Origin of the sequence: Shewanella sp. SR44-3 (genome assembly GCF_014163735.1) — a bacterium.
Taxonomy (GTDB): domain Bacteria; phylum Pseudomonadota; class Gammaproteobacteria; order Enterobacterales; family Shewanellaceae; genus Shewanella.
Genome location: NZ_JACJDV010000005.1, coordinates 57672 through 115342, shown reverse-complemented (window position 1 = coordinate 115342; position 57671 = coordinate 57672). Strand labels below are relative to the sequence as shown.

Sequence of the window (57671 nt, the reverse complement as noted above, 5' to 3'; positions counted from 1 at the left end):
GAATATCGGCGCTCACCCGCTCTCCAAGCCAAGTCATTAAATAAAATCGAAAGAACACCGCAGTGCCGCTGACTAAGGTTATCAGTAAAATAAACACCATGATTTCATTTAAACGGTCAGCATTGTCAGCCATAAAGCCTTCATCCACCATTAACCGTACCCCTTGGCCTAGGGATAACCACGCCAGTGAGCCTAAAAATAAAAAGATGATTGCAGCCACGACTCGCCAGCGATAGGGGCGTAAAAAACTGCTTAACCAAGGAATTACAGCAACGGATTGTGAGGTGTTCAAGCGCGATCCTTTCTCAAAAAATAACAACACATAAAGACTAACCCAAATACTAACCTAAAAAGCCAAGATTAACTGCAGGTAAAAGGTTACTAATCATTTATGACGATGCTCGCCTAGACTGAGGATATCTGAGATAATCTGCCGCTGATTTTTATAAGGTATTTTCCAATGACAAAGCCATTTTCAACTGCGGGGCTCTCCCTTGAGCTATTACGCTATCCCAGCCACCAAGTATCAAACCTTCAAGCTTGGGATGCCGCAGATGAACATATCATTCGAGTCCTTGATGAAAATGCCGTTACTCCTGTGCCTTGTGCCATCATTAACGACAGTTTTGGTGCCTTAAGCTGCGCCCTTATGCGTATGGACTCAAGCTGGCCCTTAGCCGTGATTTCAGACGCTAAGACCAGCCAATTAGGCGCAAAGGAAAATTTAACTCGTAATCAACTAGATGCGGGTGGTATCGAGTGGCTAACCAGCCGTGAGCCTTTGCCTCAAGACTTAAGCTTAGTGCTGATGAAGCTGCCTAAAAACTTAGCTTATTTTGCTCAGCAATTACGAAGCCTTTCTCAAGTTTTACCCCAAGGGACTCAAGTTTGGATTGGCGCTAAAGCCAAGTCCATTAATCCGGCACTTATCAAATTATTGGCTGAGCATTTGGGCCCCGCCAGCGCCAGCCTTGCCTGGAAAAACACCCGAGTTATCACTTGCATCACCGATGGTCGTGTTCGTTCGCAGCCTAAAGCTATCACTTGGTCGGTGCCAGAGTATCAGCTTGAAATCTCAAACTTAAGCAATGTGTTTGCCGCTAATAAGTTAGATATTGGCGCCCGTATCATGCTGGAAAATATGCCCAAGGGTGAGTTCAACACCATAATCGATTTAGGCTGTGGCAATGGTGTTTTGGGCCTTCGCGCCGCGAGCTTGTACCCAAAAGCTAAACTACATTTTATTGATGACTCAGAAATGGCCGTGGCATCAAGCCAAGCCAACTGGGCGTTAAATGGTTTAGACAGTGCCCGGGGCGAGTTTCATTGGGATGACTGCATGAGCCATTTAGATGAAACCGTGCAGCCGGATCTGGTCTTGTGCAACCCGCCGTTTCACCAAGGCGAAGCCATCACAGATCATATCGCTTGGCAGATGTTTAATGACGCCAAGCACAGGCTTGTCAGTGGCGGCATGCTGCACATTGTCGGCAATCGTCACCTTAACTATCACGTTAAGCTAAAACGCTTATTTGGTAACTGCACCACAGTGGCCTCTAACGGTAAATTCGTTATTTTACAATCAATTAAAAATTGACTTTGATTCAAGTTTCGGCCAGAACGCTTCAGTGATGGCCGAATGACGCCAGCCCTTTTGTTCCCAGCTTTCCCTTGCGACTTCGAGTTCAATCGAAGGGTTATTATTCAACTGAATTCCCCTTAGCAAATAATCAGTGATCTGGATCACTTATCGCCGATATAGTTGTTTTTTCATTCAGAGGTTACTGTTTCGCTTTTACTTCCATGTTATTATTTTTGTCAATTAAAACCTTTTATTTCTACTGCTTAAGTTAAAACGAGTAGTAAAGCAATCGGTTTTACTGCATATAAAACAACTCAGAAGGAACCGCTGACATGGATAAAATACTGGTTATTGCCGATCCCTTAACGCAGCTGCAAAACGCGTTCATTAAAGCCTTGTCTTTAGCCCATAGCTCCTGTGCTAGCATCCATGTTGCTGCAGTGTGTTATGAATCCTTCGCCGAACTTAATGATTCAGATTTTGATAGCGGCAGTATTAAAGAAAAAATAATCCAACAACATAAAGAGTTTTGGCAAAAACAAATTAACCAATACGACTCAAACCTCACCATAGATGTTGAAGTTGTCTGGCATAAGCAATTGCACGATTGGGTAATTAAAGAATGCAGCGCCAATAAATACGACTTGATTGTAAAAACGGGTCATCGCAGTGAAACCAGCTTTTACACTCCCACAGATTGGATGCTATTTCGTGATTCACCTATTCCTGTCTACGTGGTTGAGCCTCAAAAACATAAGTGTGAAAAAGTGGTACTGGTTGCCCTTGATGCCTTAGCCAAATCCACCGAAAAGCAAGTGCTTAATAGCCAGCTTTTAGAGTCGGCATTTCGCTTAGCGGTACAAACTGATGCCAAGCTGCACTGCGCTTATGTAATAAAAATCCCAACACTATTGAAGGATTTAGACTTGGTTGACCCAAAGACCTATACCAATAAAATCAAAGTCCGTGCTCAAGCAAATATGGATACACTACTGGCTGACTACGACATAACTAAAGAGTGTGTTCACATTCTCGAGGGGGAACCTTGGGGCGTATTAGCTAACCTTTCCAAAAAACTTCATAGCCAATGTTTAGTGGTTGGCTCCATGGGACGCAAAGGCATTATGGGTAAATTAGTGGGCAATACCGCAGAAAAAATTATCCATGTGGCCCACACAGATTTACTTGTTATAGGTCCAGATGTAGACAGTAAATCGCTACTTTAATTGACTTTCACCTACATAAGACTTGCGACTGACTCACGGCTTAAAATACCAATCACATTAATGATGTGATTGGTATAAAGTACAGCCCCATAAGGACTATTTTATGAGCAAAGTTGTAGCATCAACATCACCCAAGCCATACTCCCAGGCTCAACTGCAATGGCATGCCATGACGCCAGAGCAAACCTTTGAGGCACTTGAAATCTCTCAAGTCACTGCAGCAGAACAAGGGCTAACTAAGGCTCAAGTACAACAAAGATTAGCCCGTTTTGGCACTAATGAACTCGCAGCCGCCGAAGGTAAGAGTCCATTGATGCGTTTCTTGGCTCAATTCCATAATGTATTGATCTACGTGCTCATTGGCGCAGGCGTTATGACAGCAGCGCTGCAACACTGGATAGACGCTGGGGTTATTTTCGCCGTGGTCTTAGTCAATGCCATCATAGGTTTCATTCAAGAAGGTAAAGCCGAGAACGCCCTTAAAGCCATACGCCAGATGTTGTCATCTAATGCCATAGTACTCAGGGATGGCAAACACCTGACCGTAAAAGCAGGCAACCTAGTCCCTGGTGATATTGTGTTACTTCAATCTGGCGACAAGGTACCTGCCGATGTCAGGCTTTTTAAGGTCAAAGGTTTGCAAGTACAAGAAGCGGCATTAACCGGTGAATCCTTAGCCATAAGTAAGGATACCCCGCTCGTCGATGAGCAAGCCGTCTTGGGTGACCGTCTCTGCATGGCTTATTCAGGAACCATAGTTACCCACGGTCAAGCTACGGGGGTTGTGGTGGCTACGGGCATGTCGACCCAAATTGGCCATATCAGTGCCTTGGTTGCTAATGTGGACAGCGTAACGACACCCTTATTAAAGCAAATGGCACAATTTGGCCATTGGCTCACTTTAGGTATTCTGGTTATCGCAGCAGTTAACTTTGTCTTCGGGGTGCTGGTTCACGGCTACTCGATGACAGACATGTTTTTAGCCTCAGTGAGTCTTGCTGTGGCCGCTATTCCTGAGGGCTTACCGGCGATTATGACCATAACCTTAGCCATTGGGGTACAGCGGATGGCTAAGCGCAATGCCATTATCCGTAAATTGCCCGCGGTAGAAACCTTAGGGGCTGTCTCTGTTATTTGTTCGGATAAAACCGGTACCTTAACCCGCAATGAAATGACCCTAAGCAGCATTGCCTGCTACCAGCAAGCCTTTAGTCTTTCAGGGGCAGGTTACGATCCCCATGGAGATATTTGCGCCAACACCAGCACAGCCCCTGTACAGCTTGAGCAATATCCTGTGTTACAACAGGCTCTGCTTGCAGCGGTATTATGTAACGATGCTAGCTTGAGCCAAGAAAATGGCCAGTGGAGCGTTAGTGGCGATCCCATGGAAGGCGCCCTGTTAACTGCTGGGCTAAAGGCAGGGTTAGATCTTGATTTTGAAGCTAAGGCCTATCCGCGTACAGATCTCATCCCTTTCGAATCTGAGCATAAGTTTATGGCGAGTTTGCATCACAGCCACCATGGAAAAGCCTTTATTTATCTCAAAGGCGCACCTGAAAAAGTGCTAGATATGTGTGCAAGCCAGCAAAGCTCAACCGGTGAAAGCCCCATAGATACTGGCTATTGGCTGAAACAAATTGAATTGTTAGCCGAGCAGGGCCAGCGAGTCCTAGCCATTGCAGCCAAACAAGTGGATCATCAGCAACGCGAGCTCGACTTTGAACATGTAGAGCAAGGCATGGTGATGCTAGGGCTATTTGGCTTGATAGATCCGCCCCGTGAAGAAGCCATCGCGGCAGTCGCGCGCTGCGCTAAGGCTGGGATACAAGTTAAAATGATCACTGGCGATCACGGCATTACAGCCTTGGCCATCGCCAAACAGCTCAAGCTTGCCAATTCAAGCCAAGTCCTAACGGGGCAAGAACTGGACGACCTCGACGATGAAAAACTTGCCCAGCAAGTGCTCAATGTAGACGTGTTTGCTAGAGTCACTCCGGAGCACAAATTACGCCTAGTGAGATTACTGCAAGAACATGGACTTATTGTGGCCATGACGGGTGATGGTGTTAATGACGCGCCAGCATTAAAGCGCGCCGACGTGGGCACCGCCATGGGGCAAAATGGCACAGAAGCCGCCAAGGAAGCTGCCGAAATGGTGCTGGCCGATGATAACTTTGCCTCCATCAGCCATGCGGTGGAGCAAGGGCGTACGGTTTATGACAACATCAAGAAAGCCATTATCTTTATTTTGCCCACCAATGGCGGCGAAGCGTTAATCGTTCTAGCGGCTGTGCTAATGGGGTTTACTCAGCTGCCCATGACACCAGTGCAAATTCTATGGGTCAATATGATCACAGCTGTCACCTTAGCCTTGTCGCTTGCCTTTGAGCCATCAGAGAAAAGCGTAATGCACAGGCCGCCAAGAAACGCTGCCGATCCGCTGTTATCGGGCTATTTACTGTGGCGTATTGGCTTTGTGTCACTGATTTTGATGTTAGGCACCTTCGGGCTCTTCCTTTGGGAGCAAGCCCAAGGTCATGACATCACCTTAGCCCGCACAGTTGCGGTCAATACCTTAGTGATGTTTGAGATATTTTACCTGTTTAGCGCCCGTTACATTTCCGCTCCGGTATTGAACTGGCGCGGATTAACAGGCAATTACTACGTGCTTATTGCCATCCTAGTATTAGGCCTTTTCCAATTGCTATTCACCTATTGGTCACCTATGCAAGCCTTGTTTGGCACTGCAGACTTAAGCCCTACCATGTGGGCCCGTATCCTGCTGGTATCATCAAGCGTATTGTTACTCGTAGAGCTTGAGAAAACCCTTATCCGCCGCTTTGCAAGTCATGCCTGGCAAAAACGCCATTTAAGCTAAACCGCACTATGAGTACATCTATTGAGCCTCTAAGGTGCATAGCTTAGAGGCTTTTTTTATTCACCCAATTCATGCGCTCAAACCCAAGCGTTAAAATGATTTACAGTTTTTATCAGGTTAAAGGTTGGCTCATTGTTTGATTTTATTCGTACTTAGGTTAGTTTAACGCCTTTACTATTGACCATGAAAATAGGAATAAGGATATGAATAAGGCACTCGTGTCATTGTGCGTCTTAAGCGCACTAGGAGCAGGTCAGGCTTTTGCCGAATCAAATAGCCAGCCAATCGCTGAGAAAAAAATGCATCAAGAAAAAGAACAAAAAGATAATTTTCAATGGCTTGAAGACGTTGAAGGCGCCAAGCCTCTTGCTTGGGTTAAAGAGAAAAATGCCCACAGCGCGGCCAGTATTAAGGCTTATAAAGGCTTCGACACTTTAGTTGAAAACTCGCTAGCCATACTTAACAGTAAAGACAGGATCCCCTATGCCGAGCGCAAGGGCGAGTATCTGTACAATTTTTGGAAAGATGAAACCCATGTGCGCGGCATTTATCGCCGCACTAGCCTTGCTCAATACAGCAAAGAAAACCCCACATGGGAAACCGTACTAGACATAGATGCTATTGCTAAAGCCGATGGTGTCAGCTGGGTTTACAAAGGCATGACGTGTTTTGAGCCAAAGAATGAAATCTGCCTAGTGTCATTATCTCGCGGCGGCGCCGATGCGGTAGAAGTACGTGAATTTAATTTAACCACTAAAAGCTTTGTAAAACAGGGCTACAGCTTGCCAGAAGCTAAGTCAGACATGACCTGGTTAGCTCAAGATAGCGTCTTAGTGGCCACGGATTTTGGCGGTGAGCACGGCATGACAGATTCAGGTTACGCCAGCACGGTTAAATTATGGCAAAGAGGCGACAGCCTAGATAAAGCAACCTTTATCTATCAAGCTGATAAAAGCTCAGTGGCCGCTGGGGCTCAAGTGCTTGATGATGGCCAATCAAAAGTGGTGCTTATTGGTGATTTTCTTACCTTTTACACCAGCAAATTCTTTGTCTACGCCGAAGATAAACTCACCGCGCTAAACATACCTAAAGATGCTGATATTAAAGGCTATTTCAAAGGGAACATTTACCTTGAACTAAAAAGCGCCTTAAGCACTGGCAAGCAACACTTTGCCCAAGGCGCTGTGGTCTACGCCCCTGTTACTTCGCTTATCAGCGATAAGCCTGAATACCAACAATTAACCGCCCCCGATGCGCATTCATCCATAGCACAGGTGGAATTTAGCAAGAGCGCGGTATACGTCAATTACCTTGAAGATGTGAAAAGCAAGCTGGTGCGTTTTGAGCCAAAAGCCGATAATCACTGGCAGCAAACCCCAGTGGCATTTGATGCTAACGGTAGCTTAGCTATTTTTGATATGCAGCAAGACAGCGATGACTTTTTTGTTGATTACAACAGCTTCCTTGAGCCTTCAAGTCTCTATGAAGTCAAAGGCACTGATCTTGCTATCAATAAATTAAAGTCATTACCGCAGCAATTTGCAGCGGATAAGTTTGTGACTAAACAATATTTTGCCACCTCCAAAGATGGCACTAAAGTCCCCTATTTTGTGGTGATGGATAAAAACCTTAAGTTCAATAGCAAAAACCCAACCTTGTTATACGGTTACGGTGGGTTTGAAGTAGCCTTAAAGCCTAAGTACTCGGCCACTATTGGCAAAAACTGGCTAGAGCAAGGTGGCGTATACGTACTATCAAACATACGTGGTGGCGGCGAATACGGCCCAGCTTGGCACCAAGCGGCACTGAAGCACAATCGCCATAAGGCCTATGAGGATTTTGAAGCAATTGCTGAAGATCTTATTAGCCGTAAAATCACCTCAAGCCCACACTTAGGCATTCAAGGTGGCAGCAATGGCGGCCTACTCATGGGCGCAGCGCTTACTCGCCGACCAGACTTATACAATGCCGTTGTTTGCCAAGTGCCTTTGCTGGACATGCAGCGTTTCAGTAAGTTATTGGCAGGTGCCAGCTGGATGGGCGAATACGGCAACCCAGATATAGCCGAAGATTGGGCCTATATTAAAACCTACTCGCCATATCATAATCTTGATAGTAGCAAAAAATACCCTAAAGCCTTCTTCACCACGTCTACCCGTGATGACAGAGTACACCCAGCTCACGCCCGTAAAATGGTCGCTAAGATGGAGTCCATGGGCATAGATGTGCTTTATTATGAAAACATGGAAGGTGGCCACGCTGGCGCTGCTGATAACAAGCAATCTGCTGAGCTTTCAAGCTTAGTGTACGCTTACTTAATGCAGCAGCTAAAATAGCCTTAAACACTAGCGTTAATGGATGTTAATTGATGAAAATCAATTAACTAAAAAAAAAGCCAGTCTCACAACTGGCTTTTTTATTGATGTTTATTTAGCGAGTTAGTCCCAAGCATCTGCATTAAAACGGGCCAGCCTAGCTTCTGTTAGGCTGCACTGCGTTATTTGCATCAGTTCACCCAAAGTAATACTTGGAGTGGCAGCAATTAAGCGGGCAAGTTTGGCCGTTAAAGGCTCGAGCTTGTCGCCATGACACAGCAGCGCTGCATCAATTTTACCGATAAGGTGCGCAAATGCCGCGCTGTGCTGCGATTTCAATACACGGCAAAAAGATTGCACATCCATCGCCTCACCGAGTAACAGCCAATTCCTCGAGCGGCGCACCCGCTTAAGCTCACAATCATATTGCGCCGCTATCACTTTGGCTTGTTTAGTATTATCTGAGCCTATTCGATGAATAAGCGCAGCCAGTGGGACTTGTATGGTGTTATTCATGACATTTTTAACAATCTAATGGGTTAGCCTTAGCGCTTTAAGGGTATAATACCAATCGTATTGCGATCAATAGCCATCACACAAAGCAAATAGGGCTAGCCTGCTAAACCTGTGGAATGCTGTAAGATACTGCACGTTAAATTAAATGCCCTTTTTTAATGCCCTGCTGAATAACAGAAGTTGAGTTACCCCATGAGCCCAGAACGTTTCGCCCGCATAAACCAGATGCTTGATAATCGCCAAGTAGACTTAACCGTTTGCTTAGATAAAGTGCATAAAACCAATAATATTGCGGCGGTTCTTCGCACGGCTGATTGCGTGGGCATACATCAAATTCATGCTGTGTGGCCAGATATCGACATGCGCGTATCAGGCAATACTGCCTCTGGCAGCCAGCAATGGGTAAAAACCATCAAGCATTATCGTTTTGAAGAAGCAGAACACGCCTTTAACGCGCAAAACATGCAGATTTTAACCACCACCTTTTCAGACACAGCAGTAGATTTTCGCGAGATTGATTACACCAAACCCACAGCCATAGTGCTAGGTAATGAGCGTGATGGCACCAGTCCCGAGGCCATCGCAGCGGCGTCTCAACACATCATTATTCCCATGATAGGCATGGTGCAATCTCTAAATGTGTCGGTGGCTGCGGCCTTAGTCATGTATGAAGCCCAGCGCCAACGCACCCTTGCCAACATGTACGGCACCCGCAAACTTGATGACGCCTACTGCCAAAAAATGCTGTTTGAGCAAGGTCATCCCATTTACGCTAAGGCGTGCCGCCGTAAGCAAATCCCCTATCCCGCTATCGATGAGCAAGGCCAAATTGTTGCCGATAGTGACTGGTGGGAACGCATGCGGGCCCCGGATCCCCAAGCGCTGATGGTGTAACCACATCAAAGTGGTATCAAATGTGCGTATATATTTACGTTTGATATTTTCAATGATTGAATAATGCCAATAAACTCACTAGGATCGGCGCCTCTGATCGATAACAAGAATGAACCTATGACCCGCGAACTGTATTTTATCTACGACTCCCATTGCCCTTGGAGTTATGCCACCACGCCGTTAGTGAATGCTTTGCAAGCGGCCTACCCAGAGATGAAACTAGTCCTGCTACATAGCGCCCATTACATAGGCAAAGACAGTGCCGGCGAAGCCCAGATGGAAGCGGCTGCGAGAATAAGCGGGCTTAAGTTTGGTCGCGATCATATTCGCTACGTTAACAGCCCTAAAAGCTCGATAAAAACGGCTAATTTCATGGCATGGCTGCAGGAAAAGCGAGCCGATAAGCAACTTGAGGTGCTCAACGCATTACAGCGTGCGCATTTTATTGAAGGCAACCCGCTAGACAATAAACACGATTTCAACGCCATTGCTGAAAAGTTTAAGCTGTCACCCTCCAATAAAGTGTTTAAAGATGAACTTAGCATAGAAGCCGAATACGCATTAGAAGGCATAGCCGAAATTCAGCAAGTGATAGGCACTGAAGGCTTTCCAGTATTAGTGATGACCCAAAATGATAACGCCATTTTTATCGACCACTCTAAATACCTCTCAAGCCCACACGCTGTGGTGCAAGCGGTAGAACAAGAATTGGCGGCGTTAACATAACCGCTAACCTCATAGCTCATAGCTCAAACATAAAAAACCACGCTTATCTTGCGTGGTTTTTTATCTGGGTGCCATCATCTCTGCGAGATAATGCCCATTGCTTGAGGCTGTACTTAAGCCTGCACTTGCGATGCTAATAACCAAATCGCCAAGGCAAAGAATATCAGCCCCATAAATTTATTTTGATACATGCGAAATTTATCATGTTTTAGTAAAGGCTTGCCTAAAGTGCCCACTAATGCCACTAACAATAAGTTAAAGCTTAACCCCATGACATTTAGCAATAGACCCAAAGCCAGCATTTGCTCGCCTGACGAGGCACTAAGTTGGGTTGAAACAAACTGAGGCAAAAATAACACAAAAAATATCAACGCCTTAGGGTTCAGTAAGTTACTCATCACCGCCCGTTGATAAAGCAATCTCGCTAGATTACGTTGCTGTTCAATTTCAGGCGCTGCCACTTCGCTACTGCGCATGCAATCCCAACCCATTTTGAGCAAATAAGCCCCGCCGAGTAATCTTAAGATCTCCAATGCCAGAGGATTAACGGCCACCAAAGCAGACACCCCCATAGCCGCAAGCAAGGTTAAAATAATGCCCGAGGTTGCATTGCCAAGGCTTGCATACACGCCCACTTTGCGGCCATAGCTCAAGCTCGAGCTGGCAATAAGTAACATATCGGGGCCGGGGATCAATAACAGCGCGATAACGCTAGTCAAATAAACAGGCAGTAGAGCTAAATCAATCATAATAAATGCACTAATTCTGGGTTAATGGTTAATGGTTAATGGCTAGCAGTGAGCGCTTTACAGTGCCCTGCAATTAAAGGCGCGGATCCTACCGTTTTCTAAGATGAATTAATATCATCTTGTGCCTAAAGCACAGGAAAAGTTGGCAGGCTTTATTGACGATAAAGGCACCACAATCTGTAAAATTCGGACACAAAAAAGGCCAACCTTAGGGTTAGCCTTCCAAATGAGCGCTAAAAATTAACTTAGCCAGTACCAATTAGCACTATTTATAAAAGGCTTCGACAGTGCCTTTTAGTGTGGTCAATAGTGGCTGGCCACGACGATCTAACGCCTTATGAGCCGCGACTTTAATCCAACCTTCGCTGATGCAATATTCTTCAACGTCAAAACGCTCTTTGCCGTTAATGGTAATGCCAATTTCGAATTCGAAAATCGCTTCCACATGGTGCGGGCTACGTGGGTTAACGGATAGACGGTCTGGTAATGCTGGTTTCGTTGTCGTATCGTTCATGATCTGGTCTGTGATAAATAAATCGTGCGCTATTGTAGGCAATACCAGCCTTATGCTCAAGAGCCATAGTTATAAATGTATCACTTGGCATTAACAATAAGAGCCTTGAACCTAGATCTCAGCAATCAACGTCAAACATCACCTTATTCCTGCCTAAGTCTTTGGCTAAATAAAGCTGTTTATCTGCTTTGGCGAGCAAATTCGACAAAGACACCTTAGTGTTAGTGTTAGTGTCGAATTGGGCTATCCCAACACTGACTGTCACAGCTAAGGTTTGGTTTTCAAATAAAAACTCAGTGTTACTTATCAGCTGTCGAATTGACTCCGCCAACTCAACGGCTTGTCTGGGATGCTCCACTTGTACTAGCACACAGAACTCTTCACCACCGACCCTAAAGGTGCCATTATAGCCCGCCACACTGCTTATTTTTTTAGCACATTCCTGCAAAACAATGTCACCGGCTTCATGACCATAAGTATCATTAATCGCTTTAAAGTAATCGAGATCTAACAACAATATGCACATAGGCATAGTGGAGTCTTGAGAAAAAGTTTGGAACCGCTTACTTAAGGCTAAGCGATTGTAATGCTGAGTTAAGGGGTCAAGCAGTGCCAATGTTTGCAATTCATTTTCAGAGCGTTCCCTATTGTTTTCATAGGCATAAGAAATGACCCAAATCAAAACATAACTGCAGGAAAAATTAACAACCACAGGCCAAAAAAACGGGGGAGACTTGATATAGATATCGACCCACACGAAAAGGAGTAACATGCCCGTTGGGATGGTGGCGGTTTTTTTACCCAGCATCAGATAATAGAGAATGGGGAGCACCAGTGCCCAGCACACTAAAAATCCTAATAGATCGGATATGTAAATAACATACATCACCAAAATGCTTAAGCCGGCAACGTATAAATTCGTCTCCCAACGCTGATGTTGCTCACTGAGTGCCCGTCGCATTAACCAGAATGACAACAAGGCATAACCCAGCTGTAAACTCGCTAACACTGGCCGTGGCCGGATATACAGGAAATTTATGATCCCGAGAACAACGCCAATCACCCCAAGTAATCCACAAGTCCAGATCAACACTTTTGTTCTTAACCTGTGGGTTTTATCTAACTCAACATCATGCATAACACTTCCATATCATCTTGATTAGCTTTATGTTATTTCATCTTGGCTTGATATCAAAACAATGATTTATTAAAAATCCATTTAGGAGAGCATATGTGTTTACGAGTACTGAATAATTTAAATGAGCAATATCCCGTCACTGGCAGGAATATGAATTGGTTTAGGCCTATCAATGTCAGCCTGTATCGCTTTGCCCAAGGACTAGAGAAACAAGGTCTAACTCACCGACAAATGCGCACATTTGACCTGTCCCAGAGCGCTGTCTTTAAGTGGCGTTCAAGCTATGCCAGCGTAGTCGCCATGATGGGTGATGACGAGCAAGGTTATGCTGCTGTGGATGGCATGAATGATCAAGGTCTTATGGTCAATGCGCTATATGACACCCCCGCAACTTACGCAACTGCCAAACCCCGCCTAGAGAACAGTAATATTAGCGTGCTCTGTTGGCCGCAATATATTTTAGACTGCTTTGCCGATGCCAAAAGCGTGGCTGAATATGCGCGCCATAACACCTTAGTGATCTTAGATGACCTAGTGCCTGAAGGTGGGAATGAACGAGAGTTAGTCCCCGCACACATTCACCTTGCCGTGTCAGATAAAGCCGGGAATTCAACCATCATAGAGATCAGCAAGGGAATACTCACAGTTTATGAAAGCCCAAAATACCAAGTGGTCACTAACGAGCCAGACTACGAAACCCAGTTGAGCATCTTAAAGCATTGGCAATACTTGTGGGGCCAGACTCAGCCGAGTATCGAGACGCCAATTTACACTGTACTGGGCGGCTATACCCCAACCCAAAGTTTCGATAACGCGGCCTTCTATTTAACCTTGTCCGACATGGCACAGCAGCCAGCAGACGTGCTGGCACAAACCCGCGCTTTTATGCAAAAAGGCGCTATTCCTTATCAATTCAATCCCAAAAAATCTGACCATGCCACCTGCACACGCTGGACAAATATGGCAGACCATCACAGCAAAACCTACTACTTTATCAATCCAATGAACATGATGCCCGTGTGGTTAGATGCTATCAAAACAGGCCAACCCAGCGCCAAAATTCAATTAATCACAGTCAAAGGTTCAAAAGTCGATAACACCCCAGAATTACACGGTAACTTGCAGAGGCTACTAGTCGACTGCCAAGATCCGTTTAGGGTTAATGGCTAATCCATAACCTCGATGACTATCATTCGCTAACAATAACTAACGATACTAAGGATTACTAACGATAGCGTCCAAGGTGGCGCTATCGATATACTGCAGAAATAAATGCGCTCAGAGGCATTAGAGCTGGAAGAATTGCTGGTGGCTGCCAGCGTTAAATTTTTTAACACCACTGCAATTAAGCATGGCACGTTAAATTGGTAAATTGACGCCTTTACAAAGACTAGGCTTTATCCGTTAATTGTTGCCGTAATACAGGATCTTTAGGCATTAACGTCAACACTAGCCCCACGCCACGAAACACTTTATCAAGCACTAGCACGCTAGTATTGGCTTTATCACTTTCGATTTCAGACAATAATTTACGGCTTACACCAACCATTTTTGCGTATTGCTCTTGATTGACAGATAGCAGCCCTAACCTGAGCTTTCTTAATGCCTCACCTTGTGTCAGCTTGCCGCTTAATAAGCCTTGGCATACATGCAGCATTAAGTTGTCACGGGCTGAGATATCTAAATTCTGACGTTTAGCGGCTAATGCAGTTCGCCCAAGGCGCACTGTTTTTTTTGTCTGTTCCAGTTTGGCTTTGCTATTACTGCTGTTGCGCTCATCGCTCATACTAGCCCAAACATTTATGTAACCCCAATCACTCATTAAATACGGCAACAACCAATTAATGAGTAAAATAGTACTCATTAATTGTCTGTTAAAGGTTTTTATGTAACCGATATGGAACATTAATAAGATTAAAGGCCACAAGATATCACCATGATGGAATTAGCGATGGCTAGCAGCGTTAAATACAATAATGTGGATCAAGTAAACGGGATCTTGCCAGCTCAATAAGCGCGTGATCTTCATCGGTTAGCAGCATAGGTTTAAAGGGAAGTTTTCCTTGCTGTGCTACATACTCTAATGTCTGGCGAAGCAAGTCTGAAGCTGTCACCCCCAGCTTTTCTAAAGCGGTATTTCTAAAGTAATAGTGATGCCAGAAACTGAGTGAAAGGCACAATATCCTGTTTAACGCTGGCCGATTCCAATGCCTGCATATATTCACTGCGTCGTTCGACTGGTACGACAGTCCAGGGGTAAGCCCCCGAGGCCATCATTAAGTTCATAATAAACCTTCCCATTCTGCCATTGCCATCAAAGTAAGGATGAATATACACAAAAATAAAGTGCCCCAGCACAAGCCTTACTGCCGCATTTTCTTCCTGTGCCAGCAAATCAAACAATGTCGGCATCATTGTCCTAACGGCATCCCGACTAGGAGGCGTATGCATAGACTGGCGAATATACACAGGCCCCGTTCGGTAGCCAGCGAGATCCGATTGTTTAATGATACCGGCAGCAACACTTGGGCCAAATAAAGCTAAATACCAGTCACTATGTGCTCGCTCCAACATATCACCTGGATTCTTGCCCTCCAAGACAGCTCTAACGGTTTTTTTCACTTCCCCAAATGCATCCCAGTAGCCTTTAGCAGCCATGGCATCTAAGTATTTCTTACTTTCGCCTGACCCGTCGTCGGCCTGCCAACTTCCAGAACGAACCAGTTCGATGAGTTCACGAGTGACTCGATAACCTTCAATGGACAATGAGTGATAGGCGTCAGTGACGTATTGCTCTTCCACCTCGGCCATGTAAGTGTCGATATCGACGCTCGGGTTCATAGGCTCAGGAAAGTATGCGATAACATCTTCACGCATCTGCGCCCACATCAGTCGAATTCGATTAACATAGGGTGAGACATCGCGGCGGCCCAAGTTTAGTTGCACTTTTTCTACGAAAGGATCCTCTTCTAGCACAACGAAGTCGGCCGCGTTCATGCCTTTTAGTATGTTGTCCGCAATAAGATCCCGGCCAATGTTCCTAAAAGCGCCCACTAATCGGCCCGCTATAACACTATGATTAGCGGCCAATAATATGGACAAGAGATCCGAGGCATCAGTCACCATTGACAGCGCCGTGCGCATTTGGATAGGAGAATTAACAAACGACTTAGGCGAGCAATAAACTAATGCCGCTGGCAAACTATAGATATTAAGCCCAGCCAGGCTTTGGATATGTTCGACATCAGGCAAATTTAGTCTAACGTCAAAGATAGAAGTGTTATACAAGAAGTCAGTCGGCTTATTGTTACCCTTTGGAGAGCGCACCAGCAACTGTTGGGGAACCGTTTTGTCACCAATATGGTGATTTATAGACTGCTCAGGCGATAAGCACCAAGATTGGTCGAACCGCTCTGACAAATAGGCACCGCAGAAATCCCAGAAGCATGTGTACCAAGACGTGCTGTCACCTAGCTTTTCATCGGGCATAGCAGGAATATACCAACCTCGAATAACTTCGCGGATGAATCCGTGCTTAAGTAACCGCTCACGATGTAAGCGGCTAAGTTGCTTTGATTGTATGGCAACAGAGCCTGATTCCTGAAGCAGTTTCAGCTGTTCGAGAGAATCCGCTAGCTTTTGTGATACAGGGTTCATTTGAGATCCTAATGGCTACGCACAATTTATATTAAACCTCGGTTTTAATGTTGTACCATTTATAGGTTTTAATGTCATTTAATTTATAGGTTTTAATGCCATACCATTTATAGGTTTTAATGTCGTTTCATTTGTAGGTTTTATGGTTTTTTGACTATGACATAAAAGCGTTTAGTTCCGTATCTAGCCACTAGGAGACAGTGACATGCAAGACTCCAACATCAACAACGCCAATAGCACCAATAGCACCAATAGCACCAAAGCAAGATTTCACAATGGCTGGCTGCGTAGGTCAATAAGCAATGATGACAGTTTTAGCACAATAGGACCTGTGAAACCCTTCGCCCACAAGAAAAGCGAACTAATGAGTTCGCTTTTTCATTACAGTTTAAAAACAAACTTTAATACTAATCGATGATTCCTGTATCCGGCTTTTTTAGACTAAATTTAATACTGATGATGTACAAAAAAACCGCTCGACAGCGGCGTTTAAAATATAAGGATATAGTATGAATAAACTACTGTTTTTTGTAATAGTGACTCTGATCCAAGGATGTGGCACGATCGCAAAGACTTACCTTCCTGATCCACTTATCGCCGATAATAAAGATAAAGGTAACACCATCCCCTATTTTAATCCTGATGGCGAAATTACATTAACCATCCAAGATATAACCACACTTAATGCTGATGAAAAACTACGAAAAGCCTTTATCGCTCAAGCCATATTAAGTTCAGATAAAAAATGCACCCAACATCAGGCAACGATTATTAGCAATGGCAATGCTTGGAATGTAGGTATGGGTAGTTTATCTATGTTATTGACTGGAACCGCTGCCGTTATTAGTCACGCTCAAACAACTGCAGAACTGGCGGCGGCGGCAACCGCTGTCACAGGTATTCAATCAATAACGAATGAAGAAATCTACGCCAATGCCATGGGCACAACGATTGTAAGAGCAATGGATGTCGGTAGAGTCAAATCATTAGCAGCTATTGAGCGAAAACTCTTAACTGATAGTGATTCACCATACACGGTTCAGCTGGCCTTAATTGATATTCAAAAGTATCACTCACAATGCTCATTAATGGCAGGGTTAGTTGAAATAACAAAAGCGTTAGAGCAACGTAAGTTATCTTCACAAGAAATCCTCTACAAACAGAAACAACTAGAAAGTAACATTGAGTCATTCAATGCCAACATGTTAGTGCAGGAGCAAAGACTCGCACTTAATCCTAACGTACAAGAAGAACATCTAAAGGCTCTTGCAGAAATGAACGAACGCTTAAAATCACTCATTCTTCAAGGCGTAGATTCACCCACTGAATAAAACTGCCTGACTTTAAAACTCAACTAAAAAGCGATCCACGAGGTCGCTTTCTTCAAAATAAGTCACGAGGTCTTTGTGAACCATCATAATTTGTATTAGGTGCACCATTAATTTCTACGCACTACAGGGCTACAGGCTACAGCAATGGTACATAGGCCTGATGTTAAAACCAAAAGTTCAACACCCACCCGACTTCTTCTACGGCACGGCATAAGCTCACCCTCGTTAAAGCCTGTCCAGAATTTATGCCAAGCTGGAAAGCGGGTTATCTTCTATGAGTCTGGCTAGCAGCGTTAAAAAGGGGGCAATAAAGGCTTACATTTTTTCAAAACTGAGAGTATATTATCTACGCATTCATGGATTTAGAACGAAACTTTTTGCCATAAGAGATTAGCGCTTAGCTGGTTGAAGCTCTACAGGTTAACAGCCAAAGATATAGCGCGTTGGCTCACATTGCCTTCAAGGATGAACATGATAACCCTACTTTTAGCACCACTCCCCATAGCGCTATCGCTTGCAGCCCCATCGCTACCCGAGGTACCGTCAGTTGTATTAGCTATTGCACTTGTATTACTGCCCCCCCTAGCGATGGCACTTGTATCAGCCGCACTGGTAGTAGCAATGGCAGGCACGGTTAACACTGTGAGTTCATCAGCGCGAAAGCAGCAAGTTATCGGCATGCCCACAATCGGCTTAACGCCACAACAAAATTTTACGCTGGGTGGCACCGTTAACCGATCCAGCCAATCGAACGCTTTTTTCAACAACAAATACGACAAGAATTAACGCTGGCTGGCACCGTTAACCCCTGATCTATTACATGACCTTGATAAAGGATTTAATAAATATGCCAACATCATCAGTTCACAATCCTGATCAATACATGTACGATTTTCGACATCTACTAACACATAGTAAAAAGAAGATTGGAATACTTATCGGTGCTGGTGCACCAGTAAGCATTAATATATCCAAAGTTTCAAATGAACATATTTCTTTAATTCCAGACATAGCTGGTTTAACAAATATAGTTTACAACGGTCTTGATGATAAAATAGAAAAACTTGCTTTTGATGCTTTATCTGCTGAACTTGGAAATAGAAACATTGAACTTATACTTTCACGAGTGCGATCATTAAGTGAGGTTATTGGTAACTTTAAGGTTCACAACCTTGATTCTATCGGTTACGAACAACTTTCTCTAAAGATATGTAGGATAATAAAAGAAGTTGTTAACAAGCAATTACCAGAATATGAAAATCCATATAGTCATTTAGTTTCATGGATAAATGGTATTAATAGAGATTGTGCAGTTGAAGTTTTCACTACAAATTATGACCTTCTTTTAGAAGAAGCAATGGAAAGAGTTCGAACTCCATATTTTGATGGATTTTCAGGATCTAGAAACGCATTTTTTGATCCTTCTAGTATTTCAAGCAATGATCTTCCCGCAAAATGGATTCGACTATGGAAACTTCATGGCTCTATAAACTGGTCTAGAAATGATAAAGGTGAGGTTGTTAGAGGAAGTAGTGAAGCAGAAGGTACAATGGTTTACCCTTCACATATAAAATATGATCAAACACAGTCAGCTCCATTTTCTTCTTTATTTGACCGGTTAAAGAACTTTCTCCTTGAACCTGACACATTACTTCTTACTGCAGGCTTCTCATTTGCAGATGCTCATATCACAGCAAAACTCGATGAGTGTTTATCAGAAAATAGATCCTCTGCCATTTTAGCCTTTCAATATAAAAAATTAGAAGAAGAAATATTTGCTACAAAAGCTGCAATGAGAACCCCAAACATTAGTGTTTATTGCGCTGATGGTGCAGTAATTAATGGAGTAAAAGCACCATGGGTTATAGGGGAGCCACCAAGTAAAAACTGGGAAGTAATCAGAAGTGAATATTGGTCTGCAGAGTCTAATAAATTCAAACTTGGTGATTTTGTGACTTTCGCAAAATTTCTTGCTAGTTCAGGAGGGTCATTATCAAAGACTCCAGAAAAGATGACGAATGATAATAACGAAGGAAGTAACAATGAATAAGCTTCCAACATATCTAGGGAAAATCATATCTGTTTCAGGGGCTTCAATCTTCGTAGAACTTACTCCCCAAGTAGTTTCTGGCTTACTAGTAATTGAAGGTAAAACACACAGAATAGGACAAGTTGGAAGCTTTGTTAGAATTCCGCAAGGTTATAACAATCTTTTTGGAATAATATCTGAAACTTCTGAGAATTCTGTCGATACAAATAACTCTAATAAGTTTATTTCAAACAGGCAAATTAAAATCGAACTAGTTGGAGAGGCTATTGGCTGTGATTTTGAGCGTGGAATCAGCCAGTTCCCCTCTATATCAGAAGAAGTTCACCTTGTAACTGAACAAGATTTAAAAAATATTTATGGTTCAGAAAACGAAGGTCAAATAATCATAGGGAAATTATCTAGTTCTGACAGTATTAATGTAAGTATTGATCTCGATAATTTAGTGAACAAGCATAGTGCTGTTTTAGGTTCAACCGGTTCAGGGAAATCAACAAGCGTTGCGAGTCTTTTAAGAGCAATTGTCACCTCACACACACAAGACATTTTAATGCCATCGGCAAGAATAGTCCTATTTGACTTGCATGGTGAATACTCTTCAGCTTTGGGTGATATTGCTGATGTATTTTCTATTAATGCTGAACCAGGGACTGAAAATTTATATATCCCATACTGGTGTGTTTCCCCTGAAAGTTTAATTGATTTCCTATGTAATCCAAGCGCAGATCTAAAAAGTAAATTCATGGATTTTATCGTAGATGAAAAAATAGCATTTGCCAATAAAAACAAAGGTCTTAATTTAGATACTAATAAAATAACGCCCTACACTCCAATACCTTTTAGTTTAAATAAAATTTGGTATGACCTATATCATTTTGACAGTGTCAATTGGAATGAAAAAGAAATGGAGACACCTGCATATACTGCAGATGGGGAAGGTGACGCCAACAAACTCATCGCACCTCGCTTTCGGCCAGCAAGTACAAGTAATGATAATTTTGTTAAGAAGGGTGGTGATAACAAATGGAAAAAAAGCTTAGACAACATGCGTTCAAAGCTTTTTGATAGTCAATACTCATTCTTTCTAACTCCTGGAGGTTGGACTCCAAATATCGAGTATGAAATTAAAAGTGATTTGCCAAAACTGATACAAAACTGGATAGGAAACAACAAGCCTATAACAATCTTAGATCTTTCAGGCATGCCTTCTGAACGATTAGATCTCTTACTTGGCTCCATGCTAGACATATTATTTGAAGCTGCCATTTGGAGTAAAAATTTAGATGAAGGCATGAAAACAAATCCACTATTACTTGTTATGGAAGAGGCTCATCGTTATCTCTCTTCTGACAGCTCTGGTTTATCTAAATCTATGGTAAGAAGGATAGCAAAAGAAGGTAGAAAATTCGGTGTTGGTTCTATGCTAATAAGCCAAAGACCCTCTGAAATTGATGAAACCATTTTATCTCAATGCGGAACGCTATTTTCGCTTCGAATCAGCAATGCTACTGATAGAGCAAGAGTTAAGTCAGCGATGTCAGACAGTTTATCTGGAATAGTAGATTCACTCCCTATTTTAAGGACTGGCGAAGCAATAGTAACTGGAGAAGCGGCAAAATTACCAATGAGGTTTAAATTTAGAATACCGCAAGAAGGGCAATTCCCTAATAGCCACGATCCTAAAGTTTCTAAAAACTGGTCTAAAGATAGGCTGGATCATGATTTTAAAGACTTAGTTGCATCATGGCGACAACAGGGTTTAACTGAAGTTAATTAACCATTTATTATGGAGAGTACTATGGAAAGACAGGCCGTTATTTCAAGTAATTTAGTATCTGTTGGTTACGACAGAAATACATCAACCCTTGAGGTAGAGTTTCGAAGTGGAATGTATCAGTACTATGGTGTACCACACGACATATATGAAGGATTAATGAACGCAAGTTCGATAGGTTCTTACCATCATCAAAATATTAAAAATTCATTCACTTGTTCTAAAGTTTAACGTTTATGAAGGGCTATTAACTACTCTTTTACATCTGGGAAAGTAAATTTTATTTTACCCACAAAAAAGCGAACCTTTCGGTTCGCTTTTTAATGCTTTAACTCAATAAAACCACCGCAGCTAACCATAACATAATGGCGTTACTGCCGATGAGAAGGCAAGGAAGCCGATGCTTTTCTCCGCGGAGTTGACTGGTGTCAATGAGCAGAGAAAAGTGTCGGCTGACGCCGCATTATCGAGGCCAAGTAGCCATTATAACTATTGATAGTCTTCCATAGGTGCACATGAGCACATTAAATTCCGGTCGCCATACACATCATCGATGCGATTCACCGTTGGCCAGAACTTATTAGCTTTCACCGCAGCACTTGGGAACACGGCCACTTCACGGCTGTAAGGACGTGAATCAAACTCCACATCCATAATGTCCGCCATGGTATGCGGTGCGTTGTGCAGTGGGTTGTTATCCACTGGCCACTCGCCTGCTTCTACCTTGGCGATTTCGCCGCGTATCGACACCATGGCCTCGATGAAGCGGTCAAGCTCGACCTTAGATTCAGACTCGGTTGGCTCTATCATCAAGGTACCAGCCACTGGGAAACTCATGGTTGGCGCGTGGAAGCCATAATCGTTAAGGCGCTTGGCGATATCCATCTCAGTGACGCCTGAGGTTTCTTTGAGTGGGCGCAAGTCGATAATACACTCGTGAGCGACGCGATCGTTACGGCCAGTAAACAAGACTGGGTAATGCGCCGACAGCTTTTTCATCACATAGTTAGCGTTTAATAGCGCGGTTTGCGTCGACTGCTTAATGCCTTTGGTACCTAGCAGCTTGATGTACATCCAGCTGATGGGCAATATGCTGGCACTGCCGTATGGGGCTGCCGATACTGCGCCGTTGTTATCGCTTTCGCGCCCAGGCTTGACGACTACGTGCCCTGCCACAAAGGGCGCCAGGTGAGATTTCACCCCGATTGGGCCCATGCCTGGACCACCGCCGCCGTGCGGGATAGCAAACGTCTTGTGCAGGTTCAAATGGGATACGTCGGCGCCGATAAAGCCAGGTGAAGTTAAACCTACCTGAGCATTCATGTTCGCGCCATCTAAGTACACTTGACCGCCGTATTGGTGGACGATTTCACACACTTCGCGGATGGATTCTTCATACACGCCGTGGGTCGAAGGATAAGTGATCATGATGCATGACAGGCTATCGGCAAGCTCGCTTGCTTTAGCGCGTAAATCATCTAAATCCACGTTACCTTGCTTATCACAGGCGGTTACCACCACTTTCATGCCAGCAAGCTGGGCAGAAGCTGGGTTGGTACCGTGGGCAGATTGGGGGATTAAACAGATATCCCTGTGACCATCGCCGCGAGACTCGTGGTATTTCTTAATCGCCAGTAGCCCTGCGTACTCGCCCTGTGCGCCTGAGTTTGGCTGGATACACACGGCATCGTATCCGGTAATTTTAACAAGGTATTCAGACAGTTCATTGATTAGCTGAGTGTAACCTTGTGCTTGATCTAGCGGGCAGAAGGGGTGCATGTTGGCAAATTCTGGCCAGCTTACTGGCAGCATTTCTACCGCAGCGTTTAGCTTCATGGTGCATGAACCCAGTGAAATCATCGAATGGTTCAAGGCTAAATCTTTGTTTTCAAGGCGCTTGATGTAACGCATCATCTCTGTTTCGCTCTGGTAGCGATTAAAGGTTGGATGAGTTAATACCGCGTCTGTACGCACTAATGCCGCTGGAATTGAGCTGCTGTTAGCCGCCACCAACTCGGCATCGATAGCCGCCACATCTAGGCCATGGCCCGCGCCTAAAATCACATCAAACAAAGCCGTGATATCAGTGCGCAGTGTGGTTTCATCAAGGCTTATACCGAACACGCCATCGGCATCGATACGCAGGTTAATGTTAGCCGCGATAGCGCGCGCTTGAATGGCTGCCGTGTCAGCGCCGTGAATGCTGATGGTATCAAACCAAGTGTCGTTCACTAGGCTTAAGCCTTTAGCTTTAAGGCCTGCCGCTAAGATATCCGTCAGGCGATTAATACGCGTCGCGATAGTTTTAAGCCCTTGTGGACCATGGAATACGGCGTAGAACGAGGCCATGTTGGCCAATAAAATTTGCGCGGTACAAATGTTTGAGTTGGCTTTTTCGCGGCGAATATGTTGCTCGCGGGTCTGCATTGCCATCCGTAGTGCCATGTTGCCACGGGTGTCTTTAGACACCCCGATAATGCGCCCAGGCATTGAGCGCTTGTGCTCATCACGGGCAACAAAAAATGCCGCGTGTGGGCCGCCGTAACCCATAGGTACGCCAAAGCGCTGGGCACTGCCGAAGACCACGTCTGCGCCCATGGCGCCTGGTGATTTAAGTAACATTAAGGCCATCAAATCAGCGGCCACTGTCACGACCACGTTTTTAGCGCGAAGTTCGCCAAAAAGCTCAGTGTAGTCAGTGATTTGACCATGGCGGTTAGAGTATTGAAACAAGGCGCCAAATAGCTCATAGTTAACGGCATCGGCGGCAGGGCCCACCACCACTTCAAAACCGAAACACTCGGCGCGGGTTTTAACCACATCTAAGGTCTGCGGGAACACGTCATCGGCAACGAAGAAGATGTTGGCTTTTTTAGCTTTAGAGACGCGTTTTGCCAGCGCCATGGCTTCGGCGCCAGCGGTGGCCTCATCCAATAAAGAAGCAGAGGCTAAGTCTAGACCGGTTAAATCCATAGACACTTGTTGGAAGTTAAGAATCGCTTCTAAACGGCCCTGAGCAATTTCTGGCTGATAAGGGGTATAAGCTGTGTACCAACCTGGGTTTTCAAACACGTTACGCAAAATCACATTCGGCACTTGCACGCCGTAATAACCCATACCAATATAGTTTTTAAAGACTTTGTTTTTATCGGCTATATTGCGTATGTAAGCTATGCCTTCGGCTTCACCGCATGAGTCACCTATGGTGAGATCTTGAGGCAGACGAATTTTTCCTGGCACAGTTTGCGCGGTTAAATCCTCTAACGACTCTGCGCCAATAAAACTCAGCATTTCTTGTTGTTGTGCGGCATTAGGGCCGATATGGCGAGTTAAGAAGAGTTCGTGCTGCTCTAGTTGGGTAAGTGTTTGCTTGGTCATGATAAACTTATGTTCCAAATCTGCCAGTCTTAGTCGTACGCATCTTAGTCGTATCCGCCTAGGCATGTAGGGCACTGGGCGCTCGAAAAAGACCGGAATGAGTACTGATATTTAAATAAACGCTGGGCAAGGCATACAGCCTAAACAGTCGTTTAAATACCTCAAAGCCAATAGCAAAGAAGCTCCCAAGGGAGCTTCTATGCAGACAAATGTGATTAGGCTTCGTCAATCACTTCTTGATAGCCTTCAGCATCAAGCAGCGCATCTAATTCTGATTCATCAGATGGCATAACGCGGAAGAACCAGCCGTCACCGTATGCGTCGCTGTTCACTAATTCTGGTGAATCTTCTAATGCGCTATTCACGGCAACCACTTCACCTGAGATAGGTGAGTAGATGTCTGATGCCGCTTTTACCGACTCAGCAACGGCGCATTCTTCGCCGGCACTAACTGAATCACCCACTTCTGGTAATTCCACGAATACCATGTCGCCTAACAGCTCTTGAGCGTGTTCTGTAATGCCCACTGTGTAGCTACCGTCATCTTCCTTGCGAACCCATTCGTGCGAAGAGGCAAATTTTAGTTCTGTCGGGATAGTGCTCATTGTATTTGTTCCTTAAGTTCAGGTACTTTTTATAATTTTAAAATATCGATTAAATTTAGTTTAACGCCAAGCTAGAAAGCTTGTTTACCGTTGCGCACAAAGCTAGGTGCGATCACTTTCACGGCGACGCGCTTTTTGCGCATTTCAACATCGGCAGTAGCGCCAATGCCAGCAGGTACGCGGGCCATGGCAATAGAGTAGCCTAATGTTGGCGAAAACGTACCGCTAGTAATATAGCCTTGCTGCTCAACGCCGTCACTATCGGTAAAGAATACTGGCATATCATGGCGTAAAACGCCCTTTTCTTCCATTACCAATCCGACTAGTTTTTCTGTGCCTTTGGCTTTTAATTCGCTCAGCGCGGCGCGGCCAATAAAGTCACGCTCACTTGGCTCCCATGCCACAGTCCAGCCCATGTTGGCCGCTAGTGGGTTGATGGTTTCATCCATGTCTAGGCCGTAGAGATTCATGCCAGCTTCAAGGCGAAGGGTATCGCGGGCACCAAGGCCGCAGGGCTTAACACCGGCATCCAATAGCGCTTGCCATAAATCTTCGGCGTCTTGCTCTGGCACGGTAATTTCGTAGCCAGCTTCTCCAGTGTAGCCTGTGGTGGCGATAAATAAGTTACCTGATTGCACCCCAAAGAAAGGCTTCATGCCTTCTATTGCGCTGTTTTGCTCTGCATTAAATACTGTGGCGGCTTTAGCTTTTGCGTTGGGGCCTTGTACTGCGATCATCGCAAGTTCAGGGCGCTCTGTAATAGTGACGCTAAAAGGCGCTGACTGTTTGGCAATCCAGGCTAAGTCTTTTTCACGGGTGGCCGAATTGACCACCACGCGGTAGTGGGTGTCGCTGAGGTAATAAGTAATGAGATCATCAATAACGCCAGCGTTTTCATCTAGCATGCCGCCGTAAAGGGCTTTACCGGGGACGGTCAATTTAGCAACATCATTGGCTAATAATTTACGTAGGAAGTCACGGGCATCTTGGCCGGTTACATCTACCACTGTCATGTGAGACACATCAAACATGCCAGCGTCTTGACGCACGGCGTGGTGCTCTTCAATTTGCGAGCCGTAGTTCAGCGGCATATCCCAGCCGTGAAAATCCACCATTTTGGCGTTTGATTCGAGATGCTTGTGAAACAGTACAGTTTTATTAGCCATTTTAATCCCTTTTTTGGGGCCTCTTACAGGTATTAACCATGGGTCTGCTTTTGATAAAATCTGCTCAAAAGTATACTCACCAAGATTGAATTGTATAGAGAAAAATTTTCTAATCCATTAGCTACATCATTAGTTTTACTAATGATTGATATTGGCTTATTTCATAACTTAATCAGCAGCTTCCGCTCATCCACTGATATTAAAGCAGTTTCTGCTCATCTGTTCAGCTTGGCTATGGTTAATTTTCTGGGCGGCACAGCTTAGGTAGGTCACTTTTGTAGCCCATAGCCTGTTTGATGAACACTGTTTTCAGCCCAGCGACATTATCCACTAGGTTTAACCCCAGATCGCGGATGGCTTTTTTAAGGGGATGACTGCCGGCAAAGAGGCGTTTAAAGCCTTCCATCGCCGCTATCATCTCCATGGCTTCGGCTTTTCGCCAGCGCTCTAAGGGCCTAAGGTTAGCGTAATCGCCCAAGTCTCGACCTTGCTCATTTAGTTCAGTTAAGGTTTGCACTATGCTAGCAGCATCAAGAAAGCCTAAGTTAACCCCTTGCCCCGCTAATGGGTGTATGGTGTGGGCGGCGTCTCCTGCCAGGATCAGCCTATGGCGGGCAAAGTGGCGCGCATAACGCATTCTTAAGGGATGGCTTTGACGTTCACTCACAAGCGTACACAGCCCTAGGCGAGCATCAAAGGCGGCGGTTAAGGCTTTAGAAAACGCATCCTTGTCCATATTCAGTAACCGAGTCGCTTGCTCCGGCGGCACTGACCACACAATAGAATGTAGATTTGGCTCAAATAGCGGCAATAACGCCAAGGGGCCATCGGGAAGGAAGACTTGCCTTGCGGTGTCTTGATGAGGCTCTGCGGTTCGCACTGTGGCGACGATGGCATGATGGCCGTAGTCCCAAAATGTCTGCGGAATTTTGCATTGCTCTCGCACCCAAGAATTAGCGCCATCGGCGGCGATGACCACGGCGGCGCTAATGCTGTCGCCATTGCCTAGGGTGAGCCAAGCTTCTCGCTCACCAAAGGCTAAGCGCTCTAGCCGCTGACCTTGAATATGACGCAATGGGCGTAACTCAGCGGCGCGGGTGGCAAGGGCTGCGCTAATGGCTTGGTTTTCAACTATGGTGCCAAGGTGAGATTGAGCCAAGGTATGGGCATCGAAGCCAATTTTCCCTAGGCCGTCCTTATCCCATACCGCCATTTTGCTGTAAGGGCTTAAGCGCGATGAGCCTAAATAGCCCCAAGCGCCTAAGTTTTCCAGCAGTTGCTGACTGGCATGATTAATGGCGCTGACCCTAAGTTTTGGCTCACCGCTGACGTCCGTGGTTTGGCCGGCATCGATCACCACCACATTAATGTCATTGAGCGCCAGACCTATGGCGGTAGCGAGCCCCACCATGCCGCCACCCACTATGGCAACATCAAAGGTTTGCGTTGAAAACATAGGTCATTCCTTCACTCTTTTTATGGAAATTAGTGGCAATTAGTGCCAACTAAGCCGATTAATACTTGTGCCAACCCATGGCCCTTTGGCCTACGGGTTGTTTCAGCGGCGGGCACCATGACAAGAGTCTTAGCCCCAAATTTCGCCCCGCCACTAAGGGCCAGTGTTGATTCGAAAAACCGCGCACTAAAAACTCGATGTAACTTAAGGTGCTGCGCCTATCTGGCTCTCGAGCCAAGGTAAACTGGTGTAGCAATTTACTGTGACCACAATCCAGCGGCTGCTCACTATCAGCTTCTGCATCCATGGCCTGTGCCAGTGTATCGATGAGGCTTACCACATCTCGAAGACCTAAATTAAACCCTTGGCCTGCAATCGGGTGCAAGGTTTGCGCGGCGTTGCCGACAAATAAGCTTCTATGATGCTGAGGCCTTGGCAAATAAGACAAACTCAAAGGATAACTCACCCGCTGGCCCACATCGATAAACTGACCAGCGCGATAGCCAAAAGCCTGTTGCAGCTGATTGAGAAACTCATCCTTTGGTGCACTAAGTAACTGCGCCGCGCGCAAAGGCTCCAGCGCCCATACTAGAGAAAACCTGTGCTTAGCGTCATTATCTGACATGGGCAGCAAGGCCAGTGGGCCAGAATCTGTGAAGCGCTCATAGGCGTGGTATTGATGAGGACATTCGCTGACGATATTGGCAACGATGGCGGTTTGATTAAAATCCACTTGAGTGCGCGGAAGCTTGAAATGCTTTGCTACCACAGAGTTAGCGCCATCTGCGGCGATTAATAATTTGGCTTGAATTTGAGCGCCGCTAGCTAAAGTAAGCCGTTGATGCTCAGGCTCGGCCGCAATACTTACTAAGGTATCGGGGCAATATAGGCTGATACCGCTTTGGCTTAACTCATCAAACAGCACGCTGCCCACTCGGGATAGCTCAACCACCTGCCCCATGGCTGCAAGGTTAAATTGCGCGGCATTAAGGCAGGTCATGCCAAAATGGCCTCTGTCAGACACGTGAATGTGCTTAATGGCGGTGCCAAGAGGTGCAAGTTTGTCCCACAGCCCAAGGCGCGTCAATTCGAAGATAGAGCCATGAGCAAGCGCGATTGAGCGAGCATCAAAACCTGGATGGCTAGCGCTTGGCTCGAATGCTTCGATAAGGGCTATTTTCAGTGGCTGCGAGCCCTTAAGTTTGCGTAAACCTAAGGCTAAGATACTGCCAGCCATAGCACCGCCAACGATGGCGATATCCACAGCATTTATTTGTGACTGTGCCTGTAACTCTGACATTGGAGTGACCTTAAGCTAGCCGGGGTGGATTAAAAATTAATGTAGCGCGGCGCTCGGCTCACTGTCGCCCAGCTCAGGCTCTGGGCCAAATTCTGAATAACATAAGATGGCGGCCATTCTCACAAACTCGTGCAATTCAACGAAAGCCGCTTCCGACTCTTCATCATCGGAGACATCAAACTCCACTCGAGCAATTTCAGATAAATCTTGGATCACTTCTCGTACGTCCGCTGAGGCTTTATTCAGTGCAGGCTGAATGATGGCAAGGCCAGTTAAAAAGCTTTGGGTCCATAAGGATAAGGCTTCAACCCGCTCACTTAATGATGCCTCTTCTTCGGGCAATAAAGGCGTGAAACCAAATTCCATATCCCCAAGACGCGCGACCGTGTCTTGGTAGAGTTCAAGGATCAACTGCTGCAAATCAGGCGGCAAGGCTTGACCGTCGTTCATCAAGTCCAATAATGGATTAACCCAGGCAAGGCCTTCTTGCTCCACACCACCGCACACCAGCCCAACTAACGCGCCGTGAACTTCCACTGGGTGCTGACCTATGTCGGCGCTATTGAGTGCTTGCTTAAGATTGTCGATACATAATGAAGGAGGGGTAGCCATAATGGGTTCCAATTTATAGGATAACTGCTGCAATGCTAGCAGAATTAGCCATCCGCAAGCCAGATTAAAGTCAGCATAAACGTGATCTAGGCCATACTTGCTCCTATCTGGGTCAATAGCTTAGCTTTTATAGCTATGAATTCTGAGCTGTTACCTGTTAACGGCGATGAGTGATTCGATATTCCCGTCGGCATGGCAATCGCTCACTCAAGCAGCAAATGGCACTCAATGGGCGGCCACAGCTTGCACTTTTAAGATCAGCCCTATATAGTCCGCCTTGTGTCGAGAATAAGGATCTTAAGCCGCCAATTATGAGTAACAGTGCCATTGATATCACCCTACTGGGTCGCACCTACTCTATCGCATGCCCACGGGGTCGCGAGGAAGCCTTGCGCGCTGTGGCTAGAGAAGTTGAGCAACAGCTTGCCACCCTTAGAACTCGCACCAATAATTTAAGTCGCGAAGAATTAGCCATCATGGCTGCGCTAAATATTGGCTATGAACTGTTTGAAGAAAAACAAAAAAATAAACAATATATGGCGCAAATGGATGAGCGAATTTCTTTGCTTCAGGTCACGTTAGAATCAGCTTTGGTTGAGCGGACCCGTAAAGAAGACTAAACTCAAGTTATATTAGCACTGTGTCTATGACACTTTTCTAAATCCAGTTTTGCTCCCTGGGATATTCGCCAGTTGGTTATGTCCCTGTGCCGATAATTTTTAAACCAGGGTGAATGTTTTTACTGACATTGCGCATGCTCAGCTTGTACTGAGAAGCCTTAGGAGGTAATCATTTACCCGCCTTGAACCTACGGTTCAAGGGCTACACCGGCAGCGGTATTTTGGGGAGCATCCTATCTTATGAACCACAATGCACAAGCGCAGCATGCCATTGACTTAATGGGACATGTTGTTAATCCAACGCCCGTTATGGCAGCCAGCGAACCACACGCTAATGTGGCCTACTTTTCCTCTAGCGCGGCCAATAGCCATGCCTTAGCCACTGATGGCTTAAGCCGTACTGAAATACGCACATTAGTCAGGCAGAGCCGTAACTGTATCAATCAAGATGAACAAGAGCAGTTGGCCCTTATCGCCAGCCGACATATTTTGGCTGAAATTCAAGCCTCAAATGCCAAACATGTGGCGTTATACCGTGCCAATGATGGTGAACTGGCGACAGATAAACTTATCGAGACCTTGTGGCAAGAGGGCGTAAAAACCTATCTACCGCGCCTGCATCCATTTCGTAAAGGTCAGCTAATATTCTTGCATTATGATAAGCAGACTCAGCTTGAAGCCAATCAATTTGGGATTTTAGAGCCCAAGCTTGATGTGACTCAGCTGATGCCAGCCTTTAAGCTTGATGTGATCTTAACGCCACTGGTGGCATTTGATATCTATGGCAACCGAATTGGCATGGGCGGCGGTTATTATGATCGCTGTTTAGGGGCGTTAACTCCCCAAGCATTAGCTTTTGGTCCACCAGCATTTCAAGCTCTCACGCCGCCTATCGCCATCGGCTTTGCCCATGATTGCCAACAAGTGAGCTATATCCCCGTTGAAGCTTGGGATATTCCCTTAGCTATGGTCATTACCCCCACAAGACGCATAACGCCGCAGTTAAAGGCTTAAGCTTAGGAACTCGCAAGCGAGCCAGAACGGCTCTTTGAGCCTACTGAACGCCCTTCGGGCTACGGAATACAGTTCCGTTTGACCTAAACACAGCGCTCCGCTTCCCGTAAGCGCAGCGTCCCGTTTTCCCGTAAGCACAGAGTTCTGTTTGCCGTAAGCACAGCGTTCCGTTTTCTGTAAGCGCAGCGTTCCGTTTCCCCGTAAGCACAGCGTTCCGTTTTCCCGTAAGCACAGCGTTCCGTTTTCCGTCCGTTATCTTAATTTTTTACATCGTCAAACTAAATGCCTGCCGCCATCGACAGCAAAGCTGCGACCTGTGACATAGTGGCTGCCCAGTAAGTAATCTACTAAAGCAATCATTTCTTCAGTGCCCGCCTCTTTTGGCAACGCAGCCTTAGCCAATGTCTTGGCTTGATAGGCTGCATCATCTCCCTCGTTAAATAGAATCATTGCCGGTGCAATAGAATTCACTTTGATTTCTGGGGCCAATTTGGCGGCAAAAGATAAGGTCATATTGTGTAGCGCCGCTTTACTGGCTGCATAAGCGATGTGCTTTTTACTGCCCTTCTCCGCCACATAATCTGTGATATGTACAATGTTACTGGCGCCGATTTGAGCCACGGCATCATTATGACTTTTAGCTGCACTGGCCAATAACGGCGCTAGACCAAGATTAAGCTGATAAGGTGCTGATACATGGATCTGCATCATACGCTGCATCACTTCTCCAGGACTAAGACCGGCTTTATTGTCAGGTAACCAATCAGATGCATTATGAATTAAGCTGTTTAAGCTTGGATGATGTTGCACTACTTGAGCAATAAGCGCATCGATAGCCTGGGAGTCAGTTAAATCACATTGATATAAGTGCGCCCCTAATTGAGCTAGCTCATCTAAACTTGAATAATGACTGCGATAAGTGCCAATAACCTGGGCACCCTGAGCCAAATAATATCGCGCTAGCGCAAGACCAATGCGCTTACCGACACCTGTAATAAGAACTGTTTTTTTCATGTTATTCTCTTCATTAAGCTAAAAACTCTGCACGGGTAGCAAGGTTTGTCTTAAAGCAACCACCTAATGCCGTTGTTTGGGTCTGTGATGTGCTATCCATGATCCCCCGTGATTTAACACAATAATGCGTAGCAGCTATAGTGACTGCCACATCTTGAGTTTCTAGTAAGGTTTGTAATGCAACTAGGATCTGCTTAGTTAACCTTTCTTGTACTTGAGGACGCTGAGCAAAAAAGCGCACAATACGATTAATTTTAGATAAACCAATAATCTTACCCTTTGGGATATAAGCCACTTTCGCCATACCGTCTATCGTTACAAAATGATGCTCACAGGTGCTGACTACACCTATATCACTAATTTTAACCATTTCATCGACGCCCATTTTATTGTCGATTTGAGAGATTTTAGGGAAATTATTGTAATCAAGCCCTGAAAAAATCTCATCAAGGTACATTTTTGCAATTCGATGAGGTGTCTCAGCTAAGCTATCATCAGTTAAGTCTAAGCCCAAGATTGACACAAGTTCCGTCATCAAGCCTTTAATGCGTTGATACTTTTCATCACTGCTCATCTGTACATCTATCATAGGAGTTTCTAGCCCCTGGGCTATCAGCGCTTGCTGGACCTTGTGTGCAGCATCAGACAATTGACTTGTGATTAGTGGATCACGATTCATATTAACATCCTTAATGAGTAAAATTTTCGCTTTAGCTTTGATATTCAAGCGATAAAGAAACTGAGTCAGCAAAACGTAAGGCATGGGGCTTATCTATTGTGACCTTTGCCAACGTCACTGAACAATGTTGACAACAAATCTCTAATACATCAGCAACTAACTTCTCCAGTAACAAAAAACGCCCTTCTTCTACATGGGCTATCACCTTCTTAGTGATATGTTTGTAATTCAGAGCATCGGCAACATCATCAGTTTCAAATGACTTGTCCGCTGGATAATGGATTTCGATATTTATCACTACATCTTGCTGTTTTTCACGTTCATCAGGATTAAATCCTATAAAAGTGCGTAAACGCAGGTTAGTGACCTTAATAATGGCTTGGCTTAATGGCATGAATTAGCCCCTGTTAATTATTTTTAGTTTATACGCCAGTAAAGGAAATAAAGATCAATTGAACTATTTTCCCTTTCAATACGTACAATATATCGCCGGTATTTATGCCGCTACGCTAAACATTAATGATGAAGATTGATAATTGAGGATAAGTGCCCAGTAAAAACTCAACCCATAACATCACTGGATAAGGTAAAAACTGGCGATAAATGTTAAACAATAGGAGTTATTATGGAACTCATCATTTTCTATGATGGTGCTTGCCCCCTATGTCGTAGGGAGATGGACCAATTAAAATATCACGATACTTTAGATAAAATTCAATTTGAAGATCTGAACGCACCAGAAATTAATGCAAGGTTTCCTGAGTTAAATACAGTAAAAGCTAATACCCTACTCCACGGACTGCAAGCTAATGGCGACTGGCTTTATGGCCTAGATGTCACAGCTAAAGCCTGGGGCTTAACAGGCAAGCATAAGTGGATAAAATTATTGCGCTTACCGCTTATTAAGCCTGTGGCTGATATTGCCTACTTAACTTTTGCAAGGCATCGCTACCGTATATCCTATCTGCTAACAGGTGAGAAGCGCGGCATCTGTGATGACTGTAAGCTAAAGTGACAGCTTGATGGAATATAAATTATTTATAAACAATTAGATAACATTATGAATAATAACGAACCTGATGGGGCTGCAAGCTATCTTGATTGGCAAGGTAAGCCAATAACTTGGTAATCGCTATGCTATGGCTATCACCCATAAAAAAACGCTAAGCCTAAGGCTTAGCGTTTTTATTTAGGTTAACTCATTAAGTGGATTACTTAACGAATTCAACACCTAGTTTGATGTCAGCATTTAGTGTGTCAAGCATAGCATCACGAGCTGCTGCTTCAAATGCACTTACGTCACCGTAAGCCAAGACTTTCTCTACACCGTTTTTGCCAAGTAATACTGGCTGAGCGAAGAACTGAGCGTGTTCGCTGCCGCCGTCAACATAGGCACATTCAACAACATTAGCTTCACCTTGAAGACCACGAACTAAAGACAGACCGAAACGGCACGCTGCTTGACCCATAGATAAGGTTGCGCTGCCGCCACCGGCTTTAGCTTCAACCACTTCAGTGCCAGCGTTTTGAATGCGAGTTGTTAGTGCAGCAACTTCCTCATCAGTGAAGCTTACGCCTTTAACTTGAGACAATAATGGCAGAATCGTTACACCACTGTGGCCGCCGATCACATTGATGTTCACGTCAGCAACATTCAGGCCTTTTAATTCAGCGATGAAGGTTTCTGAGCGGATAACATCAAGAGTCGTCACACCAAATAAACGGTTCTTATCGTAAACACCGGCTTTTTTCATCACTTCAGCTGCAATAGCAACGGTAGTGTTCACTGGGTTAGTGATAATACCCACTAAGGCTTTAGGGCAAGTCGCTGCCACTTTTTCCATTAGGTTACGTACGATACCCGCGTTGATGTTGAATAAATCTGAACGGTCCATACCCGGCTTACGTGCAACACCGGCAGAAATCAATACTACGTCAGCATCGACTAAAGCTGGAGTGGGATCTTCACCGGCAAAACCTTTGATTTCAACGGCTGTTGGGATGTGGCTTAAGTCCACTGCAACACCTGGAGTCACAGGCGCAATATCATACAGAGACAACTTAGAACCCGCAGGTAGTTGAGTTTTTAACAATAAAGCTAAGGCCTGGCCAATACCGCCAGCAGCACCAAGAACGGCAACTTTCATGATTATCTCCATTTAGTTTTTAAGTGTGTGACATACGTCCACATTAATTGTGGCGTCACATTACTGCATAGTAACAATAATTTCAATTATACCTTGGTAGACTTAAGTAAATATGGGGTAAATTCTGGGGTAAAATTATCATTAATATCGAGTACCTGTGCTAGTGTAGCCCTGTTCGGACTCACCAAGTGAATTTTTATTCACTGAAGTCGACTTTTCTTGACCAAATCACTTTATTTATTCACAATGCGTAAGATTTTTGAATAGTACCATTTTGAATAATACAACAAGATGAAAAATACCTATGTCAGCACCGAAACAGCCGGACGAACTCATTAAAACCTTTAAGACACTGTTAAAGGATGAAAGCTTCGCCAGTCAAAGTGAAATCGTCACCGCCTTGCAAGCCGAAGGGTTTGGTAATATTAACCAGTCTAAAGTTTCCCGTATGCTGAGTAAATTCGGGGCTGTGCGCACCCGTAATGCTAAGCAAGATATGGTTTACTGCCTACCTGCCGAGCTTGGCGTACCTACCGCAGGCAGTCCGGTGAAAAATCTGGTATTAGACGTTGATCACAATCAAGCCATGATAGTGGTGAGAACAAGCCCTGGTGCGGCGCAGCTTATTGCGCGCTTATTGGATTCAATAGGCAAGCCTGAAGGCATCTTAGGCACCATTGCTGGGGATGACACCATCTTTATCTGCCCAGCAAGCATTAAAACCATAGATGACACCTTGGAAACCGTTAAGTCGTTATTCAACTATACCGAATAAAACTAACGCCGCTTTACGCTAAAAATTTCAATGAAAAAACAGGCATTCATCGCCTGTTTTTTTATTCCTTTGATTTAAATACGTTAGTTTTGCAACCATTAAATTGGGCTTAATAAGCGATGCTTATTCTCTGTTGTGGATGCTTGCCGCTATCAAGCTCATCTAACATGGCACGGGCGTAGTCAGTCACCGAAATATGGCTGCGACCCTTTTCATCAGTAAAGAAGCTATCTCCGCCGACGCGATAATCTCCCTGACTGTCACCGGGATAAATTTCGGCTGCGGGGCTCACAAACGTCCAGTTAAGCTCACCTTGATATCCTTGAAATATGGCTAAGGCTTCTCCTTGGGCTAAGGCTTCTGCCTTGTACTCTTCAGGAAACTCTGGCGTTGAAACTAAGCTCACCCCAGACGCCACTTCCAAACTCCCTGCGCCGCCAACCCAAAGCAGTCTTTTCACTTGAGTGTGCGGTAATAACGCCAACAATTTAGCAGCCGTTTTAGGCACCAGTTGATGATTTGATTTGCCATCGAGGACAGCTCTGCCACCTACGGCACAAATAACTACATCTAAATCTGCAAAGCTTTCAGCTATTAACGCGCCGTCTAAGTCGATAGCGCGCACATCAAGCTCAGTACCCGCTAATTTACTTGGGTCTCTCACCAATGCGGCTAAAGCGTAACCACGCGCTCTAGCTTGAGTTAATAATTCACTGCCTATCCAACCTGTTGCGCCTAAAATACCGATTTTCATGTTCTAACCTCATTGATGATTAACAATGAAGCCAGTTTACTTGTGACAATTAAGATGATAAATATCGATATTGTCACATGATTGTATCAATACAAGATACCAATAAGGCGAGCATGATGGATAGACTCACGGCAATGCGCAGTTTCGTTCAAGTGGCCGATTGCGCCAGTTTCACTCAAGCCGCAGAGCAGCTTAATTTAAGCCGTTTACAAGTATCAAGGCATGTTAACGAGTTGGAGCAATGGCTTAATTTAAGGCTGTTGCATCGTACGACTCGCAGCGTTAGCCTGACCTTAGAGGGCGAAGAAACCTTAAGTTATTGCCAAGGTATTTTAAGTGATGTGGCGCAGATGCAAACTCGGGCTCAGCAGCACAACACCGAGCTTGTGGGCAGCATTCGCCTTGCCTCTCCTATCGGCCTTGGTCAGCATAAATTGTTTGATGCAGTGGATGAATTTATCGCCCTGCACCCCAATGTTAAATTTCAATTTGTGCTCGCAGATTCATTAGCCGCCATGGTGGGCGAGCGGGTGGATATCGCGCTGCGTTTTACCCACCAACCAGATGACAGCTTAATTGCACGGCGTTTGATGAAAATTGATAACGTTATTTGCGCAGCCCCTGAGTATCTGGCGCATCACACTCCCATCACAGACATTGCCGATGTCGGCCATCATAATTGCCTATTGCACAGCAGTCAGTCTCAATGGCACTGGCTGATAGATAATCAACAACTGCAGTTAAATGTGAGTGGCAACTTACAAGCGAATGACATGGGGGTATTGATAAAGGCGGCGCTGCTGGCTAAAGGCTTAGTATGTTTACCGGCAGATTTAGCCAATCCGTATCTGGCTAATGGGCAATTGGTAGAAGTGCTACCGCAATATGTCTGCCCCGGTAAACCCCTGTGGGCGGTGTACTTATCTCGCAGCTATCAACTGCTGCATGTGCGCGCCTTTATCGACTTTATTGCCCACAAGTGGCAACAAGATATTACTAAATGGCAGCCATAAAAAACGCACCTTTTAGGTGCGTTAAGACTGGAACTACAACGTTCAAAAACGGTTAACTATTCTTCTTCGAACTGGGCTAAAAAGTCCACCGAGGGCACAAAGAAGGAAGCTCCCGTTAGTGCCTGGGTGAAGTTCATCAAATGATCATGATTACCCGCACCATCACCGTGTACCATGCTGTGAAGCATTTTTTCAAAATACTCAGGCGTGTGGCACAAAGAGATAAACATCAGCCCTTGTTCTTTTAGCGAGCCATAAGGCATGCTTTGACGCAATATTTCCATCGACTCGCCTTGATCATTTTTAAGGTTAACCCGCTTTATATGGCTGGTTAACGGCTTATCTTTTGAGGCGTACTCGATATTGTCTGACTTAGTGCGGCCAATAATATCTTCTTGCTTTTTAACGCTTAATCTCTGCCAGCTACTTAAATCATGGGCAAATTTTTGCACGTGGACGTAACTGCCATTTTTAAATTCAGCATCATCATCCCCCACTAATGCCACCTGCTGACGGTGACGACCTTTGGGGTTTTCTGTGCCATCCACAAACCCCGTTAAATCACGGCTATCCATAAAGCGAAAGCCGCGCTCTTCTTCCATCAGCTCTACCAGTCCTTCAAACATTTGATTAATTTCATTGGCCACCAAATGCAACACGTCGTAGCGATCGCAGCGCAGATGGATAAACACATCATATTCGATAGCCGGCGCTTCACGACTACCTTGGCTCATTGCTGGAAAGGGCCTGAGCTTATTCGGCCGAGCTTGAGGGTAAAACACATCCCAAAAATTCGCCCCGATCCCGACAAAACCATTAAAGGCACTGTCGCCATATTGATCTGATAATTCATGGATATACTCAGCGACATTAGCGATACAAGGGCGAAGAAGCACCTCTTCTCCTTCGATGGCATTAAACATCAAATAGACGCTGTGTAGGTTAATCTCAGCACAAATCCCTAATTGTTCGCGAGGCATAGTTTGCGGTTCCATTGTTAAAGCAAGCACTGCTTTGATAAGGCTCAACCCGATATGACTGATCGTTTTGATTGCCCCCATTAGGTGCAGTGGGTGGCTTATTTGGTTTTATTCTTATCGCGCTATTTTTTATAGCACGTTATTGATAGCACTGTTTTAGTCTAGAAAAGGATAGTTTAAAAAATAATTAAGCCATGCTCTTTGACTCTCAAGTGACCTTTTTGGCCTATCACCAGCTGCAACTGCATACTGTGGAGCTCAAAAATGTGTTGCTGATACTGCAACTGATAATGACACATACTGCCTAAGAATCGCCGCTGTGTCACTATGGCATCCCCGAGTTTATCAGAAATAAACTCGATATTTTGAGGCCTTAGCATCAAAACACCTTTTTCACCCACTGGCTTATCTAGGCTTATATTGCTGTCAATTACCCCTAATGAACTGCTCAGCTGAGTCTCATTGAGCACGTTAATATCTAGGTAATTTACAGGCCCTAAAAACTCGGCCACATAGGCCTCTTTCGGGGTTTGGTAGAGCTGCTCAGGTGTGCCTTGCTGCACTATACTCCCGCTTTTAAACAGTGCCAAGGTATCGGCAAAAGCAAAGGCCTCTTCTTTACTGTGGGTCACAAAAACGGCGCTGATATTACGCTGCTTTAGAATTTGGCGAATATCTAGCATCATCTCGTGACGCACTTGAGGGTCTATGTTAGAAAAAGGCTCATCCAACAGCAAGATTTCGGCTTCATAAGCCAGTGAACGGGCGATAGACACCCGCTGCTGTTGACCGCCGGATAATTCATGGGGGTAGCGTTCACCTAGACCCTGAAGCTTAACCAAGGTTAGCATTTCATCAAGCTTATCAGCCTTTTGCTGGCCTTTAAGCTTAACGCCAAAAAGCACATTTTGCGCCACGGTTAAATGGGGAAATAAGGCATAATCCTGAAAAATGAGCCCCACACCACGCTGATCACTGGTAACAAAGGTATCAGGGCCATTCACTTCTGATCCTTTTATCACTATCTGCCCTGAGGTTATGGGTTGCAAACCTGCAATAGCGCGCAATAAGGTGGTTTTTCCGCAGCCGCTAGGGCCAAGCAAGGCCAAAATTTCCCCTTGGGCCAGAGTTAAGTTCACCCCTTTTAAGATAGTCTGCTCACCAAATCCACAGTGAAGCTCTGTAACGCTTAACCTAGTCATCTTACTTGGCATCCTCTAGGAAAAAATTAAGATAGATTAATGGGATGAGTCCAACCAATACTATGGTAATTGCCGCCAATGCCCCTTGCTCTAAACGCTCATCGGACACCAGCTGAAACACATGACTGGCAAGATTTTCAAATCCAATAGGTCTTAGCAATAAGGTCGCAGGCAACTCTTTCATACTCTCAATAAATACCAGTAAGGCACCAGTGAAGATGCCTTTATACAATAAAGGTAGATGCACTTTAGTTAACATTTGCAGTGGGGTGCGCCCCATAGTCAGGCATGCCATATCAAGCGAAGGCGACAATCGTTTGTAACTGGCCTCGATGCTGCCGATAGATATGGCTAAAAAGCGAATGCAAAAGGCAAACACCAATGCCACTAAGCTGCCTGTAAGCACTAGCCCTGGGCCCTTCTCACCCAGCCACTGATACACATCATTAATAGCAAAATCCAGCATAGTTAACGGCACTAATACCCCAATGGCAAGCACTGTACCGGGTAAAGCGTAACCCGTAGTGGCAAGGGGAGCTAACCAGCTATCCATAGGTCTTGGGCTCACTCGGCGCAAGAATAGCAATACCATGGCTAGGATGATGCAAACTAGGCTCACTAGGCTCGCCACTAGTAAACTGTTGCCGCTGTATTGAAAAAACTCATGACTAAAGCTGCTGTCAAAGCGCGCGAAGGCATAACTGCACAAAATAAAAAATGGCACTAGAAATGCCGTCGTCAATAGCCCCAAACAATAGCCACAAGCCATAAACGCTTTCACGCCTTTGAGGAGGTATTTGTCAGCATTTTCTAGCTGGGATTGTTTTTGATAGAGCTTTTGCCTTCTGCGAGCAAAGCGTTCACTGCCTACCAATACAAATATAATCAATAAGATAAATACTGATAACTTGGCTGCTGCCGTTAGGCTGCCATAACCGAGCCAAGTATCGTATACCGCAGTTGTTAAAGTGGGCACCGCAAAATAGCTCATGGTGGCAAAGTCGGCGGCGGTTTCCATGGCGATAAGTGACAAACCTACTGCCAATGCAGGCCTTGCCATAGGCAATGATAAACGAAAAAAGCTGCCCCACGGCCCGCAGCCCATGACTTTTGAAGCGTGCTGCAAGTTCGATGATTGTTCCATAAATGCGGTGCGAGCCAATAAATACACATAAGGAAATAGCACTAGCGACAGCACAATAATGGCCCCGCCTAAGCTTCTGATGGCGGGAAAGTCATAATCCTGTGGGCTGCTCCAGCCAAAGAACAGTCGCAAGTTGCGCTGTACTGGGCCGGCGTAATCCAGCAGATCCGTATAAACGTAAGCTACGATATAGCCCGGCATTGCCAAAGGTAGCAACAAGGCCCATTGGAAATACTTCGCCAGTGGGAACTGACAACGAGCCACCAGCCAAGCCGCTGGAACCGCAAGCATTAATGAGCCTATGCTCACCCCTAAAATAACCACTAACGTATTGATGATGTAAGTTGGGAGCACAGTTGCAAGTAAATGTGCGAATACGGCTTCATCGCTCTGACTGGCTTGCAGCAGTAAAGCCAGCAACGGCAGCAGTAGCACCGCCGTGATACCTATCCCAAGATAAGACCAACTCCGGCGTAACCCCAATACCATCTATACCTCTCTTTTTAGTTGTTTTGCGCCTTATATAAAAACTAACCTCCTAAGGCATGCCTTAAGAGGTTAGCAATACTCAGCATTAGCGCAAAAAACAGATCCTAGTTACAAATCAAATTGCACTTCGTCCAACAGTTTAATCGCAGCTTGGTGAAATTGTGCCAGCTTATCTATGGCTAAACTATCGGCCTTAAACTCCCCCCAAGAGGCCACCAATGCCGAAGGGTTAACGTCTGCTTTGACTGGGTATTCCATGTTTATTTCAGCATAGCTTTGTTGGGCTAAATCGGCAGAAAGGAACGTCATTAACTTGATGGCTTGCGCTTTATTTGGCGCATGTTTTGCTAACGCCATCCCCGACACATTAATGTGCGCGCCGCGATTATCCTGATTAGGGAAATTAATATAGACGGCTTCAGCCCACGCTTTTTGGGTGTCATCAGCCATCATATTGCCATAGTAATAACTGTTGCCGATGGCGATGTCACACAGCCCCTCTTTAACCGCTAAGACTTGGTCTCGATCGTTACCTTGAGGTTTGCGCGCTAAGTTTGCTTTGAGGCCGTTGAGCCACTGCTTGGTTTTTGCCTCACCTATGTTGGCTATCATAGAGGCAACCAATGCGATGTTATAAGGATGCTTACCACTACGAGTACAAATTTTGCCTTGATATTCAGGCTTAGCTAAGTCTTCATAATCGATATCAATCTTACCAAGGCGTTCCTTAGAGGAATACAGATTACGTACCCGCATGGTCAGTGCAAACCACTCATTCTTAGGTGAGCGATATTGTGCTGGGATATTTTCTTGTAGCTCAGGATTGTCGACCGACTGCACTAACTGCTTATCAACCAATTCCATTAAGCGTGAAAAATCAGAGGTTAGTATCAGATCAGCGGGAGATAAACGCCCCTCCCGTGCAATGCGCTCACTTAAGCCATCCTTAGCGAATACCAGGTCAACCTTAATGCCGGTTTTATCAGTAAATTGTTCGAGAATAGGCTCTATCAGAAAATTTTGACGGTATGAATAGACGGTAATATTGTCTTCTGCGCTAGCGGTAATACTCGTCAGCGCCATGACGGCACAAACGACTTTAATGGATTGAGCAAACATTGGGATCCCTCTAAATAGTGGCAGCGTTGAGGTTAATCACTATACACAAGTGATAATAATTATCAATTGCATGCGTTTTAAGTCTTCGCTATGTCACCTTGGCTCACCAATATTTTTCTAAGGTAATTTGCCCCGGTGCGCGGCGCAGATTTTTAGTCAGCCCTCTTTCAAGCAGCATAGTTTGTACTTCAGTTATCATCGCCGGATTACCGCAGATCATCACTTGTGAATCTAGAGGCGAAATATCCACTTGAGCCAGCGCTTCTAATTCACCAGAAACTAACCCTTGAGGTATACGGCAATCTAATGCTGCCATGCCTTCAACGGCCTTAGACTCTCGCGTCACCATGGGGATAAATACAAATTGTTGAGGGTATTGCTGCTGGAGCTGTTGGATAACATCTTGGTAGGCAAGGTCGCTGTAATAACTCACGCCATAGACCAAGATGATTTTCTCATATTTAAGCCAAGGAGCTTGGGTGCGCAGCATAGAAATAAACGGTCCGACACCAGTACCTGTGGCGATAAACCATAGGTGACGATAGTTCGCCGCTTGAGGTAATTCCTCTAAGGTCAAAAAGCCAGCAGCTTTAGTGCTGACTTCTATTTCGGCCCCAATGGCCAACTGATGCAGCGCTGGGGATAACTGCCCATCAGGCACTTTTACTGCCAACACTTCGAGTAATTCGGCATCTGGAGCACTGACAATGGAGTAAGCTCTTGCGATACGTTTGTCAGTATTGCCTTGGCTCAATTTAATAAATTGTCCCGCAATAAACGGGGCTATTTCGGCCTTAATGGATAAGGTAAATAATTTGTCACTCCAATCTCTACGAGCGACAACCTGACCCTGAGTCCACATACATTCCCCCTTTATTTCATTCACAATAAATCAATAAAACAAATAGGGTTAACCTTGTATCATCACTGCCAATCAATAGTCTAGAACATAGTGATGCACCTCAAGGTTTACACCTGAAAAAAATCAAGGTAACCACTTGATAATTAATCGAAATAGACTAATCACTAGTTTCAGGGGTTTTAGGTGGAATAATTTTATCTCTAAAATCTTGTAAACCCTTTTGGACAAATTCATAGGTAGAATTAACCCCAGACTCGATATCGCCTTGAAGCACCTGCAAACCTTTTAAAATATCCTTAGCCTCACCAAAGCCTTGATCAATTGCACCACCAATAATCCCCATAAAACTTTCAAGCTGTTCATCTAGGCTCATATTACTATTACGCTCTTGATGAAGTGGAAAAAACTGAGTGGCAAAGCTGACAATACGCTCGGCCGTTGCCTCAGGGGAATAGTCGACATTACTATCCACGTGCTTCTGAGTGCTGTTTACCCCGAGAGTAGGTGCCAGTTCTTTATCGATAGCCTCTACAGCCGCCTTATAAAGTAAGGTCATCGACTTATCACCAGACTCTAATTGTACTTTTTCCTGAGCGGCAAGAATGTTGGCATTGGTCATCTGGCGACTTAATTCTGATGCGGTGGCTTTACTGGCGACTTGCTTAACATCTTGTCCCTGATTTTTCTCAATTTGAGGTGGATTTTTTGCAACCTGAGATACATCTTGACCATGAGCATGCTTAACTGCTGGGTTGGAAGTGTGCCCGCCGACCTGTGTCTGTTTATTGATGTCCATATTACTCACCTTTGCTGTATAAAGAATGACCGATAATCATGCTATCGGCACCAAAAGTGAAAACTTAACTCGGTATAATTTTTACACCACAAATGTAGCGCAATATGAAGTGGGAAGATGGTAAAAATGAAGCATTAATGACTTAATCTAGTCCTTAGCGAAATAAGAACCAATTAACAAAAAGCATAAAATTGTATAGTAAAATAAATACTTTCAGGGAAATTAACCGCAATACTTTGAACCTGATCAACATTCAGTGTAAAATATCGACTCAATTAAATGGCATAACGCCTTTTTAAGGCGCCATATTAGATGAACGTAAACACTAGCATCAACGGAAAGGGATACATGTTGAAACCTACGCCACAAAGCATCAGTATCACACAAAAAACTGTCAGTACCAGTTGTGAAAATTGCAGTAAACTGACTGAAATTGAAGGTCAGCGCGTATGCTTTGAAAATGGTAAAATTATCCGTTTAGTTGAGGATGCCTCTGCAACCCCCTTACTTAAGATGTATTGCCATGCATGGCAAAGAGACAAGAACAAGTAACCATAAAACCTAGCACATAGAACCTAGCCCTATCACTAAAACACGACATTAATTTAACCCAACACTTTCTAGCCTCAATTTATTAGCTTAAGCCTTTTTTTATAGCTATGACATAAGCCCAACTCAACAGCTGATGGACACCTCAGGCTTATAGGCTGCTCTTAACTCTACCAGCTAGAGCAACCCAGTACTATTGCCATTACCTACTTAACCTCGGCTATTACACTTCATTTTGTAAGTGCCATAATCGTGCATATAAGCCCTGCTTGTTTAATAAACCCTCATGAGTGCCTTGCTCGACTATTTTCCCCTGACTTAAGACTAAAATCATGTCGGCATCAACTATGGTTGATAACCTGTGAGCAACCACAAGACTTGTATGCCCTTTAGCTGCAGCCTTTAAGGCATCTAAAATGGCCCTTTCGGCGTGGCTGTCTAGAGATGATGTCGCCTCATCAAAAACCAATATGCTGGCACCTTTGAGTATGGCTCTGGCAATTGATACCCGCTGTTTCTCACCACCAGAAAGCTTTAAGCCGCGCTCCCCCACCTTGGTTTGCCATTGAAGTGGCAGTGATTCAATAAATTCACTCAAGTGAGCCAACTGCGCCGCCTGCTTGATTTCCGCATCTGTTGCGTCTGGTCGCCCATAGCGAATATTGTCGTATAGGGTGTCATTAAATAGCACTGTATCTTGGGGAACAATCGCAATGGTTTGCCTCAATGCCGATAAACTCAAGCTGCGAATATCTGTACCGCCGATACTGATTCTACCTTGTTCCACATCATAAAATCGAAACAGCAGCTTTATTAGTGTCGATTTCCCTGCGCCGCTATCACCAACGACGGCGACCTTTTTACCCGCAGGCACAACAAAGCTAATGCCTTGAATGATAGGCCGGCCATCATAGTCAAACTGCACATTATTAAATTCGATTTGCGCCTCTTGGGGTGAGTATTCGATAGCATTGCTTGAATTCACAATCTTAGGGGTCAGGGCTAATAGCTCGAACATTTTTTCAATATTGGCTAAGGCGCCGCGGATCTCTCGGTATACGAACCCGAGGAAGTTAAGCGGGATAAACAGCTGCATCATAAAGGCGTTAATCAGCACAAAATCGCCGATTGTCATCTTATTGTTTGCCACCTCAGTGGCGGCTAGCGCCATCATTAAAGTCATAGCAACCGCGATGATCAGCGCCTGCCCTGAGTTAAGCACTAACAATGACAGCCTATTTTTACGCTTAGCCAGCTCCCATTGAGCCAGAGCTTCATCATAGCGATGAGCTTCAAAGGATTCATTATTAAAATACTTAACGGTTTCATAATTAAGCAGGCTGTCGATGGCGCGGCCATTTGAAATAGAATCAGCTTGAGCCGCATCACGGACATAGCTGGTGCGCCATTGGGTCGCCACCACTGAATAAGCAATATACAGCAGCACTGATACTAAAGTGATTGCAGCAAATTCAAGCCCGTATTGGTAGAAAAATATCCCAATAACTAAGGTTATTTCCAATAAGGTAGGCACTATGTTGAACACCATAAAGCGCATTAAAAAGCTTATGCCACTGGTGCCTCGCTCAATATCACGAGATAAACCGCCAGTACGACGATTCAAATGAAAATCCAAGTCCAACGCATGTAAATGCTCAAACACAGATAAGCCTAAGCGTCTAATAGCACGCTCAGTAACGCGGCCAAATAAGGTGTCACGTATCTCCCCAATAATGACATTGAGAAAACGCAAGCAACCATAGGCAAGTACTAGCGCCATAGGCACTAAAGCAACTGGCACTAACGCATTGCTCAAAACGGAACCTCCTGCGCCTAAACTGCTGGTGTGTTGAGGCAAGCTCAAAGTATCGACAATATCTTTTAGAATAAAAGGTAAACCAACGCTTGCGAGTTTGGCCGCCACTAAACAGGCCAAAGCTAAAAAAACCCTTAATTTATACTCAAGCAAGTATGGCATTAGCCGTTCCATGACGCGCCAATTTAAACTCGCGGGTTCTTGTTCAAAATAAGAAGAGGGACGCATGGGGTCTCCAAAGTGGTAATAAATAAGTCATAGCTGCATTTCTTTACCATAACCGCCCGCCAAGTCATACTTTAGACTGATCAAATGGAAGCCATGCAACCCATAGGAATTATAAAAATGTAAGCAATTAGTTAAATTTGTCGTTTTTTTGAGAATAATAGTTAAATCAGCGGATATAATTTGCTACCCTGCATTTTAAAATGTACCGCTGGTACATGTGCCGAACTGCGCTAGTGCCAAAATAATAATGACATTTAACACTAAGCCTGTAGCATCAAATAGTTAACGCTAGATTTTAGTCAGCTTGAAGGAATTGTTATGTTGGATCCTAAAAAACCACAGTACCCGCCACTACCGCTAATACAAACTTGGGTCTGGATGATGATTGAATCAAGGGATCCTGAATTACAGGATAAAGGCCGTAACAACCTCATCTCCGCATTTGGCAGCCTAGCCAAAGCCAATGAGTACCTCAGCAAGGTGAATACAAAATAGCCAAAGCCCTAATGAATGTTCACCTGATTAGAAATAAATAATCATGCCGCCCATAAAACCTAATCTGGCGGCAATGCTGCATTATACCAATCAAATTCGGTCAACATATCTTTCAAAGTGCTAATACCTGTGCCAATACCTGCACTAGTACCAGCACAGTTCTAAGACTTATTGGCCTGCACGCGCCTTGCTAGCACGGCTTGATTTAATCTTGCCAATAAAGCTTGTGTGTCAGGCCAACCGATGCAAGCATCAGTAATGCTTTGTCCATAGGTAAGCTCAGTACCCAACACCAAGTCTTGCCTCCCAGCAACCAAATGACTCTCAACCATCACCCCCATAATGCCTGTATTACCTTGGGCCATTTGAGCTGCCACAACTTCAGCGACCTGCATTTGCTGACGATAATCTTTACCACTATTGGCATGGCTAAAATCAATCATAATATTATCAGCCTGCCCAGCTTGCTTAAGCTGCTCACGAATACCAGCCACAGGCTCTGCAGCATAGTTGGGCTCGCGTCCACCTCGAAGAATGATATGACAATCAGGATTGCCCTTAGTTGAGACAATGGCCGAATGGCCAAACTTAGTCACAGACAAGAAGTGATGCGGTGCATTAGCAGCGCGTATAGCATCTATTGCCACCTTAATAGTGCCATCCGTGCCATTTTTAAAGCCCACAGGACAAGACAACCCAGATGCCAGTTCGCGATGCACTTGAGACTCAGTAGTGCGCGCACCAATCGCCCCCCAACACATGAGATCCGCCACATATTGCGGCGTAATCATATCAAGAAACTCACCCGCCGTTGGCATACCGGCATCATTAAGCTCCAATAACAACTTACGCGCAGTACGCAATCCATCGTTTAACTGGAAGCTATTGTCCATATAGGGATCATTGATTAGGCCTTTCCAGCCAACGCTGGTGCGAGGTTTCTCAAAATACACTCGCATTACGATTTCTAGCTGATCTTTATACTTTTCACGAAGATGGGTTAGTTGTTTGCCGTACTCAAGCGCTGCTTTAGGATCGTGAATAGAGCAAGGCCCTATGACCACCAGCAATCTATCATCTTGTTTGGCTAGTAATTTTTGTATGCTATCGCGGGCATTAAATACGCTGGCAGACGCCGCTTCCGTGGTCGGAAATCGTTCAAGAATAGCAATTGGAGGTAACAGCTCTTTGACTTCATTAATTCGAAGGTCATCATTTTGATAATACATAGGATTTATAACTCCAACAGCCATGCTGACGCTGAGTCAGCCCCAAATTCAGATAATAATAACGCCCAAGATCTCATTGCAGCTAACATTTTACCCAGTAAACTACTGGTGTGTTACTGATTGAAACTCAGCACTAACCTTAAGGTGACCTTTCAATTTAATGAGTTTACTTCCCTAAAGCAACCCAACATTAACCATATCAAAAAATATTAATTAACACATTGTATTTGCTATATAAAAAACATAGTAAATAAAAAATCTCACACCATGTGAGCTCCGTAAATAGGTTAAAATAGACTTAAGTATCTTAATTATTCACAAGTCTTACCTCAAAATTATGAATATTGTCGCAAATACTCGCTTTTAGCAATAAATGCCACATCAGCTTTAAAGCACATCAAAAACACTTTTCCGTCACTAATGTCCCTCCATGGCCTTTAGCTTTAACTGATACCTATGCTTATTATCCGTACTACTCAGTTGTATGGCTTTTTGCATGTGTTTTTTGGCTCGTCTCTCATCACCTGTTGCCCAATAAGCCCTAGAAAGTCCGAAATAGAATTCATGACGATAATCCGCTTTCTCAACCGCACGCTTATACCAAATCAATGCATCTTGATATTCTTTATCAAAATAGGCTTGTTGGGCCATATCAAAGTAATAAAAAGGATTAGCAATTCGGGCGAGCTCAAGCTTTCGATGAATATCAGCCCATTCATCTAACCTATTTTGATCACCTAAGATAAGTGACAAGTTATACAAGGTAATAAGATTGCTTTCATCCAGAGCAATACCGTGGCGATAGACTGTCTCAGCCAGTTTATCCTGTCCTTTGTGACGATAAATTACCGCTAAAGTGTTCACCGCAGAAACAAAGAAAGGATCGGTTTCAAGCGCTTGCTTTACATAGGCATAAGCCGTGTCGTAATCATCTTCAACTAAGGCCTCTGCGGCAACATTGTTGTAAAACATCGCCATAAGACGTTGTTTATTAATTTCAGTTGAGCGATAACCACGAATGGCTCGTTCAGGTAAAAAATCTACCAAAATTTCAGACTGAGTCACTAAGATGCTTTGATTATCGACTGGCGCAAATAATTTAAGGTTTACATGACCGTTAACCAAATAAAAACCACCGCGTCTATCCCAAATAGGCTCGACAGCGATATCTTGAATTTTTATAGGAATATTAAGTACTTCAGCTAAGCTCGCAGAAAGCACAACCAAAGACATGCAGTTACCTTGTCTATCAGACATGGTGACGTCGGCGACTCGCGTCACATGATCTTGGAACGTAAACCCACCCTTGTGAGCATTGATATACTGTCCAAGCCATACATGGGGAGAAACAGTATTCGGCCGCTTCGATTGAGCGCGAGCAAACGCACGCTTTAATTCAACTTTATCCTGCTCTTTTAACGCAAAAATAGCCTCTTGTGCAGGTACATAAATATCTGCAGAAAAAAGTGCATCATTAAAAATATCTGGGTTATCAATCTGGTTAGTCATCTGACGGTTAGAGGTGCAGCCTGACAGATTGCTGACTAATAAAGCGAGCACCATATATTGACATAATCTCAATAAAAAATGGCACATTATAAAATTCGAGCTCGCACTGAAGGACGCTTGGAACGCTCCAATGATGTTAGACTCAATCCTTAAGCCTGAATCTATGTGTTTAAAAGACATAACTCAGCCCTCAATTTAGCGTATTAACTTAAGCATAGATGCTCAATCTCAATAGTGTGCTTAATTGAGGGTAATTAGTAAGGCATTAAGAGTAGCGAAAAGTATGCAATACTTGCCCAAGCTTTGAGTCAACTCTAGCGTTCCGCAAAGGTAGAATTCTTTATCCCAAGCATACATTCGACATTGGCCCAAATTAGCTGTTTAGTTTGAACTGACAGCTGGATCAGGAATTTGGATATACAACAATTCACCTTGGTGCTGGTGCGGACGATAAAACAGTGCCGCACAAGAATAATAGGGATAAGGCGTCATCAAGCTTAGGCAACCGGCAGGCAATGAGCGAAGGATATCAAGCTGTTGCTGCTGAGCGAGTGCCTGTTGCCACTGGTGATCTTTAGCCAGTTCATCCCTCACAGCAAAGGCATCGAAGGGGTCAGAGGACTTTCTCACAGTTACAGTGCCAGCAGCGGCATCACTAATCCCTACTATGAATGCCAGCAGGGCAAACACCAGTAAGGTATAGCTAATTGATAAGCGGTTTATTTCACGCAAAGTAGCGGACATATCAAGCTCCCCAATGTTAGGCTTAGGTTTAACTTTACTAAGCTTAACCTAAAAGCAGCAAGAGAGCAGTTTTTGGGGGGTATATTCCACGCTCTCTTGCTGTGAGTTTAACCTCCTATGACGCGTTTTTTATCGTGACAAATTCAGGGTAGGCATCAACACCACAATCTGATGCATCCATGCCATTATACTCTTCCTCTTCTGAGACTCGTATTCCCATTGTCAGCTTTAATGCAAACCACACCGCTAACGATGCTAAGAACACCCAAGAGAAAATAACCACAATACCTAAGATTTGTGACCACAAATTGGCGTCATCATTAGACAGGGGAACCAGTAACAAACCCAATAAACCAGCTGCGCCGTGAACCGAAATCGCGCCAACGGGATCATCGATTTTAATTCGATCTAGCCCCACGATAGAAAACACCACCAGCACGCCCGCTAATGCACCAATCACTCCCGCAGCCAATAACGAAGGCGACAGAGGATCTGCAGTAATCGCCACCAACCCCGCAAGCGCGCCATTGAGTATCATGGTTAAATCGGCTTTCCCCCAAATGTACTTACATAGGAGTAATGCTGCGATAGCCCCAAAGGCCGCTGCAGAATTAGTATTAACGAAAATTTTAGCCACAGAGCTGGCATTGGCCGCATCTGACACCATAAGTTGTGAGCCACCATTAAAGCCAAACCAGCCCATCCACAAAATAAACATCCCTAACGTTGCCATAGGTAAATTAGAACCTGGAATTGGATTAACATGACCATTGGCCGAATACTTTCCTTTACGCGGCCCCAGTAGTAAAACTCCAGCTATGGCTGCTGTTGCGCCCGCCATATGAACTATGCCGCTGCCAGCAAAATCTACAAATCCTGCCTGCGCAAGAAAACCGCCGCCCCAGGTCCAGTAACCTTCAATAGGATAAATCACCCCAGTCATCACCACTGAGAATGCCAAAAAAGCCCACAGCTTCATGCGCTCAGCGACGGCGCCAGACACAATAGACATGGCTGTTGCCACAAACACCACTTGAAAGAAAAAGTCAGACTCTAGAGCATGATCGGCATCATCGGCCTGGCTACCAATTAGACTACCAAAGGAAGGCAGCCAGCCACCCTCATCATTACCGACATACATCAAGTTGTAGCCCAGCAGCAGATACATGATGCAGGCAATAGAGTAGAGACAGACGTTTTTAGTTAAAATTTCAGTAGTATTTTTTGAGCGCACAAGCCCCGCCTCTAGCATGGCGAAACCTGCCGCCATCCACATAACTAACGCCCCAGAGACTAAAAAGTAGAAGGTGTCTAATGCGAAACGCAGCTCAGTTACCGTTAGACCCAACTTAGTTAATTCTTCCATAGCTACCTCTTATAATGCTTCGTTATCGAGTTCACCGGTACGAATACGCACCACTTGTTCAAGCTCTGTGACAAAAATTTTTCCATCACCAATTTTTCCGGTACGCGCTACAGCAATAATCGCCTCCACTAACATATCCACTTGATCTTCTTTAATGGCAATATCCAATTTGACCTTTGGCAAAAAATCCACCTGATATTCAGCACCGCGATACAGTTCGGTATGACCTTTCTGACGGCCAAATCCTTTAACTTCTGTGACTGTCATGCCTTCAACACCAATGCCAGCAATGGCCTCACGTACATCATCCAATTTGAATGGTTTAATAATCGCACTGACTAGTTTCATCCTGCCTCCTAAAAGCCCACACTATTACGTGCTGTTTCAAAAATGTTAACCTTCTGGTTTGTTAATTTATTAATTCAATCTTTAGGCCAATTAATTAAGTATATGTATTGAAATAAAAAAATTAACGTTCTGTATACATGGATAGCACCAACGCACCAACTTAGTGCACACAAAGAAGGCTAAAACTGTGCTGATGCACCTCAATGGCGCAGGCGGGAATGAAATTGAAGAATTTAAGTTAACTTCCATGGAATTAATGATGAGTTAATTTAACAAAAGAAAAAAGCGCCCGTTATTTAGGGCGCCTTCGCATTTAATGAACAATAAAGAAACTTAATCGTTCAGATAGTATTGTTAGTCGTATTGGCTTTCTCGCTCTAAGGCCTGCGCTTCCCACTGAGGCACTAAGGTATTTTTAAATGCCTCTTTCTCGCTACGAAGTTGCTCGATATCCATTCCTATGGCGATTTGAGCTTTATCTTTAGTGGAAATATCAGGATAGCTTATTGGCTGAGATACTCCCTTAATGGCCAATAAGCGGGCTAGTTTAACCCTAGCATCACCGGCCTTATCCACTGAGCCACCCAATACACTTAAAGCCACATCTGGGGCATGAATGGCAATACCGTGAGAGGCTATCGCATAATCCCAACGCCACTGTGAATGACGAATATCCAATAGGATTGGTTTCATTTCAATATCACTTGCCCCAGCATCCCACGCTGCTTTGGCTTCAAAATGGGCTTTCACTAATTGCGCTTCGGCTCTTAACTTAAGTTCATTCACCTTAATGCGGCGCTCGGCGATGATATTTTCAAGGAAGGCTTTATCCTGGCTATGGCAAGTGCGGCAGCTATTATCAAACCTATCCAAAGGGTTACCTATCTTATGCTCAGTATATTTATAGCCTTTCTTATTGGTAACAGTCGGCATATGGCAATCAACACAGCTAACATTATTCTTGCCATGTATGCCTAACTGCCAGGTTTCATATTCTGGGTGCTGGGCTTTTAGCATCGGCGCTTTAGATAATCCATGGGTCCAGTCAGAAAACTCAAGTGCATCATAATAAGCCTCCATCTGTTCAACACCAGTACCTGCATCCCAAGGGAATTTAACAAAGCCTTCTTTTCCTGGTTTTTTCTCAAAGTAATATTCCACATGGCATTGGCCGCAGACCATTGATTGCTTGTCTTTATCGGAAGCTTGGCTGAATGGCGTGCCATGGGATTCCATGGCTCGTTGTGCATAAGGGCGTGACATCCGTAGCTTATCACTGCCTTTTTCATGGCAGTCACTGCAGCCTATGGTATTAACGATTTCAGCGCCGCCTTTGGCCCATTTGCCAGCGAAGTATCCAGCCTCTTGATTATCTTCAATCATTCTAGGCACATCAGGACTTTTACAGCTCCAGCAAGCCATAGGCATTGGGCCATCCTGCGCCGATGTTGGAGCCCCTGTTCTTAGGGTATTGCGCACATCAGTAATGGCGTACATGTGCCCACGGGGTGCGTTGTAATCTTTTGAAAAGCCGTAGCCCGCCCACAACACCACCAGATTAGGATCTTGATCTAACACATCATGGAGGGCTGCGCTTTTTTTGGTGTTCTCCCAGCTCTGATATTGATCTGGGTACTTGTCTTGGTAGGTGTTATTCCTAGGCTCTGTTTTATCGCTGGCCACAACCTGAGTCGCACTCAGTAGCAAGCTAAATAGCAGCAATGATCTTTTCATTTCAATTCCCTCTTATGCGCCTGAATTCGCTATGTAATTATTATTGTTTTAGATGATTACAATTCCATTAATCATAGGACAAACTGTGCAAAACTTATCCAACAATAACTATACTGACGATTATTCGGGCTATATCAAGAGAGGAGTTTGCTGCGGTTCACACTTTGAACAATTAAATATTAATCTCACCTCCACTCAGGTTATAAGACCAAGAAATAGAATTAAAACATATAAGTTGCAGCCAAGTTCAGTCAGACTTAATCTTGCTGTAAGAAGTTTAACCAACTGCGAAGCACTTGCTCAAAATCCTCTAAACCACAAAAAGCTTCCGATTCCATATCATAAAGAGACATGTCTTCATCAAGTTCAAAGTCTTCGTCAAAATCAATGGAGTTGACGAACACCCTTACCTGTTCCTGATCCATATCCAAGCTGATATCTTTACCCGCTTGAAAAAACTGAGCCTGCTTGCCCGCCTGTAAACTTTGTATTTGAGCCAAAATAGCCTGTCCACTCAATAAATCTTTCCCAAGCTCTTGGGCAAACCAGCGCCCCAGCACAGCATGCTCCATACTAAATTCAGCAAAAACGGTACCATCTAACCGATTACGGCGAAACTCAAATTCCATGATAAAACTCAACTCAGGTGATAATTTAGCTATTTTAACCTATGGAACTCAAGTATGCCGCTCCACAAGCTAATTTATCTGCTGATAAAAACCGTAAAAGCTTGTTTTGCATTAGAGGCCTCCACTATCATGAGCTTAGAGCAACGCATTGCCGATTAACTCTCGTCAAGCCATGGGTTAGTCTCTTTATGAAAATAGAAAACCAATAGGATTTTCAATGACTTCAGGTTTTATTTATAGCTTGTTACTCACAGGTCCTAATGCCGGACAAAGTTTAACATTAACGCAAGTGGAGCAATGGCAACCCAGCGATGGCTTATTATGGATGCATTTGCGCTATCGTGAGCCTCAAGCGCAAGCATGGATTAAAAAGGCCAGCTTACATAAAGTTGAGGTCGATACGCTACTCGCTTTAGATACTCGCCCTAGGGTTGTCAGTACAGCTAAGGGGATGTTGTTAGCACTGCGGGGGATTAACTTAAACCCAGGCTCTGATCCTGAAGACATGGTCTCTATACGCCTCTACGCTGAAGAGCACAGAATAATCTCCACTTGTGAGCGTCAGCTGCAGTCAATTCATACCTTAGCTGAGCACATTAAACATGGTAAAGGTCCTAGTGACAGCGCTGCATTTATCATGCAGTTGTGTGAGTTGCTTACTCACCGAAAAGCCGAATTCATCAGTAAATTAGAAGATGAAATTGATGAATTAGAAGAGCAAGTTGTCACTAGAGCCAATAAAAACCTACGTAATGATATTGCCGAATTAAGACGCCAAACCGTAGTGACTCGACGTTATTTAGCCCCTCAAAGAGAAGCCTTCTTTAAGATGCTGAATGAACATAATGAGCTATTCGACGAAGCCGATGAAGTACGCATTCGTGAGATTAACGAAATTCTAATTCGCGTTATCGAAGATCTCGACACCATACGTGACAGGGCCAGTGTGACCCATGAAGAATTACAATCCCAACAATCTGAGCAATTAAACCAAAGGCTTTATTTCTTATCACTGATCTCAGCGGTGTTCTTACCCTTAGGGTTTTTGACTGGTTTGCTCGGGGTTAATATTGGCGGGATCCCTGGCGCTGAAACAGACTGGGCATTTACTGCATTCTGTATTGGACTTGGCATTATTATCGCCATGCAGATGGCCATATTCTATCGGCTTAAGTGGCTATAATTTAAAATAAAAAAGGACGCCAAGCGTCCTTTTTTTAGTGCTAAAAAAGCTTATTTTTTCGCTGCAGCGTCAGCAACTTTAGCCGCTTTTTCGATTGAAACAAGTTCAACTTCAAATACTAGCGTAGAGTTTGCAGGGATAGTACCAGTGTCACGCTCGCCATAGGCAAGTTCAGCTGGGATAACAAACTTGAACTTAGAACCAACACTCATTAACTGAACGCCTTCAGTCCAACCTGGAATAACGCGGTTAAGCGGGAACTTAGCTGCTTCGCCACGAGTGTAAGAGCTATCAAACTCAGTACCATCGACTAACGTGCCACGGTAATGCACTTCAACAGTGTCTTCAGCCGCAGGTTTATCGCCAGTTCCAGCAGTCAAAACTTCATACTGCAAACCAGACTCTGTTGTTGTTACGCCTTCTTTAGCCTTGTTGGTTTCAAGGAATTTCTTACCCTCTTCAACCGTTTTAGTGGCTAACTCTTCAGCTTGGGCTAAACGTTTGTCGTTTAATTTCTTGTCTAGGCCTTGTAATACTGTCTGCATTTCTTCTTCAGTAAGTTGCATGTCTTCGCCTAGACCATCACTGAAACCTTTGATAACTAATGCTTTATCAACTGCAAAACCTAATTCTTCTTGTTCTTTGATATGACCTGACATGTAACGGCCAATAGAGCCACCTACGCTGTAAGCTTCTTTTTGTGCGTCAGTTGTTAATTCTACTTTTTTAGCTACGTCTTGATCTTGATTACAAGCGCTCAAGCCAACAACAGCTAATGCAACTAACGATAATTTGTAAATAGATTTCATTAAAGCTTCCTCAGCGTCCTTTAGTGGTTACAATAACCTAGAGTTATAATTAGTTAGCTACTTTATACTAGTTAGATCTGTTATTCCATTAGGCTAACATTAAATAATGTTCAAACTCGCTTCTTGGCTAACATAGCAAGATGCTCTATATGACTGCGTTTGAGACAATTTTTCAAGGGGCAAGTTCATGGTTCGAGTGCTTATGCTGCTTTTTTACTCAAGCTTATTGTTGGGCTGCCAAAAATCGGCTCAGGAAGTGTTGCAATTAACCCAAGAAGCTAGCTACAGCGCCAGCCTCTCCCAAGATGCTAAGCTGGCTATAGTCAGTACGGCACGCCAAGGCGTGCAAGTATGGGATCTGGAAAAAAACGCCATCAGATACACTTGGCACCAAGGTGAGGGTAAAAGCAATGTTATTGCCACTGCACTGTCCGCAAATTCAGCTTATGCCGCCACCCTAACCAATCAATCCCTCGGATTATGGTCATTAGCCACTGGAAAATCTGTTGGTTGGTGGTCTTTACCTGCATCGGGACAGACCGTAGCAGTCGCTAATACAG

At 44.5% G+C, this 57671-nt stretch carries 55 protein-coding genes and 1 other RNA gene (2 of these 56 cut by a window edge); 22 read left to right on the top strand and 34 right to left on the bottom strand.

All coding sequences use genetic code 11. The annotated features are described in order from the left end of the window. Window positions 1–292 carry the 5' end (the start) of an ABC transporter transmembrane domain-containing protein gene (locus tag H5073_RS04665; protein ID WP_182677463.1) on the bottom strand. Its footprint begins 1496 nt before the window's first position, so the window shows 292 of its 1788 coding nt (coding positions 1–292); the start codon lies at window positions 290–292; the stop codon falls past the left edge of the window. 168 nt (window positions 293–460) lie between these two features. On the opposite strand from H5073_RS04665, the gene H5073_RS04660 reads away from it, so the two are divergent. From H5073_RS04660 to H5073_RS04645, 4 genes are all read left to right on the top strand, one after another. Next, the gene (locus tag H5073_RS04660) at window positions 461–1597 is read left to right on the top strand and encodes a methyltransferase (RefSeq protein ID WP_182677461.1); all 1137 of its coding nucleotides are present in this window, start codon (window positions 461–463) and stop codon (window positions 1595–1597) included. A 317-nt stretch (window positions 1598–1914) separates the two neighbouring features. Next, window positions 1915–2808 (top strand): universal stress protein, encoded by an 894-nt coding sequence (locus tag H5073_RS04655; protein ID WP_182677459.1) that lies wholly within the window; start codon window positions 1915–1917, stop codon window positions 2806–2808. 103 nt (window positions 2809–2911) lie between these two features. Then, on the top strand, window positions 2912–5686 hold the full coding sequence (locus H5073_RS04650) for a cation-transporting P-type ATPase (protein WP_182677456.1): 2775 nt from the start codon (window positions 2912–2914) through the stop codon (window positions 5684–5686). Window positions 5687–5889: 203 nt separating this feature from the next. Then, entirely contained in the window at window positions 5890–8022 is a 2133-nt protein-coding gene (locus tag H5073_RS04645; protein WP_182677454.1) for a prolyl oligopeptidase family protein, read from the top strand. Between the two features lie 102 nt (window positions 8023–8124). On the opposite strand, the gene H5073_RS04640 is transcribed toward H5073_RS04645, so the two are convergent. Then, entirely contained in the window at window positions 8125–8517 is a 393-nt protein-coding gene (locus H5073_RS04640; protein WP_182677452.1) for a ribosome recycling factor family protein, read from the bottom strand. A gap of 192 nt (window positions 8518–8709) precedes the next feature. Here H5073_RS04640 and trmH point away from each other — a divergent pair, with 192 nt between their 5' ends. Together trmH and H5073_RS04630 are read left to right on the top strand one after the other, a co-directional pair. Beyond that, window positions 8710–9411: a tRNA (guanosine(18)-2'-O)-methyltransferase TrmH gene (trmH, locus tag H5073_RS04635; RefSeq protein ID WP_182677450.1), complete on the top strand. Its 702-nt coding sequence runs from the start codon at window positions 8710–8712 to the stop codon at window positions 9409–9411. A gap of 117 nt (window positions 9412–9528) precedes the next feature. After that, window positions 9529–10137 (top strand): protein-disulfide isomerase, encoded by a 609-nt coding sequence (locus tag H5073_RS04630; RefSeq protein ID WP_182677579.1) that lies wholly within the window; start codon window positions 9529–9531, stop codon window positions 10135–10137. Between the two features lie 113 nt (window positions 10138–10250). Here the strand turns inward: H5073_RS04630 and H5073_RS04625 are convergent, their stop codons facing one another. From H5073_RS04625 to H5073_RS04615, 3 genes are all read right to left on the bottom strand, one after another. Beyond that, entirely contained in the window at window positions 10251–10886 is a 636-nt protein-coding gene (locus tag H5073_RS04625; RefSeq protein ID WP_182677448.1) for a LysE family translocator, read from the bottom strand. Between the two features lie 265 nt (window positions 10887–11151). Then, a complete protein-coding gene (locus tag H5073_RS04620; protein ID WP_182677446.1) occupies window positions 11152–11400 on the bottom strand; it encodes a DUF3297 family protein in 249 nt (82 codons plus the stop codon). Between the two features lie 118 nt (window positions 11401–11518). Continuing rightward, window positions 11519–12538 (bottom strand): GGDEF domain-containing protein, encoded by a 1020-nt coding sequence (locus H5073_RS04615; RefSeq protein WP_182677444.1) that lies wholly within the window; start codon window positions 12536–12538, stop codon window positions 11519–11521. A gap of 93 nt (window positions 12539–12631) precedes the next feature. On the opposite strand from H5073_RS04615, the gene H5073_RS04610 reads away from it, so the two are divergent. Beyond that, on the top strand, window positions 12632–13708 hold the full coding sequence (locus H5073_RS04610) for a linear amide C-N hydrolase (RefSeq protein WP_182677442.1): 1077 nt from the start codon (window positions 12632–12634) through the stop codon (window positions 13706–13708). 220 nt (window positions 13709–13928) lie between these two features. Here the strand turns inward: H5073_RS04610 and H5073_RS04605 are convergent, their stop codons facing one another. From H5073_RS04605 to H5073_RS04595, 3 genes are all read right to left on the bottom strand, one after another. Then, window positions 13929–14402, bottom strand: coding sequence for a helix-turn-helix transcriptional regulator (locus H5073_RS04605; protein ID WP_259394820.1), 474 nt, complete (start codon window positions 14400–14402; stop codon window positions 13929–13931). A 100-nt stretch (window positions 14403–14502) separates the two neighbouring features. Beyond that, window positions 14503–14763, bottom strand: coding sequence for a type II toxin-antitoxin system RelB/DinJ family antitoxin (locus H5073_RS04600; protein WP_310734224.1), 261 nt, complete (start codon window positions 14761–14763; stop codon window positions 14503–14505). Beyond that, window positions 14678–16195: a Fic family protein gene (locus H5073_RS04595; protein ID WP_182677440.1), complete on the bottom strand. Its 1518-nt coding sequence runs from the start codon at window positions 16193–16195 to the stop codon at window positions 14678–14680. The genes H5073_RS04600 and H5073_RS04595 overlap by 86 nt, the downstream gene beginning before the upstream one ends. Before the next feature lie 509 nt (window positions 16196–16704). Between H5073_RS04595 and H5073_RS04590 the strand changes: the two genes are divergently transcribed. The 5 genes from H5073_RS04590 to H5073_RS04570 all read left to right on the top strand — a co-directional run bounded on the left by H5073_RS04590 (window position 16705) and on the right by H5073_RS04570 (window position 21578). Further along, a complete protein-coding gene (locus tag H5073_RS04590) occupies window positions 16705–17526 on the top strand; it encodes a hypothetical protein (RefSeq protein WP_182677439.1) in 822 nt (273 codons plus the stop codon). A 471-nt stretch (window positions 17527–17997) separates the two neighbouring features. Then, window positions 17998–18312, top strand: coding sequence for a hypothetical protein (locus H5073_RS04585; RefSeq protein ID WP_182677437.1), 315 nt, complete (start codon window positions 17998–18000; stop codon window positions 18310–18312). Window positions 18313–18373: 61 nt separating this feature from the next. Further along, window positions 18374–19576 (top strand): SIR2 family protein, encoded by a 1203-nt coding sequence (locus tag H5073_RS04580; protein ID WP_182677436.1) that lies wholly within the window; start codon window positions 18374–18376, stop codon window positions 19574–19576. Next, on the top strand, window positions 19569–21350 hold the full coding sequence (locus H5073_RS04575; protein ID WP_182677434.1) for an ATP-binding protein: 1782 nt from the start codon (window positions 19569–19571) through the stop codon (window positions 21348–21350). The genes H5073_RS04580 and H5073_RS04575 overlap by 8 nt, the downstream gene beginning before the upstream one ends. Before the next feature lie 21 nt (window positions 21351–21371). Beyond that, the gene (locus tag H5073_RS04570; protein WP_182677432.1) at window positions 21372–21578 is read left to right on the top strand and encodes a KTSC domain-containing protein; all 207 of its coding nucleotides are present in this window, start codon (window positions 21372–21374) and stop codon (window positions 21576–21578) included. Between the two features lie 258 nt (window positions 21579–21836). Here H5073_RS04570 and gcvP read toward each other — a convergent pair whose 3' ends face one another. The 6 genes from gcvP to H5073_RS04540 form a co-directional block, all read right to left on the bottom strand. Continuing rightward, entirely contained in the window at window positions 21837–24725 is a 2889-nt protein-coding gene (gcvP, locus tag H5073_RS04565) for an aminomethyl-transferring glycine dehydrogenase (protein WP_182677430.1), read from the bottom strand. A gap of 215 nt (window positions 24726–24940) precedes the next feature. Further along, window positions 24941–25330 carry a glycine cleavage system protein GcvH gene (gcvH, locus tag H5073_RS04560; protein ID WP_182677428.1) on the bottom strand — a complete coding sequence of 130 codons (390 nt, stop codon included), beginning with the start codon at window positions 25328–25330 and terminating at the stop codon, window positions 24941–24943. Window positions 25331–25401: 71 nt separating this feature from the next. Beyond that, window positions 25402–26496, bottom strand: coding sequence for a glycine cleavage system aminomethyltransferase GcvT (gene gcvT, locus H5073_RS04555; protein WP_182677426.1), 1095 nt, complete (start codon window positions 26494–26496; stop codon window positions 25402–25404). 238 nt (window positions 26497–26734) lie between these two features. Next, on the bottom strand, window positions 26735–27952 hold the full coding sequence (locus H5073_RS04550) for an FAD-dependent monooxygenase (RefSeq protein WP_182677424.1): 1218 nt from the start codon (window positions 27950–27952) through the stop codon (window positions 26735–26737). Between the two features lie 58 nt (window positions 27953–28010). After that, window positions 28011–29252, bottom strand: a complete 1242-nt coding sequence (gene ubiH / locus H5073_RS04545) for a 2-octaprenyl-6-methoxyphenyl hydroxylase (protein ID WP_182677422.1) — start codon at window positions 29250–29252, stop codon at window positions 28011–28013. 36 nt (window positions 29253–29288) lie between these two features. After that, window positions 29289–29864, bottom strand: a complete 576-nt coding sequence (locus H5073_RS04540) for a UPF0149 family protein (protein ID WP_182677420.1) — start codon at window positions 29862–29864, stop codon at window positions 29289–29291. 311 nt (window positions 29865–30175) lie between these two features. On the opposite strand from H5073_RS04540, the gene zapA reads away from it, so the two are divergent. From zapA to H5073_RS04525, 3 genes are all read left to right on the top strand, one after another. Beyond that, window positions 30176–30484 carry a cell division protein ZapA gene (zapA, locus tag H5073_RS04535; protein WP_182677418.1) on the top strand — a complete coding sequence of 103 codons (309 nt, stop codon included), beginning with the start codon at window positions 30176–30178 and terminating at the stop codon, window positions 30482–30484. Window positions 30485–30534: 50 nt separating this feature from the next. Further along, a non-coding RNA gene (gene ssrS, locus H5073_RS04530) (6S RNA) lies at window positions 30535–30716 on the top strand. 8 nt (window positions 30717–30724) lie between these two features. Further along, window positions 30725–31498, top strand: a complete 774-nt coding sequence (locus tag H5073_RS04525; protein ID WP_182677416.1) for a 5-formyltetrahydrofolate cyclo-ligase — start codon at window positions 30725–30727, stop codon at window positions 31496–31498. A 273-nt stretch (window positions 31499–31771) separates the two neighbouring features. Here the strand turns inward: H5073_RS04525 and folM are convergent, their stop codons facing one another. Genes folM through folX form a run of 3 tightly spaced genes read right to left on the bottom strand, consistent with a single transcriptional unit; the run spans window position 31772 to window position 33585 of the window. Beyond that, the gene (gene folM, locus H5073_RS04520; RefSeq protein WP_182677414.1) at window positions 31772–32512 is read right to left on the bottom strand and encodes a dihydromonapterin reductase; all 741 of its coding nucleotides are present in this window, start codon (window positions 32510–32512) and stop codon (window positions 31772–31774) included. A gap of 13 nt (window positions 32513–32525) precedes the next feature. Continuing rightward, complete coding sequence (gene folE / locus H5073_RS04515; RefSeq protein ID WP_182677413.1) at window positions 32526–33191, bottom strand: GTP cyclohydrolase I FolE; 666 nt, start codon at window positions 33189–33191, stop codon at window positions 32526–32528. A gap of 31 nt (window positions 33192–33222) precedes the next feature. After that, window positions 33223–33585 (bottom strand): dihydroneopterin triphosphate 2'-epimerase, encoded by a 363-nt coding sequence (gene folX / locus H5073_RS04510; RefSeq protein ID WP_182677411.1) that lies wholly within the window; start codon window positions 33583–33585, stop codon window positions 33223–33225. 231 nt (window positions 33586–33816) lie between these two features. On the opposite strand from folX, the gene H5073_RS04505 reads away from it, so the two are divergent. Then, window positions 33817–34206, top strand: a complete 390-nt coding sequence (locus H5073_RS04505) for a thiol-disulfide oxidoreductase DCC family protein (RefSeq protein ID WP_182677409.1) — start codon at window positions 33817–33819, stop codon at window positions 34204–34206. A gap of 196 nt (window positions 34207–34402) precedes the next feature. On the opposite strand, the gene mdh is transcribed toward H5073_RS04505, so the two are convergent. After that, complete coding sequence (gene mdh, locus H5073_RS04500; RefSeq protein ID WP_182677407.1) at window positions 34403–35338, bottom strand: malate dehydrogenase; 936 nt, start codon at window positions 35336–35338, stop codon at window positions 34403–34405. Between the two features lie 304 nt (window positions 35339–35642). Here mdh and argR point away from each other — a divergent pair, with 304 nt between their 5' ends. Then, a complete protein-coding gene (argR, locus tag H5073_RS04495) occupies window positions 35643–36113 on the top strand; it encodes a transcriptional regulator ArgR (protein ID WP_182677405.1) in 471 nt (156 codons plus the stop codon). 109 nt (window positions 36114–36222) lie between these two features. On the opposite strand, the gene H5073_RS04490 is transcribed toward argR, so the two are convergent. Then, complete coding sequence (locus tag H5073_RS04490) at window positions 36223–36867, bottom strand: NAD(P)-dependent oxidoreductase (RefSeq protein ID WP_182677403.1); 645 nt, start codon at window positions 36865–36867, stop codon at window positions 36223–36225. Between the two features lie 116 nt (window positions 36868–36983). Between H5073_RS04490 and H5073_RS04485 the strand changes: the two genes are divergently transcribed. Beyond that, window positions 36984–37880 (top strand): LysR family transcriptional regulator, encoded by an 897-nt coding sequence (locus H5073_RS04485; RefSeq protein WP_182677573.1) that lies wholly within the window; start codon window positions 36984–36986, stop codon window positions 37878–37880. Between the two features lie 56 nt (window positions 37881–37936). Here the strand turns inward: H5073_RS04485 and H5073_RS04480 are convergent, their stop codons facing one another. The 6 genes from H5073_RS04480 to H5073_RS04455 all read right to left on the bottom strand — a co-directional run bounded on the left by H5073_RS04480 (window position 37937) and on the right by H5073_RS04455 (window position 44472). Continuing rightward, window positions 37937–38875, bottom strand: a complete 939-nt coding sequence (locus H5073_RS04480; RefSeq protein WP_182677401.1) for a Dyp-type peroxidase — start codon at window positions 38873–38875, stop codon at window positions 37937–37939. A gap of 161 nt (window positions 38876–39036) precedes the next feature. Continuing rightward, window positions 39037–40062: an ABC transporter ATP-binding protein gene (locus H5073_RS04475; protein ID WP_182677399.1), complete on the bottom strand. Its 1026-nt coding sequence runs from the start codon at window positions 40060–40062 to the stop codon at window positions 39037–39039. A gap of 1 nt (window position 40063) precedes the next feature. After that, entirely contained in the window at window positions 40064–41695 is a 1632-nt protein-coding gene (locus H5073_RS04470; RefSeq protein WP_182677397.1) for an iron ABC transporter permease, read from the bottom strand. 108 nt (window positions 41696–41803) lie between these two features. Then, a complete protein-coding gene (locus tag H5073_RS04465; RefSeq protein ID WP_404948372.1) occupies window positions 41804–42778 on the bottom strand; it encodes an extracellular solute-binding protein in 975 nt (324 codons plus the stop codon). A 139-nt stretch (window positions 42779–42917) separates the two neighbouring features. After that, a complete protein-coding gene (locus H5073_RS04460; protein ID WP_182677395.1) occupies window positions 42918–43676 on the bottom strand; it encodes a ferredoxin--NADP reductase in 759 nt (252 codons plus the stop codon). Window positions 43677–43833: 157 nt separating this feature from the next. Further along, window positions 43834–44472: a DUF5610 domain-containing protein gene (locus tag H5073_RS04455; protein ID WP_182677393.1), complete on the bottom strand. Its 639-nt coding sequence runs from the start codon at window positions 44470–44472 to the stop codon at window positions 43834–43836. A 348-nt stretch (window positions 44473–44820) separates the two neighbouring features. On the opposite strand from H5073_RS04455, the gene H5073_RS04450 reads away from it, so the two are divergent. Beyond that, window positions 44821–45024, top strand: a complete 204-nt coding sequence (locus H5073_RS04450) for a hypothetical protein (protein ID WP_182677391.1) — start codon at window positions 44821–44823, stop codon at window positions 45022–45024. 220 nt (window positions 45025–45244) lie between these two features. On the opposite strand, the gene H5073_RS04445 is transcribed toward H5073_RS04450, so the two are convergent. After that, window positions 45245–47065: an ABC transporter ATP-binding protein/permease gene (locus H5073_RS04445; RefSeq protein ID WP_182677390.1), complete on the bottom strand. Its 1821-nt coding sequence runs from the start codon at window positions 47063–47065 to the stop codon at window positions 45245–45247. A 318-nt stretch (window positions 47066–47383) separates the two neighbouring features. Between H5073_RS04445 and H5073_RS04440 the strand changes: the two genes are divergently transcribed. Further along, window positions 47384–47560 (top strand): hypothetical protein, encoded by a 177-nt coding sequence (locus tag H5073_RS04440; RefSeq protein WP_182677388.1) that lies wholly within the window; start codon window positions 47384–47386, stop codon window positions 47558–47560. Between the two features lie 161 nt (window positions 47561–47721). Here the strand turns inward: H5073_RS04440 and aroG are convergent, their stop codons facing one another. From aroG to H5073_RS04405, 7 genes are all read right to left on the bottom strand, one after another. Beyond that, complete coding sequence (gene aroG / locus H5073_RS04435) at window positions 47722–48789, bottom strand: 3-deoxy-7-phosphoheptulonate synthase AroG (protein ID WP_182677386.1); 1068 nt, start codon at window positions 48787–48789, stop codon at window positions 47722–47724. A gap of 417 nt (window positions 48790–49206) precedes the next feature. After that, window positions 49207–50352, bottom strand: a complete 1146-nt coding sequence (locus H5073_RS04430; RefSeq protein WP_182677384.1) for a lipopolysaccharide assembly protein LapB — start codon at window positions 50350–50352, stop codon at window positions 49207–49209. A 327-nt stretch (window positions 50353–50679) separates the two neighbouring features. Beyond that, window positions 50680–51042, bottom strand: coding sequence for a hypothetical protein (locus H5073_RS04425; protein WP_182677382.1), 363 nt, complete (start codon window positions 51040–51042; stop codon window positions 50680–50682). 115 nt (window positions 51043–51157) lie between these two features. Further along, a complete protein-coding gene (locus H5073_RS04420) occupies window positions 51158–52408 on the bottom strand; it encodes an ammonium transporter (protein WP_182677380.1) in 1251 nt (416 codons plus the stop codon). A 9-nt stretch (window positions 52409–52417) separates the two neighbouring features. Then, window positions 52418–52756 (bottom strand): P-II family nitrogen regulator, encoded by a 339-nt coding sequence (locus H5073_RS04415; RefSeq protein ID WP_182677378.1) that lies wholly within the window; start codon window positions 52754–52756, stop codon window positions 52418–52420. 354 nt (window positions 52757–53110) lie between these two features. Further along, complete coding sequence (gene nrfA, locus H5073_RS04410) at window positions 53111–54490, bottom strand: ammonia-forming nitrite reductase cytochrome c552 subunit (RefSeq protein WP_182677375.1); 1380 nt, start codon at window positions 54488–54490, stop codon at window positions 53111–53113. Window positions 54491–54747: 257 nt separating this feature from the next. Further along, on the bottom strand, window positions 54748–55119 hold the full coding sequence (locus tag H5073_RS04405) for a YacL family protein (protein ID WP_182677373.1): 372 nt from the start codon (window positions 55117–55119) through the stop codon (window positions 54748–54750). A 217-nt stretch (window positions 55120–55336) separates the two neighbouring features. Here H5073_RS04405 and H5073_RS04400 point away from each other — a divergent pair, with 217 nt between their 5' ends. After that, entirely contained in the window at window positions 55337–56302 is a 966-nt protein-coding gene (locus H5073_RS04400) for a zinc transporter ZntB (RefSeq protein WP_182677371.1), read from the top strand. Window positions 56303–56352: 50 nt separating this feature from the next. On the opposite strand, the gene fkpA is transcribed toward H5073_RS04400, so the two are convergent. Then, window positions 56353–57111, bottom strand: a complete 759-nt coding sequence (gene fkpA, locus H5073_RS04395; protein ID WP_182677370.1) for an FKBP-type peptidyl-prolyl cis-trans isomerase — start codon at window positions 57109–57111, stop codon at window positions 56353–56355. Window positions 57112–57298: 187 nt separating this feature from the next. On the opposite strand from fkpA, the gene H5073_RS04390 reads away from it, so the two are divergent. Further along, a protein-coding gene (locus H5073_RS04390; protein ID WP_182677368.1) for a WD40 repeat domain-containing protein crosses the window boundary here: on the top strand, window positions 57299–57671 show its beginning. Its footprint extends 584 nt past the window's final position; the window shows 373 of its 957 coding nt (coding positions 1–373); it begins with the start codon at window positions 57299–57301; its stop codon lies off the right edge, out of view.

Bases quoted from the DNA above. Each gene is read 5' to 3' on its own strand.
- H5073_RS04655 (WP_182677459.1), top strand. From the start codon at position 1,915: ATGGATAAAATACTGGTTATTGCCGATCCCTTAACGCAGCTGCAAAAC.
- H5073_RS04415 (WP_182677378.1), bottom strand. From the start codon at position 52,756: ATGAAACTAGTCAGTGCGATTATTAAACCATTCAAATTGGATGATGTA.
- H5073_RS04605 (WP_259394820.1), bottom strand. From the start codon at position 14,402: ATGAGTACTATTTTACTCATTAATTGGTTGTTGCCGTATTTAATGAGT.
- H5073_RS04400 (WP_182677371.1), top strand. From the start codon at position 55,337: ATGACTTCAGGTTTTATTTATAGCTTGTTACTCACAGGTCCTAATGCC.
- H5073_RS04550 (WP_182677424.1), bottom strand. From the start codon at position 27,952: ATGTTTTCAACGCAAACCTTTGATGTTGCCATAGTGGGTGGCGGCATG.
- folM (WP_182677414.1), bottom strand. From the start codon at position 32,512: ATGAAAAAAACAGTTCTTATTACAGGTGTCGGTAAGCGCATTGGTCTT.
- H5073_RS04620 (WP_182677446.1), bottom strand. From the start codon at position 11,400: ATGAACGATACGACAACGAAACCAGCATTACCAGACCGTCTATCCGTT.
- folE (WP_182677413.1), bottom strand. From the start codon at position 33,191: ATGAATCGTGATCCACTAATCACAAGTCAATTGTCTGATGCTGCACAC.
- H5073_RS04615 (WP_182677444.1), bottom strand. From the start codon at position 12,538: ATGCATGATGTTGAGTTAGATAAAACCCACAGGTTAAGAACAAAAGTG.
- H5073_RS04465 (WP_404948372.1), bottom strand. From the start codon at position 42,778: ATGGCGCTGACGAGTATTACCGCTAGCGCAGAAGACAATATTACCGTC.
- H5073_RS04455 (WP_182677393.1), bottom strand. From the start codon at position 44,472: ATGGACATCAATAAACAGACACAGGTCGGCGGGCACACTTCCAACCCA.
- H5073_RS04540 (WP_182677420.1), bottom strand. From the start codon at position 29,864: ATGGCTACCCCTCCTTCATTATGTATCGACAATCTTAAGCAAGCACTC.
- H5073_RS04440 (WP_182677388.1), top strand. From the start codon at position 47,384: ATGTTGGATCCTAAAAAACCACAGTACCCGCCACTACCGCTAATACAA.
- H5073_RS04595 (WP_182677440.1), bottom strand. From the start codon at position 16,195: ATGAACCCTGTATCACAAAAGCTAGCGGATTCTCTCGAACAGCTGAAA.
- H5073_RS04630 (WP_182677579.1), top strand. From the start codon at position 9,529: ATGACCCGCGAACTGTATTTTATCTACGACTCCCATTGCCCTTGGAGT.
- gcvP (WP_182677430.1), bottom strand. From the start codon at position 24,725: ATGACCAAGCAAACACTTACCCAACTAGAGCAGCACGAACTCTTCTTA.
- H5073_RS04640 (WP_182677452.1), bottom strand. From the start codon at position 8,517: ATGAATAACACCATACAAGTCCCACTGGCTGCGCTTATTCATCGAATA.
- folX (WP_182677411.1), bottom strand. From the start codon at position 33,585: ATGCCATTAAGCCAAGCCATTATTAAGGTCACTAACCTGCGTTTACGC.
- H5073_RS04570 (WP_182677432.1), top strand. From the start codon at position 21,372: ATGGAAAGACAGGCCGTTATTTCAAGTAATTTAGTATCTGTTGGTTAC.
- H5073_RS04485 (WP_182677573.1), top strand. From the start codon at position 36,984: ATGGATAGACTCACGGCAATGCGCAGTTTCGTTCAAGTGGCCGATTGC.
- H5073_RS04585 (WP_182677437.1), top strand. From the start codon at position 17,998: ATGATAACCCTACTTTTAGCACCACTCCCCATAGCGCTATCGCTTGCA.
- H5073_RS04420 (WP_182677380.1), bottom strand. From the start codon at position 52,408: ATGGAAGAATTAACTAAGTTGGGTCTAACGGTAACTGAGCTGCGTTTC.
- nrfA (WP_182677375.1), bottom strand. From the start codon at position 54,490: ATGAAAAGATCATTGCTGCTATTTAGCTTGCTACTGAGTGCGACTCAG.
- H5073_RS04475 (WP_182677399.1), bottom strand. From the start codon at position 40,062: ATGACTAGGTTAAGCGTTACAGAGCTTCACTGTGGATTTGGTGAGCAG.
- H5073_RS04430 (WP_182677384.1), bottom strand. From the start codon at position 50,352: ATGGTGCTCGCTTTATTAGTCAGCAATCTGTCAGGCTGCACCTCTAAC.
- H5073_RS04480 (WP_182677401.1), bottom strand. From the start codon at position 38,875: ATGGAACCGCAAACTATGCCTCGCGAACAATTAGGGATTTGTGCTGAG.
- mdh (WP_182677407.1), bottom strand. From the start codon at position 35,338: ATGAAAGTTGCCGTTCTTGGTGCTGCTGGCGGTATTGGCCAGGCCTTA.
- H5073_RS04610 (WP_182677442.1), top strand. From the start codon at position 12,632: ATGTGTTTACGAGTACTGAATAATTTAAATGAGCAATATCCCGTCACT.
- H5073_RS04580 (WP_182677436.1), top strand. From the start codon at position 18,374: ATGCCAACATCATCAGTTCACAATCCTGATCAATACATGTACGATTTT.
- H5073_RS04625 (WP_182677448.1), bottom strand. From the start codon at position 10,886: ATGATTGATTTAGCTCTACTGCCTGTTTATTTGACTAGCGTTATCGCG.
- gcvT (WP_182677426.1), bottom strand. From the start codon at position 26,496: ATGGCTAATAAAACTGTACTGTTTCACAAGCATCTCGAATCAAACGCC.
- H5073_RS04575 (WP_182677434.1), top strand. From the start codon at position 19,569: ATGAATAAGCTTCCAACATATCTAGGGAAAATCATATCTGTTTCAGGG.
- fkpA (WP_182677370.1), bottom strand. From the start codon at position 57,111: ATGAAATCTATTTACAAATTATCGTTAGTTGCATTAGCTGTTGTTGGC.
- H5073_RS04405 (WP_182677373.1), bottom strand. From the start codon at position 55,119: ATGGAATTTGAGTTTCGCCGTAATCGGTTAGATGGTACCGTTTTTGCT.
- H5073_RS04650 (WP_182677456.1), top strand. From the start codon at position 2,912: ATGAGCAAAGTTGTAGCATCAACATCACCCAAGCCATACTCCCAGGCT.
- ubiH (WP_182677422.1), bottom strand. From the start codon at position 29,252: ATGTCAGAGTTACAGGCACAGTCACAAATAAATGCTGTGGATATCGCC.
- H5073_RS04460 (WP_182677395.1), bottom strand. From the start codon at position 43,676: ATGTGGACTCAGGGTCAGGTTGTCGCTCGTAGAGATTGGAGTGACAAA.
- H5073_RS04525 (WP_182677416.1), top strand. From the start codon at position 30,725: ATGAACCACAATGCACAAGCGCAGCATGCCATTGACTTAATGGGACAT.
- H5073_RS04505 (WP_182677409.1), top strand. From the start codon at position 33,817: ATGGAACTCATCATTTTCTATGATGGTGCTTGCCCCCTATGTCGTAGG.
- trmH (WP_182677450.1), top strand. From the start codon at position 8,710: ATGAGCCCAGAACGTTTCGCCCGCATAAACCAGATGCTTGATAATCGC.
- H5073_RS04660 (WP_182677461.1), top strand. From the start codon at position 461: ATGACAAAGCCATTTTCAACTGCGGGGCTCTCCCTTGAGCTATTACGC.
- aroG (WP_182677386.1), bottom strand. From the start codon at position 48,789: ATGTATTATCAAAATGATGACCTTCGAATTAATGAAGTCAAAGAGCTG.
- gcvH (WP_182677428.1), bottom strand. From the start codon at position 25,330: ATGAGCACTATCCCGACAGAACTAAAATTTGCCTCTTCGCACGAATGG.
- zapA (WP_182677418.1), top strand. From the start codon at position 30,176: ATGAGTAACAGTGCCATTGATATCACCCTACTGGGTCGCACCTACTCT.
- H5073_RS04645 (WP_182677454.1), top strand. From the start codon at position 5,890: ATGAATAAGGCACTCGTGTCATTGTGCGTCTTAAGCGCACTAGGAGCA.
- H5073_RS04590 (WP_182677439.1), top strand. From the start codon at position 16,705: ATGAATAAACTACTGTTTTTTGTAATAGTGACTCTGATCCAAGGATGT.
- H5073_RS04445 (WP_182677390.1), bottom strand. From the start codon at position 47,065: ATGCGTCCCTCTTCTTATTTTGAACAAGAACCCGCGAGTTTAAATTGG.
- H5073_RS04470 (WP_182677397.1), bottom strand. From the start codon at position 41,695: ATGGTATTGGGGTTACGCCGGAGTTGGTCTTATCTTGGGATAGGTATC.
- H5073_RS04490 (WP_182677403.1), bottom strand. From the start codon at position 36,867: ATGAAAATCGGTATTTTAGGCGCAACAGGTTGGATAGGCAGTGAATTA.
- H5073_RS04450 (WP_182677391.1), top strand. From the start codon at position 44,821: ATGTTGAAACCTACGCCACAAAGCATCAGTATCACACAAAAAACTGTC.
- argR (WP_182677405.1), top strand. From the start codon at position 35,643: ATGTCAGCACCGAAACAGCCGGACGAACTCATTAAAACCTTTAAGACA.
- H5073_RS04425 (WP_182677382.1), bottom strand. From the start codon at position 51,042: ATGTCCGCTACTTTGCGTGAAATAAACCGCTTATCAATTAGCTATACC.